The 57671-nt window shown below is 53.5% G+C and carries 55 protein-coding genes and 1 pseudogene (1 of these 56 only partly in view); 36 read left to right on the forward strand and 20 right to left on the reverse strand.

The window, feature by feature from the left end; translation table 11 throughout:
• Together VCU37_RS04790 and VCU37_RS04795 are read left to right on the forward strand one after the other, a co-directional pair.
• Positions 1-200 (forward strand): annotated as a pseudogene (locus VCU37_RS04790) (hypothetical protein); the annotation flags it as partial.
• Positions 201-230: 30 nt separating this feature from the next.
• A complete protein-coding gene (locus VCU37_RS04795; protein WP_336249473.1) occupies positions 231-428 on the forward strand; it encodes a hypothetical protein in 198 nt (65 codons plus the stop codon).
• 145 nt (positions 429-573) lie between these two features.
• Here VCU37_RS04795 and VCU37_RS04800 read toward each other — a convergent pair whose 3' ends face one another.
• From VCU37_RS04800 to VCU37_RS04820, 5 genes are all read right to left on the reverse strand, one after another.
• Positions 574-2109, reverse strand: a complete 1536-nt coding sequence (locus tag VCU37_RS04800) for an FGGY-family carbohydrate kinase (RefSeq protein ID WP_336249474.1) — start codon at positions 2107-2109, stop codon at positions 574-576.
• Positions 2110-2267: 158 nt separating this feature from the next.
• Entirely contained in the window at positions 2268-3239 is a 972-nt protein-coding gene (locus VCU37_RS04805) for a DM13 domain-containing protein (RefSeq protein ID WP_336249475.1), read from the reverse strand.
• Positions 3240-3472: 233 nt separating this feature from the next.
• A complete protein-coding gene (gene meaB / locus VCU37_RS04810) occupies positions 3473-4477 on the reverse strand; it encodes a methylmalonyl Co-A mutase-associated GTPase MeaB (RefSeq protein ID WP_336249476.1) in 1005 nt (334 codons plus the stop codon).
• A gap of 6 nt (positions 4478-4483) precedes the next feature.
• Positions 4484-6673 (reverse strand): methylmalonyl-CoA mutase, encoded by a 2190-nt coding sequence (gene scpA, locus VCU37_RS04815; protein WP_336249477.1) that lies wholly within the window; start codon positions 6671-6673, stop codon positions 4484-4486.
• 2 nt (positions 6674-6675) lie between these two features.
• A complete protein-coding gene (locus VCU37_RS04820) occupies positions 6676-8556 on the reverse strand; it encodes a methylmalonyl-CoA mutase family protein (protein ID WP_336249478.1) in 1881 nt (626 codons plus the stop codon).
• Positions 8557-8793: 237 nt separating this feature from the next.
• On the opposite strand from VCU37_RS04820, the gene VCU37_RS04825 reads away from it, so the two are divergent.
• Complete coding sequence (locus tag VCU37_RS04825; RefSeq protein ID WP_336249479.1) at positions 8794-9771, forward strand: lysylphosphatidylglycerol synthase transmembrane domain-containing protein; 978 nt, start codon at positions 8794-8796, stop codon at positions 9769-9771.
• Between the two features lie 13 nt (positions 9772-9784).
• Here the strand turns inward: VCU37_RS04825 and VCU37_RS04830 are convergent, their stop codons facing one another.
• The 5 genes from VCU37_RS04830 to VCU37_RS04850 all read right to left on the reverse strand — a co-directional run bounded on the left by VCU37_RS04830 (position 9785) and on the right by VCU37_RS04850 (position 15675).
• Positions 9785-10417, reverse strand: coding sequence for a response regulator transcription factor (locus VCU37_RS04830; RefSeq protein WP_336249550.1), 633 nt, complete (start codon positions 10415-10417; stop codon positions 9785-9787).
• A gap of 44 nt (positions 10418-10461) precedes the next feature.
• Positions 10462-11727 (reverse strand): GAF domain-containing sensor histidine kinase, encoded by a 1266-nt coding sequence (locus VCU37_RS04835; RefSeq protein WP_336249480.1) that lies wholly within the window; start codon positions 11725-11727, stop codon positions 10462-10464.
• 59 nt (positions 11728-11786) lie between these two features.
• Positions 11787-13583 carry an acetyl-CoA carboxylase biotin carboxylase subunit gene (locus VCU37_RS04840; RefSeq protein WP_336249481.1) on the reverse strand — a complete coding sequence of 599 codons (1797 nt, stop codon included), beginning with the start codon at positions 13581-13583 and terminating at the stop codon, positions 11787-11789.
• A gap of 205 nt (positions 13584-13788) precedes the next feature.
• Positions 13789-14106 (reverse strand): hypothetical protein, encoded by a 318-nt coding sequence (locus tag VCU37_RS04845; protein ID WP_336249482.1) that lies wholly within the window; start codon positions 14104-14106, stop codon positions 13789-13791.
• A gap of 12 nt (positions 14107-14118) precedes the next feature.
• Positions 14119-15675 (reverse strand): acyl-CoA carboxylase subunit beta, encoded by a 1557-nt coding sequence (locus VCU37_RS04850; RefSeq protein ID WP_336249483.1) that lies wholly within the window; start codon positions 15673-15675, stop codon positions 14119-14121.
• Between the two features lie 53 nt (positions 15676-15728).
• On the opposite strand from VCU37_RS04850, the gene VCU37_RS04855 reads away from it, so the two are divergent.
• Positions 15729-16556, forward strand: a complete 828-nt coding sequence (locus tag VCU37_RS04855; protein ID WP_336249484.1) for a biotin--[acetyl-CoA-carboxylase] ligase — start codon at positions 15729-15731, stop codon at positions 16554-16556.
• Entirely contained in the window at positions 16553-17503 is a 951-nt protein-coding gene (locus VCU37_RS04860; RefSeq protein WP_336249485.1) for a hypothetical protein, read from the forward strand. Before VCU37_RS04855 ends, VCU37_RS04860 begins: the two co-directional genes overlap by 4 nt.
• A gap of 135 nt (positions 17504-17638) precedes the next feature.
• On the opposite strand, the gene VCU37_RS04865 is transcribed toward VCU37_RS04860, so the two are convergent.
• Positions 17639-18169, reverse strand: a complete 531-nt coding sequence (locus VCU37_RS04865; RefSeq protein ID WP_336249486.1) for a hypothetical protein — start codon at positions 18167-18169, stop codon at positions 17639-17641.
• A 79-nt stretch (positions 18170-18248) separates the two neighbouring features.
• A complete protein-coding gene (locus VCU37_RS04870; protein ID WP_336249487.1) occupies positions 18249-18929 on the reverse strand; it encodes a Gmad2 immunoglobulin-like domain-containing protein in 681 nt (226 codons plus the stop codon).
• Positions 18930-19090: 161 nt separating this feature from the next.
• On the opposite strand from VCU37_RS04870, the gene VCU37_RS04875 reads away from it, so the two are divergent.
• Both VCU37_RS04875 and VCU37_RS04880 read left to right on the forward strand, forming a co-directional pair.
• Positions 19091-19261 (forward strand): hypothetical protein, encoded by a 171-nt coding sequence (locus VCU37_RS04875; protein WP_336249488.1) that lies wholly within the window; start codon positions 19091-19093, stop codon positions 19259-19261.
• Positions 19262-19317: 56 nt separating this feature from the next.
• A complete protein-coding gene (locus VCU37_RS04880) occupies positions 19318-20052 on the forward strand; it encodes a copper homeostasis protein CutC (protein WP_336249489.1) in 735 nt (244 codons plus the stop codon).
• A gap of 60 nt (positions 20053-20112) precedes the next feature.
• On the opposite strand, the gene bluB is transcribed toward VCU37_RS04880, so the two are convergent.
• Positions 20113-21933: a 5,6-dimethylbenzimidazole synthase gene (gene bluB, locus VCU37_RS04885; protein WP_336249490.1), complete on the reverse strand. Its 1821-nt coding sequence runs from the start codon at positions 21931-21933 to the stop codon at positions 20113-20115.
• A 310-nt stretch (positions 21934-22243) separates the two neighbouring features.
• On the opposite strand from bluB, the gene VCU37_RS04890 reads away from it, so the two are divergent.
• The 6 genes from VCU37_RS04890 (at position 22244) to VCU37_RS04915 (ending at position 30201) form a co-directional block, all read left to right on the forward strand.
• Entirely contained in the window at positions 22244-23650 is a 1407-nt protein-coding gene (locus VCU37_RS04890) for an LCP family protein (RefSeq protein WP_336249491.1), read from the forward strand.
• 69 nt (positions 23651-23719) lie between these two features.
• Positions 23720-24784 carry a glucose-1-phosphate thymidylyltransferase gene (locus VCU37_RS04895; RefSeq protein WP_336249492.1) on the forward strand — a complete coding sequence of 355 codons (1065 nt, stop codon included), beginning with the start codon at positions 23720-23722 and terminating at the stop codon, positions 24782-24784.
• 29 nt (positions 24785-24813) lie between these two features.
• Positions 24814-25815 (forward strand): dTDP-glucose 4,6-dehydratase, encoded by a 1002-nt coding sequence (gene rfbB / locus VCU37_RS04900; RefSeq protein WP_336249493.1) that lies wholly within the window; start codon positions 24814-24816, stop codon positions 25813-25815.
• Positions 25815-26675 (forward strand): dTDP-4-dehydrorhamnose reductase, encoded by an 861-nt coding sequence (gene rfbD, locus VCU37_RS04905; protein ID WP_336249494.1) that lies wholly within the window; start codon positions 25815-25817, stop codon positions 26673-26675. Before rfbB ends, rfbD begins: the two co-directional genes overlap by 1 nt.
• Positions 26672-27529: a glycosyltransferase family 2 protein gene (locus tag VCU37_RS04910; RefSeq protein ID WP_336249495.1), complete on the forward strand. Its 858-nt coding sequence runs from the start codon at positions 26672-26674 to the stop codon at positions 27527-27529. The genes rfbD and VCU37_RS04910 overlap by 4 nt, the downstream gene beginning before the upstream one ends.
• Positions 27530-27624: 95 nt before the next feature.
• Positions 27625-30201 carry a cell wall-binding repeat-containing protein gene (locus tag VCU37_RS04915; RefSeq protein ID WP_336249496.1) on the forward strand — a complete coding sequence of 859 codons (2577 nt, stop codon included), beginning with the start codon at positions 27625-27627 and terminating at the stop codon, positions 30199-30201.
• A 120-nt stretch (positions 30202-30321) separates the two neighbouring features.
• On the opposite strand, the gene VCU37_RS04920 is transcribed toward VCU37_RS04915, so the two are convergent.
• Together VCU37_RS04920 and VCU37_RS04925 are read right to left on the reverse strand one after the other, a co-directional pair.
• Positions 30322-31356: a 3-hydroxyisobutyryl-CoA hydrolase gene (locus tag VCU37_RS04920; RefSeq protein WP_336249497.1), complete on the reverse strand. Its 1035-nt coding sequence runs from the start codon at positions 31354-31356 to the stop codon at positions 30322-30324.
• Between the two features lie 138 nt (positions 31357-31494).
• Positions 31495-32721, reverse strand: a complete 1227-nt coding sequence (locus tag VCU37_RS04925; RefSeq protein ID WP_336249498.1) for a polysaccharide biosynthesis protein — start codon at positions 32719-32721, stop codon at positions 31495-31497.
• Between the two features lie 74 nt (positions 32722-32795).
• Between VCU37_RS04925 and VCU37_RS04930 the strand changes: the two genes are divergently transcribed.
• The 3 genes from VCU37_RS04930 to VCU37_RS04940 are packed head-to-tail and all read left to right on the forward strand — an operon-like array spanning position 32796 to position 35413.
• Positions 32796-34133: a replication-associated recombination protein A gene (locus VCU37_RS04930; protein WP_336249499.1), complete on the forward strand. Its 1338-nt coding sequence runs from the start codon at positions 32796-32798 to the stop codon at positions 34131-34133.
• Positions 34134-34154: 21 nt separating this feature from the next.
• A complete protein-coding gene (locus VCU37_RS04935) occupies positions 34155-34631 on the forward strand; it encodes an adenylyltransferase/cytidyltransferase family protein (protein WP_336249500.1) in 477 nt (158 codons plus the stop codon).
• Between the two features lie 5 nt (positions 34632-34636).
• A complete protein-coding gene (locus VCU37_RS04940; RefSeq protein ID WP_336249501.1) occupies positions 34637-35413 on the forward strand; it encodes a N5-glutamine methyltransferase family protein in 777 nt (258 codons plus the stop codon).
• Between the two features lie 16 nt (positions 35414-35429).
• Here VCU37_RS04940 and VCU37_RS04945 read toward each other — a convergent pair whose 3' ends face one another.
• On the reverse strand, positions 35430-36575 hold the full coding sequence (locus VCU37_RS04945) for an MraY family glycosyltransferase (RefSeq protein WP_336249502.1): 1146 nt from the start codon (positions 36573-36575) through the stop codon (positions 35430-35432).
• Positions 36576-36585: 10 nt separating this feature from the next.
• On the reverse strand, positions 36586-37032 hold the full coding sequence (rpiB, locus tag VCU37_RS04950; protein WP_336249503.1) for a ribose 5-phosphate isomerase B: 447 nt from the start codon (positions 37030-37032) through the stop codon (positions 36586-36588).
• Between the two features lie 108 nt (positions 37033-37140).
• Here rpiB and VCU37_RS04955 point away from each other — a divergent pair, with 108 nt between their 5' ends.
• From VCU37_RS04955 to VCU37_RS05000, 10 genes are all read left to right on the forward strand, one after another.
• Complete coding sequence (locus VCU37_RS04955; RefSeq protein ID WP_336249504.1) at positions 37141-37443, forward strand: AtpZ/AtpI family protein; 303 nt, start codon at positions 37141-37143, stop codon at positions 37441-37443.
• Positions 37443-37868, forward strand: a complete 426-nt coding sequence (locus VCU37_RS04960; RefSeq protein ID WP_336249505.1) for a hypothetical protein — start codon at positions 37443-37445, stop codon at positions 37866-37868. The genes VCU37_RS04955 and VCU37_RS04960 overlap by 1 nt, the downstream gene beginning before the upstream one ends.
• A gap of 11 nt (positions 37869-37879) precedes the next feature.
• Positions 37880-38692, forward strand: a complete 813-nt coding sequence (gene atpB, locus VCU37_RS04965) for a F0F1 ATP synthase subunit A (RefSeq protein WP_336249506.1) — start codon at positions 37880-37882, stop codon at positions 38690-38692.
• A 79-nt stretch (positions 38693-38771) separates the two neighbouring features.
• Positions 38772-39002 (forward strand): ATP synthase F0 subunit C, encoded by a 231-nt coding sequence (gene atpE, locus VCU37_RS04970; protein WP_336249507.1) that lies wholly within the window; start codon positions 38772-38774, stop codon positions 39000-39002.
• Complete coding sequence (gene atpF, locus VCU37_RS04975) at positions 39002-39523, forward strand: F0F1 ATP synthase subunit B (RefSeq protein ID WP_336249508.1); 522 nt, start codon at positions 39002-39004, stop codon at positions 39521-39523. Before atpE ends, atpF begins: the two co-directional genes overlap by 1 nt.
• Before the next feature lie 21 nt (positions 39524-39544).
• Positions 39545-40081, forward strand: a complete 537-nt coding sequence (gene atpH, locus VCU37_RS04980; protein ID WP_336249509.1) for an ATP synthase F1 subunit delta — start codon at positions 39545-39547, stop codon at positions 40079-40081.
• A 9-nt stretch (positions 40082-40090) separates the two neighbouring features.
• Complete coding sequence (gene atpA / locus VCU37_RS04985) at positions 40091-41674, forward strand: F0F1 ATP synthase subunit alpha (RefSeq protein WP_418896442.1); 1584 nt, start codon at positions 40091-40093, stop codon at positions 41672-41674.
• A 2-nt stretch (positions 41675-41676) separates the two neighbouring features.
• Complete coding sequence (locus VCU37_RS04990) at positions 41677-42597, forward strand: F0F1 ATP synthase subunit gamma (protein WP_336249510.1); 921 nt, start codon at positions 41677-41679, stop codon at positions 42595-42597.
• An 8-nt stretch (positions 42598-42605) separates the two neighbouring features.
• Positions 42606-44027 (forward strand): F0F1 ATP synthase subunit beta, encoded by a 1422-nt coding sequence (atpD, locus tag VCU37_RS04995; RefSeq protein WP_336249511.1) that lies wholly within the window; start codon positions 42606-42608, stop codon positions 44025-44027.
• Positions 44027-44344 carry a F0F1 ATP synthase subunit delta/epsilon gene (locus tag VCU37_RS05000; protein ID WP_336249512.1) on the forward strand — a complete coding sequence of 106 codons (318 nt, stop codon included), beginning with the start codon at positions 44027-44029 and terminating at the stop codon, positions 44342-44344. The genes atpD and VCU37_RS05000 overlap by 1 nt, the downstream gene beginning before the upstream one ends.
• Positions 44345-44822: 478 nt before the next feature.
• Here the strand turns inward: VCU37_RS05000 and VCU37_RS05005 are convergent, their stop codons facing one another.
• The gene (locus tag VCU37_RS05005; protein ID WP_336249513.1) at positions 44823-46703 is read right to left on the reverse strand and encodes a cell wall-binding repeat-containing protein; all 1881 of its coding nucleotides are present in this window, start codon (positions 46701-46703) and stop codon (positions 44823-44825) included.
• A 71-nt stretch (positions 46704-46774) separates the two neighbouring features.
• On the opposite strand from VCU37_RS05005, the gene VCU37_RS05010 reads away from it, so the two are divergent.
• The 7 genes from VCU37_RS05010 to VCU37_RS05040 all read left to right on the forward strand — a co-directional run bounded on the left by VCU37_RS05010 (position 46775) and on the right by VCU37_RS05040 (position 52536).
• Positions 46775-48067 (forward strand): heparan-alpha-glucosaminide N-acetyltransferase domain-containing protein, encoded by a 1293-nt coding sequence (locus VCU37_RS05010; RefSeq protein WP_336249514.1) that lies wholly within the window; start codon positions 46775-46777, stop codon positions 48065-48067.
• Positions 48048-49358 (forward strand): UDP-N-acetylglucosamine 1-carboxyvinyltransferase, encoded by a 1311-nt coding sequence (gene murA, locus VCU37_RS05015; RefSeq protein WP_336249515.1) that lies wholly within the window; start codon positions 48048-48050, stop codon positions 49356-49358. Before VCU37_RS05010 ends, murA begins: the two co-directional genes overlap by 20 nt.
• The gene (locus VCU37_RS05020) at positions 49355-50056 is read left to right on the forward strand and encodes a CPBP family intramembrane glutamic endopeptidase (RefSeq protein ID WP_336249516.1); all 702 of its coding nucleotides are present in this window, start codon (positions 49355-49357) and stop codon (positions 50054-50056) included. The genes murA and VCU37_RS05020 overlap by 4 nt, the downstream gene beginning before the upstream one ends.
• A gap of 63 nt (positions 50057-50119) precedes the next feature.
• Positions 50120-50431, forward strand: coding sequence for a hypothetical protein (locus tag VCU37_RS05025; protein WP_336249517.1), 312 nt, complete (start codon positions 50120-50122; stop codon positions 50429-50431).
• Positions 50432-50448: 17 nt separating this feature from the next.
• A complete protein-coding gene (locus VCU37_RS05030; RefSeq protein ID WP_336249518.1) occupies positions 50449-51474 on the forward strand; it encodes a peptidylprolyl isomerase in 1026 nt (341 codons plus the stop codon).
• Between the two features lie 66 nt (positions 51475-51540).
• Positions 51541-52047, forward strand: coding sequence for a peptidylprolyl isomerase (locus tag VCU37_RS05035; protein WP_336249519.1), 507 nt, complete (start codon positions 51541-51543; stop codon positions 52045-52047).
• A 3-nt stretch (positions 52048-52050) separates the two neighbouring features.
• Positions 52051-52536 (forward strand): hypothetical protein, encoded by a 486-nt coding sequence (locus tag VCU37_RS05040; RefSeq protein ID WP_336249520.1) that lies wholly within the window; start codon positions 52051-52053, stop codon positions 52534-52536.
• A gap of 24 nt (positions 52537-52560) precedes the next feature.
• Here VCU37_RS05040 and VCU37_RS05045 read toward each other — a convergent pair whose 3' ends face one another.
• The gene (locus VCU37_RS05045; protein ID WP_336249521.1) at positions 52561-53163 is read right to left on the reverse strand and encodes a hypothetical protein; all 603 of its coding nucleotides are present in this window, start codon (positions 53161-53163) and stop codon (positions 52561-52563) included.
• A gap of 358 nt (positions 53164-53521) precedes the next feature.
• Here VCU37_RS05045 and VCU37_RS05050 point away from each other — a divergent pair, with 358 nt between their 5' ends.
• Positions 53522-54085 (forward strand): trypsin-like serine peptidase, encoded by a 564-nt coding sequence (locus tag VCU37_RS05050; RefSeq protein ID WP_336249522.1) that lies wholly within the window; start codon positions 53522-53524, stop codon positions 54083-54085.
• 950 nt (positions 54086-55035) lie between these two features.
• Here the strand turns inward: VCU37_RS05050 and VCU37_RS05055 are convergent.
• Positions 55036-55806 (reverse strand): SDR family oxidoreductase, encoded by a 771-nt coding sequence (locus tag VCU37_RS05055; RefSeq protein WP_336249523.1) that lies wholly within the window; start codon positions 55804-55806, stop codon positions 55036-55038.
• A 22-nt stretch (positions 55807-55828) separates the two neighbouring features.
• On the opposite strand from VCU37_RS05055, the gene VCU37_RS05060 reads away from it, so the two are divergent.
• Together VCU37_RS05060 and VCU37_RS05065 are read left to right on the forward strand one after the other, a co-directional pair.
• The gene (locus tag VCU37_RS05060; RefSeq protein WP_336249524.1) at positions 55829-56884 is read left to right on the forward strand and encodes a DUF3048 domain-containing protein; all 1056 of its coding nucleotides are present in this window, start codon (positions 55829-55831) and stop codon (positions 56882-56884) included.
• Positions 56885-56911: 27 nt separating this feature from the next.
• A protein-coding gene (locus tag VCU37_RS05065) for a hypothetical protein (protein ID WP_336249525.1) crosses the window boundary here: on the forward strand, positions 56912-57671 show its 5' portion. 35 nt of this gene lie beyond the right edge of the window; only the first 760 of its 795 coding nucleotides appear in the window; it begins with the start codon at positions 56912-56914; its stop codon lies off the right edge, out of view.

Here is a 57671-nt window from a genome sequence, read left to right on the forward strand (position 1 = left end):
CCAAAGCCGACGAAGACTCCAAAGCCGATTCCTACCCAGGAACCGCAGGAGCCTCAGAAGCCGCAGCCGATTCCAACCAAGAATCCGCAGCCAAAGCCGACGAAGACTCCAAAGCCGATTCCTACCCAGGAACCGCAGGAGCCTCAGAAGCCGCAGCCGATTCCAACCAAGAATCCGCAGCCAAAGCCGCCAACCTGTGAGGACCTGCTTCCCGGATTAGACATTCCGGAATGCAAGCCGAAGCCCCAGCCGATTCCTACTCAGGAACCGCAGGAGCCACAGCAGCCCCAGCCGATTCCTACCCAGGAACCGCAGGAGCCACAGCAGCCCCAGCCGATTCCTACCCAGGAACCGCAGGAGCCACAGCAGCCCCAGCCGATTCCAACTCAGGAACCGGAAGGCAAGCACCCGCACCAGCACAAGCCTGAAACTTGCTGGAACTGGTTCTTCTGTGGATTCTTCTTCGGAGAGTGGCGCTTCGGTTTCTAAGCTGTACCTCGTTACAACTTAGAGCCTAAGTAACACAACAGAGCCTCGGAGCAGTTGCTCCGAGGCTTTGTCGTACGTAAGTGTCTAGAGCTCTTGATGAGCAGACATTCGACCCATTAGGGTTTTCATGGCTGGGTAAGTATCAAGATAAGCCTGATAGTTAAATTGATACGCTTCATGGGCCTGTGGATCTGGTTCAAGGACCTCCACTACTTTCACCATAGCTGATGCCGCATCGGGAAGATGATCGAATAACCCTGCACCCACACCAGCAAGCATGGCAGATCCAAGGATCGGTCCTTCTGTTACATCAGTAAAGACAAGCGGTACATTCGAAACGTCGGCATGCATCTGCATCCAAAGGCGACTCTTCGTAGGACCGCCAGATACAACCACTTCTTCCGGTGGGTACCCGTTCTCGCGCATTGTACGGAATATGTTTTCTGTTCCGAAACAGATGCCTTCCAATATCGCTCTATACAGATGACCCTCAGTATGGGCAAGACTTAAGCCCCAAAACATACCTCTGGATCGTGGGTCAGAATAGGGAGCACGATTGCCTTGAAAATGGTCCAGCATCACAAGGCCGTCGCAACCGATTGGGATATCAGCAGCCCAAGCATTGAGGGCTTCATACGCTCCCCGATCATCCTTACTTGCCTGTAATGCAAGCGTATTTTTAAACCAATTGACAATGGTGCCCGTTGATGCTTGACCAGCTTCGATGGTGTATTCCCCAGGAATAATCGCATCGGTAAAGGTGCCCCACAATCCTGGAGCGTGAAGTGGAGTTTGCGACTGTCCAATCATGACATGACTAGACCCTGTGATGAGCGCCAGTTTCCCAGGACTTACAACACCAAGCCCGATTGCGCCCGCATACGCATCAATGATCCCTTCCGCAACGGGGATACCAGCTCGTAATCCCATATCTTCTGCTGCACGTGTTGTCAACTCACCCGCTAGGGCACCGGGTGGCAACATACGACGAGGGAACTTATCGAGAACTTCTAGTGCCCCAGCCTTTTCATACAAGCTTGTGGGCCACCCACCGGTATCGCTGTCATAGAAATACTTGGCCGCAGCGTGACATGTGGAAATAGTCCATTCGCCAGTTAATTCGTGAATCAGCCAGTCCGTGCAATCGGTGATGACCTTGGCTTGTTCAAACACCTCCGGTTCGTTATCACGAATCCAAATGAGTTTTGGTGCACCCCACTCGGCAGAAACTGGACCGTGACCGCTGTATTTGAGCGCCGGATCACCAGTAGCCCGCAATTGTTCGGCTTGTTCAATGGCACGAACATCCATCCAAAGCATGGCTGGCCGCAGCGGTTTATCGTTCGCATCGACCGTGACCACGGTCGCAGACGTGGAATCGACCGAGATGCCTGCGATCGCATCAGGATGAACTTGGGCGGTATCCATAGCTTGCCGAACTGCAGTAACAACGCATTGCCACCAATCATCAGGATTCTGTTCAGCACGACCAGGCCGAGGGTATGTCGTTTCCCATTCGGAGGTGCCTACCCCTTTTAGCGTTCCTGTTGTTGAGAATACCCCTGCACGAGCACCTCCTGTGCCCATATCAATACCTAATAAATACGGTCCACCAGTCATTGCTACTCCTTGTCATTCACGCCCTATGGGCTGGTCAGAACAGAGTCAGCCTTGCATATTTGCGGCCTTATCGGCCATTTTCAGTTAGCCAAAGTTCAATCGGAGGTAACAGAAAGGACCAAGGCAAACATGCCTTGGTCCCAATATCGGTACGCTACTTAAACGAGTGGTGCGGCGCCGAAGGAGACGTCGAACTGGTCACACCAAAGGTCCACACTCTTCCATTTGGTGGGGTCGAAGTCGTCGGGGAGGTCGTAGACCTGGTTGCCTTTGTTGCCCTTGATGACGCCGAGGTCGATCTTGTCGTGGTCGCCAGCGGCTTTCAGACCAGCGATACCGTCTACCACTTCACCGGCGCTGACCCATACGTGCACGTCAGGGCCATTAGAGGTATCGAGGTTCTCAAAGATCAGTTGATGCTTCCCATTTTCCAAACGAACAACACTGGCCTTACCGGTGGTGGCATGTTCGTGCTTGATGAAATCACCGGAGGTTACGATGACCGGACCAGACTGTTCAGCCATAACCATGGTTTCACTGGTGCTTGTTGTGTCGGTCGAGCTACTGCTATCTGCCTTCAGATTCAACGGTGCGGCGCCGAAGGAGACGTCGAACTGGTCACACCAAAGGTCAATACTCTTCCATTTGGTGGGGTCGAAGTCGTCGGGGAGGTCGTAGAGCTGGTTGCCTTTGTTGCCCTTGATGACGCCGAGGTCAATCTTGTCGTGGTCGCCAGCGGCTTTCAGACCAGCGACGCCGTCTACCACTTCACCCGCGCTGACCCATACGTGCACGTCAGGACCGTTAGAGGTGTCCAGGTTCTCAAATGCTAACTGGTACTTACCGTTAGCGAGCTGAACGATGCTTGCCTTGCCGGTTGTTTCGTGTTCGTGGGAAATAAAGTCACCGTCGGCAACAAGGGAGGCGGCCCCATCGTTGGAAAGCGTGGACGCCATTTCAGATGAATCAACCATCTGGACTGATGCACTGGTGATGGGGAGTGGTTGGTTGACTGTTTTGTCAACAAATAACAGCCACGGCTTGAAGAGCCACAGGCCGCCACTGACAAGAAGAAGACCACCAGCAATAGAGGCGCCTACGACCTTCGGGTTTTGGAACTTAACTGCCATCAGAAATACCTTTCAATCACGTTTGTTCTAAGGGCTCGTTAAGGTACCCGTCAGTCCTGCTGTGTGTGGGACTATCTTCAGTAAAGACAACTTTAGATAGTCGAAACGATAGAACTTGTAGCTACCGAGGTTTGTCGTTTACCTTCCCTTAACCGGCCGAGGAAAGCACTTGGCGAAATGTAGAAACAAAAAACCAGGCCAGCACGATGGCCGGCCTGGTTCTATCAGTTGACTTATTCTTTCAATAAATAGGCTCGTTCAACAAAGGCGGCAAGGATCGCATTAGCTGCATCCATTGCATTGGTTCCTTCGTCGTCAAGATCGTGTTCGACGCGATCAGCTACGGCTTTGATCTCGGGGTCATTCTCCAATAATGTCAACACTTCGTTACGAACCAAGCTCCACAACCACTGTCGTTGTTGGCGACGACGTCGTGCAATAAGGGAACCAGTATCCTCAAGGCGTTGACGATGATCGGTAATCGCTTTCCAGACCTCATCGAGGCCTTCTCCCGTTGTCGATGAACAGGTGAGCACCTCAGCAGGTTCACGTTCGCTACCGGCAACAAGTTTGAGCGCCATTCTTAGCTCACGAGCCGCAATGCGTGCAGGAGCTGCATTGGCACCATCGGCTTTGTTCACGGCGATAACGTCAGCGAGCTCCAAGATTCCGCGCTTAATCCCTTGGAGTGAATCTCCGGTATTGGCCGCATGCAACATGAGGAAGGTATCAACCATCTCACTTACCGCAATTTCTGATTGGCCAACACCAACCGTCTCGACAAAGACAGCCCCGTACCCAGCGGCTTCACAAATCACCATAGCTTCACGGGTTGCACGAGCCACACCGCCAAGATGATTGCCTGATGGTGACGGGCGAATAAAGGTGTTATCAAGCATCGCCAATTCGCCCATGCGGGTGCGGTCACCAAGGATAGACCCACCCGTTTGCGAGGATGACGGGTCAACGGCGAGTACGGCCAACTTCATCCCGTGTTCGTTGACCAGTCGCATGCCCAGTGCATTGATAAAGGTGGACTTCCCCGCCCCAGGGACACCGGAGATGCCAACACGAACGGCACCTCCGGTATGGGGTGTGAGAAGGCGTAACAACTCGTGAGCAATATCACGGTGAGCCGGTTTTTTTGACTCAACCATCGTGATTGCTCGGGCGATGTGCGCCCGTGAGCTAGCTAAAACGCCTTCAGCTAGCTCAGGGGCAGTTGGTGCCTTTGCCACGAGCGGTTATTCTTCGACTCGCTTGAGCAGCTCTTCGAGCACGCCCACTGCAGCGGTAGAAATAACAGTACCGGGCGGGAAGATGGCATCGGCGCCATTTTGACGCAGTTCCTCAAAGTCCTGCTCAGGGATAACACCACCAACAACCACCATGATGTCTGGACGGCCTAGCTTGTCTAACTCAGCGCGAAGCTCAGGTACCAAGGTCAAGTGACCGGCTGCAAGTGAGGATGCCCCTACCACGTGGACGTCAGATTCAACCGCTTGACGGGCCGTTTCTTCTGGCGTCTGGAAGAGTGGTCCGACGTCAACGTCAAAGCCCAAGTCAGCAAAGCCAGTAGAGATAACCTTCTGGCCACGGTCGTGACCATCCTGGCCCATCTTTGCTACCAAGATACGAGGACGGCGACCTTCAGCTTCTTCAAACTTCTCAATCAGTTCGCGTGCCTCGTTCATCTTGCCAGTCCTCCCGGCTTCCTTCGCGTACACCCCTTCAATCATGTTGATCTTAGCGGTGTAACGACCAAAGACCTTCTCCAACGCATCACTGATTTCACCCAATGATGCCTTGTTTCGTGCCGCTTGGATGGATAGCGCTAACAAGTTCCGATCTGGGTCGGAGGAATCAGGGTTTGCCGCGGCCCACGTGATCTTGTCAAGACTTTGCTGGACCTGCTCTTCATCACGTTCAGCGCGGAGGCGTTCCAACTTGGCAACCTGTGCTTCGCGCACTGCCTTATTGTCCACCTTCAACACTTCGAAGGGTTCTTCTTGGTCCAAAACGTACTTGTTCACACCGATCAGGGGCTGACGGCCAGAGTCAATACGCGCCTGAGTGCGTGCTGCCGCTTCTTCAATACGTAGCTTGGGGATACCCTGCTCAATAGCCAACGCCATACCACCGGCAGCCTCGACTTCTTGAATGTGTCCCCACGCCTTACGCGCGATGTCATAGGTGAGCTTTTCGATATAGGCCGAACCACCCCAAGGGTCAGCAGATCGGGTGGTCCCTGATTCTTGCTGGATGAAAAGCTGGGTGTTACGGGCAATACGAGCCGAGAAGTCAGTCGGCAACGCAACCGCTTCGTCAAGTGCGTTCGTGTGCAAGCTCTGCGTGTGGCCCTGCGTTGATGCCATTGCCTCAATACAGGTACGCATCACGTTGTTATACACGTCCTGAGCAGTCAGCGACCACCCCGAGGTCTGTGAGTGAGTACGCAAACTCATGGACTTGGGGTTCTTAGGTTTGAACTGGCGGACCAGGCGTGCCCACAACATACGAGCTGCACGCATCTTGGCAATTTCCATGAATGGGTTCATGCCAATGGCCCAGAAGAAACTCAAACGAGGGGCGAAGGCATCCACATTCAATCCCACACTCTCACCAGCGCGGATGTAATCAACCCCGTCAGCCAGCGTGTACGCCATTTCCAGGTCTAAGGTGGCACCAGCTTCTTGCATGTGGTAGCCAGAAATGGAGATGGAGTTAAAGCGAGGCATATTCGCACTTGTAAAGGCGAAAATCTCACTGATAATACGCATAGATGGCAGGGGTGGATACACGTAAGTATTACGCACCATGAACTCTTTCAGAATGTCATTCTGAATCGTTCCGGCAAGCTGCTCAGGTTTGACCCCTTGTTCTTCAGCAGCCACAACATAGAGCGCGAGCACGGGCAACACGGCACCGTTCATCGTCATGGACACACTCATCTGATCGAGTGGAATCCCGTCAAAGAGCTGACGCATATCCAAGATGGAGTCAACGGCTACGCCAGCCATACCAACGTCGCCGGTTACACGGGGGTGATCAGAGTCATACCCCCGGTGGGTGGCCAAGTCAAAGGCGATTGAAAGCCCTTTCTGGCCAGCGGCAAGGTTACGGCGATAGAAGGCATTAGATTCTTCAGCAGTGGAGAACCCGGCGTACTGGCGAATGGTCCATGGTCGGAACACGTACATGGTGGCATAGGGGCCACGCAAGAAGGTTGGAATACCGGGGTATTGATGCAAGAAATCTAGGTCTTGTAGATCGTCGTTCGTATACACCCCAGGAACATCAATATGTTCTGGTGTTTCCCACGCATGGAACTTTTCTTCGAATGCGGCTTTGTCAAGGGCAGCCGCAAACGCCTCGCGGTCATCCTTTGGGGTGGAGAGGTTCAGATCTACGTTTGCAAATGATGGGACACTCATGCTTACTGCACTCCCAGGGTTTCAAGGGTTTCATTCAAGAAGGCAACGACGTCCATACCCATAGCTACGGTGCCGTCAAAGACACTTGCGTCACCATCACCAATCTCTTTGATATTGCCAGCAAGGAGAACCTTCTCGGCACCAGCTTCTTTCAGCGCGTTGGCGACATCAACGGCTTGGCTGGCATATACCTTTGCGCTGGAGCACAAGATGGCCATGGGCGAGCCATTTTCCTTGAATGCGGCAGCGATCTCTTCTGGTGTGCCACCTTCGTGACTGACCGTTTGAATGGCGCCGACGTGTACAAGGTTAGAGGTGAACATTTCACGACCACCAAAGTCGCGGCGAGCACCCAAACAAGCTAGGAACACATTGGGCTGCCCAGCGGCAATAGCGCGGTCACGGATCGCCTCAAAGAGTTCAGCGTCACGGTGTCGTTCAATCCCGTTCAATTCAAGGGGGGCAGGACGTGGCGCACGATCAAGGCTGTCGTTCTCAACCTTGGGGAACTCGCTTACGCCGGTACGGCCCAATTTACGGGTGGATAACCGCTTTGCGCGTTCTTTGACGCTGGCTTGGACGTCGGCTTCAAGTTTGCCGCTGCTCAAATAGGCCTGGATACCACCCTCGGCTTCGACTGCTTGAATCAATTCCCAAGACTTTTCAGCCAGTGCAAGGGTGTGGCTCTCCACCCACCAAGCACCACCAGCCGGGTCGTTCACCCGCCCGATATTGGCTTCTTCACTCAAAATGACCTGGGTATTACGAGCCATACGCCGTGAGAAGGAATTGGGCAACCCATACGCGGTATCAAAGGGCAACACCGTCACAATTTCTGCCATACCTACTGCGGCTGCAAAGCACTGAATAGTGCCACGAAGCAGGTTCACATAGGGATCTTCACGACTAATTTCACGCCATGAGGTGATTGCATGTTGGCGTGCTCCGCGCTTCTCTTCAGTGACACCAAGCACTTCTCCGACTCGGTGCCACACAAGGCGCAGTGAACGCAAGCGTGCAATCGTCGGGAACTGGTCAACCGTGGAACTGACGCGGAATAAAATACTTTCGAACGCCGTATCGACGTCAACGCCCTGTTCGACGAGGGCACGCACATAGGCGATACCGGTGGCTATGGTGAACGCCATTTCCTGGGCGGGTGTTGCGCCCATGTCGTGATAGAGGCTTCCGTCAACAACGAGAGGTGTTACACCGGGCCAGTTCGCAGTGCGATCAACCCATGTTTTGAGGTTACTCAGGTCGGCTTCTTGGCCGGTGAGAGCTGCCGTCAAAATGGGGTCAACACCTAAGTTGCCTACAAGTGAATCAGGGTCGGCTCCGCTCTGTTCAAAAAACGATGCCAATGCCTCCGCAGCTCGTTCTGTATCCGCGAAGCTGGACACGGCGATCCCTGCAATATCGACAATAACCCCTTCAAGGGTGCGCGGTAAGTCCTCAGCCTTGACCGCATCGTCGTCAATACGCAGCCACACACTCGTGGCACCACGTTCAAAGTCTTCAAGGACGGCTTTGTTGGTGGCAACAGGGTCGGGGTCTTCATGTAATTGGCGGATATCCCAAGCATCGGCTTGGCCACCGCGTACCGTGGTCCCACGGGTGAAGGGTGCCTGACCTGGAAGGCCCAGCACTTCGACACTATCTTCATCCTTTAAATACAGGGGTTTGGTTACCAGGCCATCAATACTGATGTGGGTCAAACGCTTCATCGCCTGTTCGACGTTTAGCTCTTTACCTTCTGGACGGCCACGATTAAGCACCTTGAGGACTTCAACTTCCCACTGTTCATGCGTCGGAGCATCGAAGTCAGCGGCTAAATCGAGGTGGTCCACCTGTGATGGGTTATCGGGGGTGTTCTCGCTCATCGCTCTCCCGTTCGACGGCGTACCGTCGAGATTGCGGTTTCGGCGCGAACACATACCTCTGCGGCCCCTCGCGCCGACTGGACAAGGATCAGGGGCGTAATCATTGATAACACGTTAATACAGAATCGTACTTCTGCTTAGGCCTGTAGTCCCTTATTTGGCCTGTTGTGGCCTCAAAATCTGGTCTTTTCTGGAGTGCTTGGGATGTGCGGGTTTTAGGGCAGACTGGGAACTCGTATGAAACACAAAGCAAGCGTGCATGAGGTCCTACGCGTTGGGGTCGGATTAGTGACCCTTGTGGGCTGTTTGTGGATCTTATATATCACCCTTGATGGTAATTGGGCGCAAGCATGGCAAGCCCTCACTCCCGTTGTTGGGGGAGTGTCGCTGGTAAGTATTAGCCTTCACGCCTGGGCGAATGCAATGTTGGCTGCCCAGTGGGGACGAATGCTCGATGCCTTAGGAAGTCACCTCCCTCGGGCCACCGTTGCATGGCTATGGACCCGTGCCCAACTCACCCGATTTGCTATCGGCTCTGCCGGGCTCGTTAGCCGCCCACTTCTTGCACGGTCACAAGGTGTTCCACTCGATATTGGTACGTCTACGACTGTCTTAGAATCGGTATGGCTCATGGCTATGTTGGGTATGGGCCTTCCCTTTGCCGCCACCTTATTACCGGCAGTCAGTATCTGGGTTTGGGTTGCGGGTGCTGGTTGCGCCCTACTGGTCATCGGGTTGACGGTGATGCCTTCACGGGTGCTCCGCCCACTACAGTGGGTACGACCCACCCTGGTAACAACCGGACTTGAGGGTCATGGCTGGCGTATCACCCGCGGTTACATCAGCCAGATCGTGTTGCGTGCAGCGGTGTTCGTGCTGCTCGCCATAGCGATCAATCCATCATCAGCAACCAATTGGATGCTCGTTGTTGGGGCGTTTGTGCTGTCTTACCTTGTTGGCTGGTTATTTATCTTCAGTCCTGGTGGCCTTGGACCACGAGAGGCCGTCGCCGGCCTCGTACTAAGCCAAGCCGGTCTCGAGAGTGGTCAGGTGATCGCCCTTGTGGCTCTCGCCAGAGTCGTTGAAGTACTCGGTGAGCTGCTCTATGTCAGCAAGGTACAAAGACCTGAACCTACTGAAGATGCGGCTGCGCAAGACAAATCTGAACACCTCGAAAAAGGTGCACACAAAACGCTACATGCCGATGATGGCTAGGAGGCAAGGAGGATTAGTGGCTTCCTCGATTGGAGTTAGTAAATAAATAAGCTGCCGCCTCGGTACGCCGGTTAACATCTAATTTCGTTAGGATGACCGAGACATAGTTTTTAATCGTCTTTTCAGCTAACCCAAGATGTTCACCAATCTGTCGATTGGTTTCACCATCAGCAATATGGTCAAGAATCCGTCGTTCAGTCGGCGTTAACCGCGCCAAACGGGGGTCTTCACCGGCATGAGGATCTCGGATACGTTCAAGGACTTGGCTCGTCACACTCGGGTCCAACAAACTCTCGCCCGATGCAATACGCCGGATTCCATCAATCAGATCGGTTCCACGTACCTGCTTCAATAAGTAGCCGCTCGCACCCGCCATAATGGCGTCGAAGAGGGCTTGATCATCAGTGAATGATGTCAAAATGAGAACCTTCACGTCCTCATTTTCGGTTCGTATTTCTCGGCACGCCTCTACTCCCGATCCGTCGGGTAAACGCAAATCCATCACGACTACGTGAGGGACGTGTGCACGAGCGGCATGGATTGCTTCTGCCGTGGTCGATGCCTCAGCACAGACCGTTAGATCGCCAGAGGCGTTGATCATGGACCGGAGCCCTTGGCGGACGACTTCGTGGTCGTCCACCAACATCACCCGAACATGGGGTTGGGTGCGTGTAGCACGTTGGGGTTCGCTCACAATTGCTCCTTGGTAGTTTGCGAGGGAATTGTCAGGAAAACTGAGGTGCCACTCCCAATCTTGGACGTAATCCTCAGTTGCCCACCTATCAGATTGGCCCGTTCAGCCATGGTTTCTAACCCATGGCCTACGGTTGGTTGTGTTTGGTCAAAACCACAGCCGTTGTCATTGACCGTGATTTCTATGCCGTGCTCTCCGCTGGTAGCACGAATTGAGACCGATTTCGCTTTGGCATGCTTGCGAATATTATGGAGTGCCTCTTTTATGAGGTACACGACATCGTGGACAAGATGATCAGGTACCTCGTTACTCACTTGCGAAGAGATAGCAATACTTGGTCGGACTCCGGTGGTGTATTCAAACTCACGCGCTAACGTCACCGCAGCATGTTGCAACGATGTGCGTTGATCGCTTGTTTCACTATCACGGAGTTGGTAAATCGTTGATCGGATTGACTGAATCGTTTCGTCAACCTGATCTACGAGTCGTTGAAGGTCATTAGCCAGTTCAGGGCTAGAAACCTCAATGGTTTGTGACATGAGATCGAGGCTCATCCCCAAACTAAATAGATTTTGCATCACGCCGTCATGCATATCGCGGGCAATACGGCTGCGTTCATCACTGAGTAGCACACCACGCAACCGTTCGGCGAGAACAGAGGTTTGAATGGCAGCTCCGGCTTGCGAGCAAAGGACTTCGAGGACCTTAGCATCGTCAGTTGAAAAGCCTTCAGGCTTTTCTGCGAGATAGAGGTTGCCAAATACACGACCATCTACTTCTAGTGGTGCTCCCAAAAAATTAGACATCGGGGGATGCCCCTCGGGAAGTGGAATGGAATCAGGGTGTGCTGGAAGGTCGTTGGTGATGACGAGTTGTTCCTCAAAAATCGTTTTGCCGAGTATCCCGCGGCCAACTGGGTGCGGACCAATATTTGAAGCGGTTTCGTCGTCAATACCGTCATAAATAAACTGCACGATATGGTCACGGGTTTCGTTTTCATCTACCTCATGCACATTGGTGGTCAAGACACCCATGGCGGCATATTTGGCTCCCGTTGCGGTTCGAGCTGCCTTGACAATCTTGGGAAGTAATTCATCCATAGGAATGGCTTGCCGACGCAATGCAGAAACCTCAGATAATGCATAGAGGTAGCGATCATCCATGCGAGAAACCTGAAGTGGGCTGGATGACTGCCGAGGCCCGCCATGCCCAGTAATTGGGCAAGCGGTTGACGGCGGTGAGGAAGAACGAGGTGCGCCCATACCGTTAGTCTAAGGAATTTCCAGTTGAGTTACGACTTTATTCATATGCAAAAAGGACTTTAGCCCTCATCGCCCTCTGCATCGACCGTAACCATGGCTTGACCCGTATTGACCGTATCGCCAACGGCAACGGCAACATCCTTAACGATTCCAGCATGGGGAGCTTTAATCGCATTCTCCATCTTCATGGCTTCGAGTACGACAAGTGTTTGATCCTTTTCAACCGTCTCACCATCGGAGACGTTTACCTTAACGACGGTTCCTTGCATTGGTGCCGTGATGGTGCCTGCTCCCACGTTTGAAGGCCCACTACTCCCAGAGCGTGTTCGACGTTTGGGTGTTGCAGCAGCCGCTTTGGCGCCCATCAACCCACGAACCGTAACTTCTATGCGCTTGCCATCTACCTCAACAACCACGTTGTGTCGTGAAGCAGCTTCCTCGGCCACATTTGGGACGAGTGCAGGCTCGATGGATGATAAGTCCCAGTCACGCTCAACCGTATTGGTCGTAATCTGCATCTGAATGAAGTCAGGGGAGACGAGGGCGTAGTTGAAAAAATCAACGGTGGTAGGCACCCCCTCAATCTGGAGCTCGTGCAAAGCACGAATGAGCCGGCGTCGTGCCTGATCTCGTGTCCGTCCTTGGACAATGACTTTGCCAATTAATGAGTCATAGATGCGCGGTATCTCCCAGCCAGTCGTACCCACAGAATCCATGCGAACCCCTGGCCCTTGTGGCGGGACCCATTTGGTGATTAGACCTGGGCTTGGGACAAAACCAAGGCCAACATTCTCAGCGTTGATACGCGCCTCAATCGCGTGACCTTTAGCAAAAATATCGTCTTGCCCGAAGGGGAGTGATTGGCCGGCTGCGGTTCGAAACTGCCATTCAACGAGATCAATGCCAATGACTTCTTCTGTCACCGGATGCTCGACTTGTAACCGTGTGTTCATTTCTAAGAAATAGAACTCACCGTCTTGGTACAAGTACTCACAGGTACCCGTGGTCGTGTAGCCAACAGCTTTGGCAACCCGCACACTCGACTCACCCATTGCTTTCCGAATTTCATCGGGGATACCAGGTGCCGGGGCTTCTTCAATCAACTTTTGGTGGCGGCGCTGCAACGTACAGTCGCGGTCGCCGAGATAGAGCGTATTGCCTTGTTGATCAGCAAGGATCTGAACCTCCACATGCCGCGGGTGTTCGAGATAGCGCTCGACGTAAACTTCCCCACGCCCAAACGCAGTCACTGCCTCACGTTGAGCGCTTTCCAGCGCTTCAACCAGGTCTCGATCGGCGCGTACAACCTTCATCCCACGGCCACCACCGCCATATGCCGCCTTGATGATCAATGGGTATCCGTGCTCTTGGGCAAACGCTTTGACAACTTCAGGGTCTGACGTTGGCTCCATTAACCCTGGAACAATGGGACAATCAGCTGCAACGGCAGCCTCACGGGCACTGATTTTGTCACCCATTGAGTTAATAGAGTCAGGGGATGGCCCAATCCATGTACACCCCGCTTCGACCACAGCATTGGCAAAATCGACGTTTTCACTTAAGAAGCCATAGCCAGGATGCACGGCTTTTGCCCCGGAACGCTCAATCGCCTCAAGAATATGGTCAACATTCAAATAACTATCTGCTGCGGGTCCTGAACCGATGAGATACGCCTCATCTGCATGATGGAGCCAGGGTGCTTCCGCGTCAGCCTCTGAATACACCGCAATACTTTTGAGACCAAGGTCTCTGCATGTTCGGAACACTCGGAGGGCGATTTCACCACGGTTAGCAACTAACACGGGGCCAAACCCATCTAGTGGGGGGAGCTGATCATTAAACAGCAACTCTTGCATTGTGCTCCTTTGTCATTGGCGGTTCGAATCATGGTAAACCACAACAGGCCGTAATATTGAATCCAAACGAAATGGTAGGACCATTACCGTATGGAAAGTAAGGGTTACCTAAGTGTTCGTTGTTCTGGCGTTGATCAAACTCATTCGATACTGAGGGCCAAATGGCTGAAGACCTTACCGGGGGCTTCCCCTTGATATAACCTGCTTATCGTCTGCTAAACCATGAACGATTACTGCGGGCGTTCAATCGGGGATCCGCAGCGCTGATGAATGGTGACTGATAAAGACGTTCGGCTTTAGAAGCCACGCTCCAAGCCGTCACATCATCGTGTTCCAAACGATCTTCAGCCATCACCGTGCGCAAGCCCAAGAGTACGGCACTGATGATGGCGATTTCGTTTTGAGTTGGATTGCCACGTGTGACACTGGCGATACCACTGAGCGCTGAGTCATCATCTGGAACGATGGTGCCCGGCGGGAGGGCAACGCCAAGTTCGGCACTGGTTTGAAATTGCTTTCCCATATGCGCCCTCCCCTATAAGGGAATATTTCCATGCTTGCGGGCAGGTGAATACTCACGCTTGGTATGGGTGAGTCGAAGGCCGCGGATAAGAGCTTGCCGTGTTTCAGCAGGTTCAATGACATCATCAATATAGCCCATTTGAGCTGCCTGCCATGGGGTATTGAATCGTTCTTCATACGCTTCAATAAAGGTGTTTGCCGTTGCCTCAGGGTCCTCGGCACTCGCAATGGCGCGACGGTGCAAGACGTTAACGGCACCCTTCGCACCCATGACGGCGATTTCAGCTGTGGGCCAAGCCAGATTCACGTCTCCTCCAACATGCTTTGACCCCATCACAATGTACGCACCACCGTAGGCTTTCCGCGTGATGACAGTCAACTTGGGTACGGTCGCTTCACAATAGGCGTACAAGAGCTTTGCACCGCGGTTAATAATCCCATCCCACTCTTGTTCAGTGCCAGGTAAGAAACCAGGAACATCGACAAAACTCACAATAGGAATATTGAATGCATCACAAGTTCGGATAAAACGAGCAGCCTTCTCACTGGCATGCGTATCTAAACAACCTGCCATCGCCATTGGTTGGTTACCGACGACACCTACGGTGTGGCCATCGAGGCGCCCAAACCCGATAACGACGTTTGTGGCAAAGTGCTCCTGGATTTCACAAAACTCATGTTCATCTACCACCGTGCGAATAATGTCCCGAACGTCATACGGGATGTTCGGGCTATCGGGCATGAAGGTGTTGAGCTGGTTATCGAGCCGGTCCGGATCGTCTGCGGTTGCAATCGTCGGAGGGGTTTCAAGGTTGTTTTGAGGCAAAAACCCGAGCAAATACTTGATGTCCTCAATGCAATCTTCGTCGCTGTCGGCAGCAAAATGGGCAACACCCGTTTTTGTGGAGTGGGTGTCTGCACCACCAAGCTCCTCCATAGTCACTTGTTCGCCCGTGACCGTTTCAATCACACTAGGGCCGGTAATAAACATGTGGGAGGTCTCACGCACCATCAGGATGAAATCCGTCATGGCAGGTGAATACACAGCTCCACCAGCACAGGGTCCCATGATCGCAGTAATTTGAGGGATAACGCCACTGGCACGAACATTGTCTCGGAAAATGACGCCGTAGCCAGCCAAAGCGCCCACACCTTCTTGAATACGGGCACCACCGGAGTCGTTCAGTCCGATGATAGGGACACCCATCTTCATGGCAAGTTTCTGGATTTTCTGAATCTTGTCAGCGTGGACTTCACCCAACGAACCACCAAAGACAGTGAAATCCTGGGCATAGACGCATACAGGGCGCCCATCAATGGTGCCATGTCCCGCGATAACCCCATCGCCAGGAATGCGCTGGTCGCCCAATCCAAAATCATCAGTTCGATGAATCCGGTAGCGGTCAATCTCAGTGAAGGAGTCTGGATCGACCAGGAGATTGATGCGCTCGCGAGCGGTTAATTTTCCCCGGTCATGTTGCTTCTTGATTTGTTCATCGGTGCCAGCGTGTTCGGCACGGGAGCGGGCCTCATGTAACGCCTCAAGATTTTCTGCTGGGGTACGAACCATGGCTACTCCTATCTCGCGGGTATCAGATCATATTAAGGCACACTGGGGGACCTATGCGTTTTACGATCGACGAACTTTCTGCTGCTGCACATTCATGCCAGTGGGTTACTGACGTGATTGCGTTAGAAGAAACTGATTCTACGAATCTTGTTGGGCTTCGTGCAGCTCAAGATGGAGCACCACATTTCACGGTGATTATTGCCGCCCACCAAACCCAAGGTCGTGGCCGCCATGATCGTGTATGGGAAAGCCCTGCAGGGTCATCATTGACCGTCAGCGTGGTTCTTCGCCCCAATCTGGTACCTGAAGATTGGGGGCATATTCCGTTGTTGACTGGTCTAGGCGTTAGTGATGGGTTACGTGAGTACGCTGCCACCATGGATGGGGTTGACCCTGACATGATTGGATTGAAATGGCCCAATGATGTCCTTATCGCTGAGAAGAAGGTATGTGGTGTCCTTCTCGAAGCTGATATTCGTTCTGCACATCTTGATGCTAAAAACGCGGTTGTTGCGGGTTTTGGTATCAATGTGGACTGGCGGGGAGTAACACGCCCAGATGCCTTTGCTGAACGGGCGACCAGCCTCGCTGAATGGGCCGGTTGCGACATTGAAACCCCGAAAGTCTTAACGATGGTGCTGAACGCGCTCTCTCGCCAATGGAGTGAGGTGGGGAACGATCCAGCGGCGAGTATTGCCCGCGTGCGTGAACGATTACGCACCATTGGGCGTTCAGTTTCAGCACTTGGTGACCGTCCAGTACAAGGAACCGCTATCGGGATAACGCCCCAGGGCCATTTGGTCATCATGCCCGATACAGTTAATTCCAACGACAATACGCCGGTCATTGTTCGAGCGGCAGATGTGGAGCATTTACGATGAGCGATCAACAAGGCCGCTACCGCTATAGCGGCAATGATCCCCAACGCACTCGACCGCTTTCAGACCAAGATGTTGAACGCACCCAGGTAGAACGTGCCTGGACAGAGGATTTTGGGGACTATCGAGAAGGGGAGCCATACTCGGCTGATGATGCCGGGTTTGGGCCGAGTGAACGGTCCGGTACAGCTCGAAGTGCCAGCCGGAGCCGAAGGGTCCATCAACCTGCCATCGATCCGGCAGAACAGACGCGTACCGAAGCGCGGTATGAAGAAACGGGTTATGTCAGCCAACGTGGCCAGGCCTATCAGCGTGACCCACGCTTTGACTCCGATGGAGGACCGCGTCGCCAATCCGTGCGCCTGTCTCCTCGAGAAGACGACCAAGCACCAATGGGGTATTCCCTGTTCACACTGGTATTGGCGTCGCTAGCTGCACTGACAATAGGTGTCGTGGGCACCATTCTTATGGGTGGGCTGGGGAATTCGTCATCATCAACGCCCACGGCGGTTTCCACCATTGACCCGAATGCAGCTACTCCGGATCAAATTAAAACCCTGAATGATGAAGTCGCCAAACTAACGGCAACCATCCAAGAACGTGACGCACAGATTCATAATATTCAGACTGAACTGGATCGGGTGCGCCAGGAGTCAGCAGCTAATAATGCAGCCGCAACTTCTGCGAGCCAGCAAGCTGCCGAGGCAGAACAACGTAAAGCTGCACTTGATGCCCGCGAAGCGGAACTGAATAAGCAAGCTGAAGATTTGAATGCGTTAGCCGAGCAATTACGTAAGCGTGAAGCCGATTTGCGTGCCGGTAATGGTGGCGGAACCTTGCCTAAACCCATTGAAGATGCTGCAAGTGGTGCAGTTGACCAGGCTGCAGGAGCCGCAAGCGAAGGGCTTAATAATGTGATTGATCAAATCCGGCAATCGCTTGGGAACTAGCGCAGAAGGGGAGTGTATTCCTGTCCGAAGATGAAACACTCACCGTTAGAACCCGATACCCTATCCCAGTCTGGCGATGGTACGGACATGGCCGTGCATTGAGGTGCGGCCATATGGGGCCCAGACCAGCACTCGTTATTGGCTCAGGTGTGTGACCTGATCGTCCCGTTTCGATGCCTGTTTTGGTTTGCCACGGGGGATGACATAGGAGATGGCGTTGATGGCGACCACAATGGCGACCCCTTGGAAAAAGGTTTGGTGAATGAGTTGTGGATTCAACACAATTCTGATGCCAAGAGCGATCAAGGCAAGTGCGGCAAGGATATCGAAGATCGTGCCAAGACGAATCTCACTTGTCTTAGCTCGGTAGATGAATACCAACGTGATAGCCACGAACACTGCCATGAAAATGCCGGTATTTGAGGAGAGTGTGCGGTCATCAATAACCGTTATCCCCATACCCAACAAGATGGAACTGCCAATAGCGAAATACGGGATGGGTTTTGTGCTCGTGAACAGGGAGAACCCCAGTACCGCGATTGCGATGAAGGCGTAGGCAACCCCAAGGTACTGCGCATAGAAGAATAGATTCCATAGCGAGGTACTCCAGAGGCTGACCGCGAAGAAGAGGTAGGCCGCACAGGCCATGGCACCGTAAATGTTCATGCCACAAGTATGAATAGAAGAAATGGGTTTGCGATGATTTCGCAAACCCATTTGAAGTCAGATTCCGCTTCGTGGATCCTTATGAGACTTTCACCGTGATATCAACTGAATATGGTGCCTTCCCCTCACCATCGCTGGCATCTGTTTCACTGACGTTCACTTTGTAGGTGCCTGATGGAAGGCCAGAGAAGTTGATCGACCAATTGCCTGTACACCCGTTAGAACATGATGCCGTTGTGAACTCGGTATGTGATTTGCCCGTTTCACTATGTACTGCGGTAGCAACCACGGTGCCCTCATAGACATCAGCCTTACCAGCCAGTTTGATTGTGCCCTTTCCACCCTCTTTGGTGGTGACTGAAATCAGCGATGAACCGGCTTTACTGCTGGTGTTAGTTTGTGCAGAAGGCGCAATATCAATGGGTCCACCGTCGCGGGTTGTATCTGCTTTATCGCTACTAACCACCGTGCTTGGTGACGCGGAGGGTGCCGGTTTTGCCTTTTCAGACTGCTTCGAACTGGACGTTCCAGTCTTCGTTTCTGATGAAGATGAACGCCCCACCTCACTTGCCATTTCACTTGCATCGGAACGACCTTCACTCGCCTCTGATGCTTGAGCGCGTGCTGATTCACTCGCAGGCGATGCACTCACCATGTCAGAAGGAACATCAATTGGGGTTGGGCTATTTGTTGGATTGGTGCCAGTACAACCAGCCAATAAGAACGCGATAACGGCAAGGGAAGAGAATTGAAGTTTCATGTACCAAGTGTGGCACATCCATGTGCTCATAGCCTGTCCACCAGGGTGGGCTTTCCCCTGAGTACCCTGAGTTCAGCACGAAATGCCGTTGTGCTATAGGTGCCGAGAGGAGTCCTTATGATGATTTCAGTACAGGGAAAAACGTTCAGTACTATACCGTCATGAATATCGGGAAGATGTCGAAAAGTGCCGCACTGGTTTTAACTAGTCTTGTTGTGATTTTGGTGGTCGTGCTTATTCAGATTTCTGACGGCATCTTACGGTTTGTCGTTATTGGTTTGGGATTTGTGATTGTGTTCCTATCGTTCGTGTTTGTGCTCACTCGTGATTAGCCAATGAAACACCAACGGGCGTGGCCGTCGTCCTCATAACGTTGAAAGCAGATCTGATGCCACAAGGTATTGATGTCGAAATTGTTGTCCAAGACCCCGCGGGGGTACGTATTGCCAACGACGCTGGTGCCACACGGGTTGAGTTATGTACAGCCCTGGGAGTGGGTGGGTTGAGTCCATCCATTTCACTCATTGAACGGTGTGTTGCACAGGGACTTCCTGTTCATGTGCTCATCCGCCCTCGTCCGGGTGGGTTTGTGTACACGGATGAAGAAAAGGACCTTATCCGTGCAGATATTGCCGCAAGTGTGCGTGCCGGTGCGGCCGGCGTGGTGATTGGTGCGCTTGATACCAAGGCCAGCGGGCTCGATATGGCCGCACTCGAGACTTGGATAGCGGCCGCAGATGGCGGTGATGTCACCATTCATCGCTGTGTTGATGTCCTGTTGGAAACACCTACAACGTCACCTGAAGCAGTGGGTGACGCGTTAATTTCCTTAGGAGTAACCCGTGTGTTGACGAGCGGTGGCGCTACAACGGTAGGTCGTGGCTTGGCCACCATTGACGCGTTGTCCCGCTACTTGAACGGCAAGGTTCAAGTGATGGCTGGTGGAGGTACCCAAATTGAGGATATTGCGCCATTGCGTGCGATCGGTGTGGCAGCGGTTCATCTGAGTGCCCGTATGACCAGCCACGCAGCCGGCCCGGCTGGCCCCGGTGGTGGTGATGGCGCATTTGATGTAACGAACCCTGACCTCGTACGGGCCGCAGTTCGTGCCGCAACCCAATAGTGCTGGAATAAATCGCATATCACCGGAGTTCAGGTAAACCGGCTACAGGTATTGTGTCGGTTACCGGATCATGGGATCAATGGTTCGAGCGGTCATTACCCTGCCACGATGGACCGTCCCCAACAACCCAGCCGCCAATACTGCGCCAGCCCCTTCACCAGCCCGTAAGCGCCAATCACCGATGGGTTCAAGACCTAAATGAGCCAGGGCAAGCCCGTGGGCAGCTTCGCGGCTTCGGTGGGATGCGATGAGGTGGGATTGAACTCCTGGTGCGAGACGTTGGGCAATAATCGCAGGAAGGGTTGTAGCGAGACCGTCTAACACCACAACTCGGTTGTTGGCGGTTGCACCCAACAAAATGCCGGTCAGCACACAAAACTCAGGGCCACCGATGCCAGCAAGGATGGCTATGGGGTCAGGGTCCGCTGCGGCAGTCCGGGTAAGGGCAGCATGAACAACGGCGAGTTTACGTTCCGTCATCGCAGTATCCGCGCCAGCCCCTAATCCAATACACTGTGCAGGGTCAACATCAAGGAGCCGTGCTGCAAGCGCAGCCGCAACGGTTGTATTGCCAACCCCAACTTCACCGAGGCAGATAAGGCCTGGTGGCAATGTCGAACCAAGAGTTTCCCCACCCTCAATGAGTGCTAAGACATCCGAGTGATGAAGGGCGTCTGTTGTAGAGAGGTCACCTTGTGGGTACTGAGGACGAAGCATTATAGCCCCGGCGATAGGTTCATTGACCCCAGCATCAATGATGCTGAATCCAAAGCCATTAGCCTGAGCTAATGCCGTTCCAAACCCTTTTCCTTGGACACTGGCGTGCATGACATCTGCGGTGACGTGAGATTCAAATGCACTCACTGCGTGCCTAGTCACTGGATGGTCAGCACCCACAAGGACAAGGTGCCCGTCGGCGGCAACATCGGGATGAATCGCATTCGCGCGATCAAGTATTTGGTCGACTAATCCGAGGCTGCCTGGTGGCGTGAGCAGATTGTCAGCAGCATCTCGTGCGGCAACGACTCCCTCCTGGGTTGGTAGCGAGACGGCTACCGCAATCCCTGATTCAGGTGTGAACGCGGCGGCCTTATCGGCGTGGTCGATGTGGTGGACCGGTTCATCTGGTGCAAGTCGGTGTACAGGGCTTGGCCGATCTTCCTCCGGCCAACGGTCATATATCACGACATCCTCAAGGGGGAGTCGCTTGGACCAGCCACGCCGCTCAAGTCCAGGTGATGGGGGGCGTTCATCCGGCCACCCTAAGCACAGCCATCCCAATGTTTCTACGCCATCCGGTAGGCCGAGGAGTGAGCGTAATTCGTCCGGTTTGAACAAAGTAACCCAGCCCATACCAAGGCCTTCTGCACGTGCTGCCAACCAGAGATTTTCAATTGCGGCAGCACACGACCACATATCTGAATCGGCAAAGGTGGCGCGCCCTAACACCCCCTGATTTGGTACACGGCGGTCGCAGGCGACCACGATACCGACTGGAGCCTCACGGATACCTTCTAGCTGCAAATCTAAGAGGTTTCGTGCTGCCGCGGGATCAAGGAGTTGCGCTTGTTCAATACGGCAGCGATCAGCCATCACCGTGGCTTGGGCTCGGAGGTGATCATCGGTAATCACGATGAAGCGCCATGGCTGTGAATGGCCGACCGACGGGCCGTGATGGGCCGCGACCAGAATCCGCTCAAGGGTTGGTTCATCGATGGGATCGGGACGGTATCGTCGAATATCTCGACGGGCATCAATCACGCTATAGAGATGGTCACGGACCTGGTTATCCATCGCCCACCCACGTGGATCTGCTGCTCTCGCTTGTGCAGAGGTCCTATCACCAATCGTTGGTTGAGGACGATGGAACGGTGTGGTCATAACAAACGCCTTTGAACGAATATCTCCACACGGCATTACCGCATGGTCTTTCCGGATTGAAGATTTAAGTAAAGCACCTTCTCGGCTGTGAAGGAGGGTTTCGAGACAGTGACCAGGAAAAAATATGATGAGTCCACATGGAGTGACGCCACCACTACGCCTGCTTTTGGTGGGTTCGGTAAAGGATTGGATTGCCCGATAAAAAAGATCAAAAGGTACTTAGAGCATCACTGCACACACCGGCTGGGCAAGGGAACATAGTATGGGCTAGCCGGTAGAGGCATTCCTGTTGCATTGCGAGTTCGAGTTCATGTCCAAACCCAAACCCTATTTACAGCCCGGTCGATTTGGTCCGCGTGAACAGTTCGGTCGACCACGAAACGGTGGGCCAGACTGGAAGCGCCTCTTGATTGGGGCCATCGGAACAGGTGCTGTTGCGATTCTTGGTGTGACCGGTGTGTATGGTGTGCTCCTCGTCAAAGAGATTAACTCCATCAATAACATCAAGATCTCTCCAACCGCGATTGCATTCACCCCCGCACCAGAAGTGACTGAAACGGTGACCCTTGAACCGGTTGACCCCGTCAAAGACCGTACAACGATTTTGATGGTTGGCTCAGACTCTCGTAAAGGGTTAAGCAAGGAGCAGCTTGCGGCAATCGGAACTGCCGACGATGGGTCTGACTTGACGGACACCATTATTTTGGCGCAACTGAATCCCGAGAACGATCAGGTCGCGATGCTCTCGATGCCTCGTGACCTCGTTGTACGTCGCTGTGATGGTACAAAGGGGCGTATCAATGAGGCTTGGTATGTGGGCGAGCTGCAAGGCAAAGATCAAGGCGCAGCTTGTCTCATCCAAACCATTGAGCAGCATACCGGCATTGGTATTGACCACGTGATGCGCGTGAACTTCTCCGGGTTCGTTAATGTGGTTGACACCCTGGGTGGAGTCGATTTTGCGGTTGATCGAGATATGAAAGACCGCTGGAGTGGCCTCGACATTAAAAAGGGTTGCAACCATTTTGATGGGGTCAAAGCAATTCAATTTGTACGGGCACGCCACATTGATTCCGACTTTGGCCGCCAGGCACGCCAGCAGCGTTTTGCGCGCGAAATGATTAAAAAAGCTACGAGCCTTGGCACACTGACAAACCCCGTTAAGGTTGCCGGTCTCATTGACTCTGCATCGGATGCGATTGAAACGGATACGGGTCTTGATGTTAGCAAACTTGCTGATTTGGCCTGGTCGATGCGTTCAGTCACCCCAGACAAGTTGGTCGCAGTCAGTGTGCCGGCATCTAATGGTCGTCTTGGGGAAGCTGCAGTGTTATATGAAGATAAAAAAGACGCCGAAAAAATCTATGCAGCGTTCAGGAACGGGCAAGCAGTTGATGCGAGCCTACTGATGCCCAATGCTGAAGATACGGCTGAGCCTACGGCGAGCGAAGCCGGCACCGACCCGATCGCCGATGCAAGTGCAACGCCTAGTTCTGCCCCATCCTCTCCCGCATCAGCTTCCTCACTCCCAACTCCAGCTCAACAGGTGAATGCGTCGTCAATACCGATGCCGTCGGCAAGTTCGAGTACACCAACATCCTTACCATCAACGGTTAGCGAGGGACCGACTGCATCATCGGTACCAGGTGTGCCAGGCCTCCCAGCTTCAAAAGAAACCTATGCTGGTGCCTTCGATCCAGGTATTTCCTGCCCGTAGGGATTTCATTTGCTAGGGTCATCTCCCACATGGGTAAGAACGCCCGCCATAGATAAGACGGAGTGATGTATGAAGGCATTAGTGTTGAGTGGTGGCTCAGGCACACGGTTACGCCCAATAACCCACACATCTGCAAAGCAGCTTGTACCAGTAGGGAATAAGCCAGTTATCGATTTTGGGTTGGAAGCAATCGCGGCGGCTGGAATAACTGACGTCGGGATCATTGTCGGCAAAACCGGACCAGAGATTCGTGCCCATATTGGTGATGGCAGCCAATACGGCATTAATGTCAGTTTTATTGACCAGCCAGACCCACTCGGCCTTGCGCACGCCGTACTCACCGCAGAACCTTTCTTGGGTCGTGATGATTTCATCATGTACCTGGGTGACAATCTCGTTGCGGGTGGGGTTACGGAGTTTGTTCGAGAGTTTGAAGAAACCAAGCCCGATGCACAGATTTTGCTCGCCAGGGTGCGCGACCCCGAACGGTTTGGGGTCGCGGAACTGGGGGATGACGGCAATATCTGCCGGTTGGTAGAAAAACCGAAAGAGCCCAAGAGCGACTTGGCCCTTGTAGGGGTGTATCTCTTTAGCGGTAATATCATGGATGCTTGCCACGCCATCGAACCATCAGCTCGAGGCGAACTTGAGATAACAGATGCAATCCAGTGGTTGATCGATCAGGGCCAAACCGTTGCCCAACACACAATTACGGGGTGGTGGAAGGATACTGGCAAGCTTGCCGACATGCTTGAAGCCAATCGCATTGTGCTTGATCGCTACGAAACTCGCCTTGAAGGTGAGATTGATGCCGCCAGTGAGATTCAGGGTCGTGTTGTCCTTGAAGCTGGAGCCAAAATCATCAATTCAACGGTTCGTGGGCCAGCCGCAATCGGTGCCAATACCGTTATTGAAAATACATTTATTGGCCCTTATACGAGCATCTATCATGATTGTGTCGTAAAAAATAGTGTTATTGAGCACTCTATTGTGCTTGAAGAAACGTCCATCGCTGACGTGCCGGCAATGACGGACTCGCTCCTTGGCCGCAAGGTAGAGGTAGCGCATACCGAAACCCGGCCAGAACGCTACCAACTTGTCCTTGGAGACCATTCCAAGGTTGGGTTGATCTAGCACCAGTAGGGATACAAGAGGAGTTTGACGTGCGCGTCTTTGTCACCGGTGGAGCCGGGTTTATCGGGTCTAATTTCATTCGCTATGTGCTGGAAAGTACGAGTGATGTTCAAGTTACGAATTACGATGCATTGACCTATGCGGGTAATCGTGCGAACTTGGCTGAATATGAAGAAGACCCTCGGTATACCTTCATTCACGGTGATATCAGCGACCCTGAACGAGTAGCTGACTCAATTAAAGATCACGACGCCATCGTTAATTTTGCCGCTGAAAGCCATGTGGACCGTTCAATCACGGGAGGCACTGATTTCATGCTGGCCAACGTTGTAGGTGCCCAAGTCCTTTTTGACGCAGCTCGGAAAGCCGAGATTGGCAAGTTTCTCCATATTTCGACTGATGAGGTCTATGGCTCAATCGAAGAAGGGTCCTTTAAAGAAGGTGACCCGTTGGAACCCAACAGCCCATACAGTGTCTCCAAAGCGGGAGCTGACCTGTTGGCGCGCGCATTTAATGTGACCTATGGCTATCCGATCACCGTTACGCGAACGGGCAATAATTTTGGGCCATATCACTTCCCTGAAAAGATGATTCCGTTATTCACCACAAATCTGATTGATGGTGGGACCGTACCTATCTACGGTGATGGCAGCCAAGTGCGTGACTGGACGTATGTACGTAATAATGCAGAAGCCCAGTGGTTGATTTTGAATGAGGGTGAGCCAGGTGAGGTTTACAACGTGGCTGACGATAATGAGATGACGAATAAGGAACTGACCTACCGCCTTCTTGAATTATTTGGGTTGACTGGTGAAGAAGCCGACGCTCGTATCACCCATGTGCAGGACCGACCCGGGCACGATCAGCGTTACAGTGTTGACCCCACCAAAGTGCATGCCCTGGGCTGGAAACCACGGGTGGCGTTCGACGAAGCATTGGAATCAACCGTTGCATGGTTCCGTGACCACGAGTCTTGGTGGCGTCCGCTCAAAGAAGCCGGAGCTACACAGCGCCGCGGGCTGAATGCCTAATGGCACGCGTTATTGTTACTGGCGCGGGTGGCCAGCTCGGCACTGACCTTGTTCAGGGGTTTACTGCACGTGGCCATGAGGTGATGGGGTTCACCCGTCAGACTGTTGATCTCACTGATGGGCCAGGTTTAGGTGAAGCCATTCGTGCCTCAAACCCGGACATTGTTATCAACGCAGCCGCATATACCGCCGTTGATAAGGCTGAAACTGACCCACGCACTGCGTGGCAGGTCAATGCCTTTGCACCAGGATTTATTGCCCAAGCCTGCGAGCATGTTGGGGCACGCCTTGTACAGGTGTCTACAGACTATGTGTTTAATGGATTGCAGGGGAGGCCATGGACTGAATGGGATAACACCGACCCGCAAAGTGTCTATGGGGCGAGCAAACTAGCTGGTGAGCGCCAAGCAGCCCAGTATTGTTCACGTACCTATATTGTGCGTACCTCTTGGGTGCTTGGTGAACACGGCAATAACTTCGCTAAGACGATGTTGCGTTTAGGGCGTTCTCTCGACGAACTGAGCGTTGTTGATGATCAGTTGGGGAGTCCAACCTTCACCGTTGATTTGGTGGACCGTATCGCCAATATCCTTGAAACCGAGCACTATGGCACCTGGCATGCCAGTAACTCGGGGTCATGTACCTGGTATGAATTAGCCAGACAGATATTTACGTTGGCTGATATCACGGTTGACCTTGCACCCACCACTACTGCAGCATTTAATGCCCTAGCCCCGCGACCAGCCAACAGCGTGTTAGCCAATATGATGGCCGATTACCTTGGGTTACCAGCCATGCCAGCATGGGAGGATAGCTTAGAGGTGCTCTTGGGGAGGATCACGATGGAGATGGCAGCGTGACCACCGGCGTCGTCGTGGTGAGTCACAATACACGCGACGATGCACTAGCCTGTCTAGCCTCACTCCAGCATGCTGGCGCCGACCAGGTTGTTCTTGTTGATAGCGGTTCCAGTGACGGAACTGCCCGTGCCGTCAAAGCCGCATTCCCCGAAATCTCCGTTCTTGCAGGACCGAATGTGGGATTTGGGAAAGCCTGTAACCGTGGTGTCCAAGAGCTTGACACGGATTATGTGGTCGTTGCTAACGCTGATGTTCGTTTTGATCCCAATTCAGCCGGAGCTTTGGGTGCATTTTTAGATGCCAATCCCACGGTCGGTATTGTCGGACCCGCCATTACCCATCCTGATGGTCGTCCACAGGCAAGCGCACGAACCTTCCCTGACCTAGGAACTGCGGTAGGGCATGCTGCCTTGAGTTTGGTCTGGCCTGACAATCCATTCACGCGCCGCTATCGCATGGCTGGATGGGACAAAACCAGTCAGCGCGATGTGGATTGGGTTAGTGGTGCTTGTCTGGCTATCCGGCGTCAGGTGTGGGATCAGCTCGGCGGTTTTGATCCGGCATATTTTATGTTTGTTGAAGATGTGGACCTATCTTGGCGTGCCCACAAACACGGGTGGCGTGTGGTGTTTAGCCCGGTCGCCCATGTCACCCATTCGGTTGGGTCATCCGTAGCTGGACGGAAAGCAACGATGGTTCGTGCACATGTGCGTAGTTTGGACTATTTCATTACCAATCGGTATGCCTATCCGCTGCCTATCCGCGTAGCAATGCGTGCCGGAATGACGATTTGGGCTGTTAGCGTTGTGAGCTGGGGTGCCCTCTCGTCACGCACCCACGGTCAGCTTGGCTAGTTCTTGACCTTTTGAAATCATTACGCTGGACTTTCTTGGGCTTTAGGCCAATAGCAACAACCTGCTATATCTGGCCGACCAGGCATTCTGGGCCCATGCGTTTACTTCCCTGGCTCTCCACGCTATCCGCGTCAATACTGCTAACCGCTACGACCTTAGGTACTCCGGTGACAGCCCAATCAGAATCAACGCTTGGAGCTGAAATTACCCAAGGTGATGAACAGGTTGAGGATTTAAGCCGTGTGACGGCCCTCCAACTTGAAGAAGAACGGACTGGTGTCCGAGAGGAGGGTGAGCCTCCAGGGGGCCCACTTGCCCCTGAGCCAAATGAAGCTGAATGGTCATCTCCAGACGCGGTTACTTCGTTAGGCGGTAATGGGGCAGGGAAATCCCTCGGTGTGTTGGGGGATGACGATGTAAACGCACTCATCAAGCGAAGCGGGTGCGCCCCGTCAGGGGGTGTACAACTCGATGCACCAGCAGCTACGAAGAGCGAAGTGAATTTCTTTGGTGGTGGCTGGGGCCATGGTGCCGGGCTGAGCCAGTACGGTTCCTTAGGTGCGGTGCGTCTGGGGTGCAATTACGCCCAAATCTTGACGACTTATTTCGCGAATACGACGATTAAATCTATCCCTTGGAATGACCCGATTCGGGTTGAAGCTGCCCCTGATGTCAACACGATGACGTTAACGGCAGATGCTGGTTCTATCCCGTGGCAAGTATGTAACCGAGATGGGAGTGGGTGCTCTACGGTGGCAACTCAACCTCAGGGACAGACATGGGTCGGTATCCGTAACGGTGGTAACTGGGTAATCAAGCGTGGCTCGTCAACCGTGTTCCAGGGCACATTAGGCAGGGCGAGCAGCCAACGTCTGCGGGCGGTGCTGAGTGAATCCAACGCCAACGTGATGCGTGTGGTTAATGTAAAAGAAGCGCGGTATGACGACGGACGTGAAAATAGATACCGCTGGGGGCACCTTGACTTGATGCCAGCCAATAGCCATGGACGCAAAGGCAACCTTGTACTGACCGTACCCTCAATGAACCTCTATTTGCGTGGCCTTGGTGAGATTTCATCAGCATGGCCAGTGGAAGTACAAAAAGTTCAAGCGGTAACGGCTCGAACCTTTGTAACCAATAAATTACAAACCCGTAAAGGCTCTGCGTTCAGCGCCACCTGTGACTGTGATATCCGGTCGTCAACAAGTGATCAGTACTACAAAGGCTGGGATCACGAACGTTGGGATACCAAGGGCTATTGGCGTCAGGGAATTGACGCAACGGGTTCACAAAATGTGGTGATCAACGGCTCTCCCATTAACTCCTATTTTTCAGCTGCTACCGGTGGTGTCGTGACGACCGGCGACTTTGTATGGGGCGGTACACGTCCACCGTTTTCGAAGCGATTTGATGATTCTCGCTGGGAACAGGCCGCCAAATTTGACCGTACTCGCTGGGTCAAAGGGTTCAGTAAAGCTGAGCTTGGCCGCAAGTTAGGCATCGGTACCTATGTGCGCCACAAGCTCAACGGTCCTTTTGAACCAGGTGGGCGTATTGGCCGTGAAGGGGTCACCTTTGTTGGTACCAGTGGCTCGGTGACGTTGAAGGGGCAAGACCCACGATTCAAATTGGGGCTGCATTCAATGTGGTTCCGTATTGATGAGAAGCTCCCACCGATTCCGTCGGGGCTTCCACAAGGACCTGATAACAGTGGTGGGTCTGCCGCACCGGCACCAGCCAACCCAACCCCTGCCCACCCAATGAAACGGGTGTCCGGTTCGAATCGAGTCCTCACTGCCATTGCCGCAGCGCAGCATTGGCCCCAAGCTGACCACGTTGTTGTGGCTTCGGAAGGTGACTGGCACGGTGCCCTATCAGCAGGTCCTTATGCGGCTGCGAAGAACGCCCCACTGTTATTAACCAATAGCCAAACGCTGAACACCGAAGTTGCCAATGAGATCCGGCGTCTTAAGCCAAAGGCAATCACGTTGGTGGGTGGTCATGCTGCGGTGAGTGCGCAAGTTGAGCGCGCACTCGGCACTATTGCCAACGTAACACGCCATTTTGGTCCCACCGCTCAAGACACGGCAGTGGCCTTGGCCTTACATTCTGGTTCACCTACAGACACGATTGTCGTGGTGAGTGATTCCGCATGGCCAGACGCGGTGAGTGCGTCAGGACTTGCCCGTGGTGTTCATACCCCGCTCGTCCTCTTTTCAGCGAAGAACCAAGTCTATAGCGCAACGGTAGATGCGATTCGGGCACGCCGTCCGAAACGTATTGTGATGGTGGGCGGAACGGCTGCCTTATCTGAAGATGTACGCCGACAATTGTCGAATACGGGAATCCCGGTTGAACGCCTGTCGGGGTCGAACCGACTGCTCACGAGCCACGCGGTTGTCACCTATGCGCTGGGCGGGTCAAAAGGCCGTGTTCCATTGATTGTGGCAGGTTCACATGGTTGGGCCGATGCCTTATCCGCCGGCCCGCTAGCCGCACGAATCGGCGGGCATGTCCTGCTTGTACCCCAAGCTACGATGAGCGATAGCGGTGATACGGCGAGGACACTAGACGCAACTCGTGATCGTTGGTCCGAAGGCTTCATTATGGGAGGTCGAGCCGCGGTGAGCCAGGGGGTCCAAGATGGGCTTGAGGTGCGATACCGCAATTAGGTACGGGTACTGACGCATCGATCGGTGCTTAGGAACAAGCAAACACAGCAAACTGCCTCTGGTTTGCTGTGTTTGTACTACTGGCTTCTATAGGTATGTCACTAGACCTTCACACCGACTTCAGTACGTGTTCGCAAAGAATCCACTCACAAGGTCAGGGGGCACCGACGCCAAATCGGTGTGCATCCATCGAGGATTCTTGTCTTTATCGACGAGCTGAGCACGTACCCCTTCATCAAAATCTGAATCGGCCTGCGCGAAGTGGGTGGCGATGGCTAGGTCTGCATCTAATACCGCAGCCAGGGAAGGGGCGCCTGCCGCAAGTTGTAATGCACACAAAATCACATGCATCGACAGTGGGCTGTATTCGGCCATGGCATCAGCAGCATCTTGGGCCTCTTGTTCTGGTCTGGCCCGGAGTCGTTCAAGAATGGTCGCGGGGTCTGGTGCGTCAAAACAGGGATCTATCCATGCCTGCGCTGCACGCACGTCAGTTGTATCGGGAACCGTGCCCATTTCGTCCAAGACAGTATCGGGATGCTCACCGGCTTCAAGGCGTGCAATTACGGTGGGGATCTGATTGTCGGGAATCAAGGTATCTGCCAGATGTAACCCGATGGTTTGTGCTGGTGACCCAATCGCCCCCGTCATAGCAAATGCAAATCCAGTTTTACCTGGTGATCTGGTGGCTAATGGCCAGGTCATGCCGACATCGCACCAAAACCCGATACGGCCTTCGGGCATTGCCGTCTTGGTTGTCTCAGTAACGACACGATGTGACGCATGGGCACTGATTCCCAAGCCACCCCCCATGACAATGCCATGCATAATCGCCACGACTGGTTTGGCATAGGAGGCAATGAGCTTGATCATCCCGTATTCAACTTTGAAGAAGGATTCAGGTTCACCGGCTATACGATGCTCTCGAACGGCAACAACGTCGCCACCAGCACATAACCCGCGACCTTCACCGGTAATGACAATCGTTTGGACCTCGTCTTGGGTTTCCCAGTCGATGAGCGCTTGGCAGACGGCCAAACACATATCGGTATTCAAACTATTGAGGGCTTGAGGCCGATTTAAATGAATACGCCCCACCGCGCCCTCAACGCCAACAAGGACAAGATCAGTGATATCGCTCCGATTCAAAACCATGTGCTAAACCGTAGTGCGAACGAGAAGGCCATCAGTCTGTTTTCTTACGCAAATGGCCTCAATGTTTTCATCCATCTTCACGGTGTGAGGAGGCGTGTTCACTAAAGGATGTCAGCATCATCCGATGGCATTGGTTAGCTAGTAGGGCAGCCGTTCTGGTTGGACGAGCACATTTTGTGTTAATGCTGCTCGGCGAACCACAACGCTTAGCCCCAATGTCGCCACGATGGCGCCGAGAGCGCTCGCAGCAACGATGAGTTCACTCATCGGCAATGGGATCACCATGGTGCCTATCGCTGTAGCAACGAGACCGATAATCCAGGGAACAGCCATATCACGTTCGGCATGAAGAGCGATAAGTACTTGACCCAGTAAAAGCGCAACCATGGTGGCAATGACAGCCACCCCAGTAAAACCGGCCAGTACAAATGAGGGGCGCAGATTATTGCCATACGCCAGGGCCACAACGGGTGGACCAATAAGCCCACCCCCGATGTAGGCCGCAATGAGGCTGGCCGTTGCTACCGCGAGCACACGGTTCATCGCCATTGCGATGCGGTGCCGGTCATTACCTTGGGCAATAGCCAGCAAGGGTGGCAAGATACGAGCGAGGAGTCCACCGTGGAGAAAGACAAGGGGAGCACGGCCCAAGGTGGTGGTGACAAAGACGAGACTGGTTACCTGCGGTCCGGCGCCCAGTAACGCTACCGCCAACGGAGCCCCTGCTAAGAGGAGCTGGCTTATCCCATTGCTGACCGTTGTGTTCAACAGGTAGTAGGCAGGAAATGGGGCGTCTGCACGAGTAAATCGGCCACCAAAGCCCAACCATCCAAGGACCACCACAATGGGACCGATTGGCATGATTGCACCCCACGCCCACGGGGGGACCACAAGTAAGGCGAGGCCGATAGCCAAACCAAGCCGTATGAGGGCTTCTGCACCGTTTAAGACGCCAAATGCGGTAAAGGATTCATTTGCAGCCAGTTGGCCGCGAGCAACGATGAGCGACCCGTATGCCAAGGTGATAGCCCCAGCGATAAGCCCCCACGTCCAATCCCCGCCGTGAAATAGCTGCTCAGCTGCGATTGATCCAATTGCGGTGACAATACCGGCAAGCCCGATCACCCAACCGGCTACCCAAGGGGCTACCCCGCGATGCCGTGTCACCCAGGCTTCGATATTCAACAAGGTGATACTGACAACCAAGTATTGAATCGTCCATAGCACTGCGATATTCGCGTAGGCGGTATCGCCTAGGACGCGAACGCCCAGGATAGAAAAGACGTACCCAGCAATGCCACTAATGGCACTCCCAAGTACCACCGCACGGGTATGCCGAGGGGTAGATCGTTGTTCTTCGCTCATTTTGACGCACAATAGCGTTCATGGCGGCAAACTACAGCCTTGGGTAATCAGGAAAAGGCCCGTAACGTGGTGGTATGCCTGGCACGCTTTTTGATTCCACCCCTGACAAAGACGGTTCTTTTGAGCCTGCAGCCCCTCAGTCCGAGGTAGCGGCACATGCTCCGCTTGCTGCTCGGATGCGACCAACCTCATTGGATGAGGTGTTGGGTCAAGACCATCTCGTTGGGCCAAACGGGCCGATTCGTAAAACCCTTGAAGCAGGCCAGATTCCATCAATCATTCTGTGGGGGCCACCCGGCACAGGGAAAACAACGATGGCGGGCATTATCGCTCAAACTGCCGGCTATCACCTTCATGAAATCAGCGCCACGGCGGCTGGAGTGAAAGATGTCCGGGCAGCGGTTGCTGAAGCCATCGAACGGCGTCGGCGAACGGGTCGAAATACCGTGGTGTTTATTGACGAGATTCACCGGTTTAACAAGGGCCAGCAAGATGCGTTGTTACCCAGTGTGGAGGCGGGTGACGTCACCTTGATCGGTGCCACTACCGAAAACCCATCATTTGAAGTGAATGCGGCCCTACTGAGTCGTTCGATGTTGTACCGAACGAATGAACTTGATGCAGACGCAATGGGTGTGCTTATCGATCGGGCTATTACTGATCGTTCATTGTTGGTACATCGTATTGAAGATGAGGCAAAAACGGCGTTGGTACATGCGGCTGACGGTGATGCACGAGTAGCACTCACTGGACTTGAAGCTGCCGCAAGTATGGCTAGAGACATCATTACCGTTACCGATATCCGGACGGCGCTAGCGAATCCTCATCTGCGCTATGACAAAGGCGGGGACCACCACTATGACCAGGTCAGTGCATTTATAAAAAGTATGCGAGGATCCGATGTTCACGCGGCCTTATATTGGCTGACTCGCATGTTGGCTGGTGGCGAGGACCCAAGATTTCTTGCCCGACGCATGATTATTTTGGCGAGTGAGGATATTGGCCTTGCTGATCCCAATGCACTTGTGCAAGCAACAGCAGCATTTGACGCTCTAGAAAAAATTGGGCTACCCGAAGCAAGGTATGCATTGAGTCAAGCTTGTCTTTACCTTTCCCTTGCCCCAAAATCGAACAGTGTTACGCGTGCGATGCACAACGCAGATGCTGAAGTTGACCGATTGGGTAATGCTCCTGTACCGTTGCACTTGCGTGATAGTCACTATAAAGGCGCGAAAAACCTTGGACATGGTGACGGGTATTACTATCCGCATAACGACCCGCGTGGTTGGGTAGAGCAACAATATGGGCCCGATGGGTTACGGCGAATCTATTCGCCAGGTAAACACGGCCATGAAGAAAACATTACGAAATGGAGAAGGGATAGAGGGCATCCCGGGGTTTCCTCAGGGTGAAGGTGCGCTAACGTGAAGATTATGAACGGTACTAATGACGCAAAACAGACCTTGGTGGTACTCAGTGGATATTTCAATCCCTTCCATATAGGACACCTCAGGATGTTCCAAGCTGCACGTCGTGATGGCGATCGGCTTGTTGTCATTGTCAATAATGACCATCAGCAAAAAATGAAAAAGGGCAAGGTGATCATGCCCGAGTCCGATCGCATTGAGATCGTGCGCAATATACGACTTGTTGATGAAGCCGTCCTTAGTAAGGACCAAGACCGTACCGTTTGCCAGACACTGGCATCCATAGCCGATTCTTACCAAGGCTGGAATATCATCTTTGGGAATGGGGGCGACCGGACAGACCCCAGTTCTGTTCCTGAATACACCGTGTGTTTGGACTATGGCATCGATATGGTGTTCGACTACGGCGGAACGGACAAGCTTGACTCCTCCACGCGGATTAACCAGGCGTTAGGCCAAGAAGCCGTTTCTCCTATCGGGTAGCCCTGGTGGTGGATGCCAACGAGGCAATCCATCGCTTAAGGAATGCTGGCGTACCCAGCCCCGAAGCTGATTGGCGCTGGATTAGTCAGGCAGGGCTGCGCGCGGATGAGCAAGAAGAGGCCTTACGGCGACGATGTGCCCGTGAACCTCTCCAATTGATTTTAGGAACCGCACCGTTCCGCTATCTTGAGGTGGCCGTGCGCCGGGGCGTGTTTATTCCCCGTCCGGAAACAGAATGGCTGGTTCAAGTGTGCTTAGACCGTGCACTGTCTCCGGGTGCCCGCATCGTTGAGCCGTGCACCGGTACGGGAGCGATCGCTGCGGCACTAGCCATGGAGGCAAACCCGGAAGCTATTTGGGCAACAGATATCAATCCCGAGGCGGTCGCATTAGCTACCCTCAATTGTGCGTCCTACCCGGTGGTGACCATAACCCAAGGCGATTTGTTGTCCTCTGTCCCATCCGATTGGGTCGGAACTGTTGATTTGCTCATCGCTAACCCGCCCTATCTTGACGCCAAGACGGTGCACTTAGCAGCGCCTGAAGTAAAAGATTGGGACCCGTACAACGCGTTGGTTGGGCCTGGGGCTGAGGGGTGGGATAGTGTTCGAGACCTTATCGATCTGGCCCCACAGTGGTTGCGCCCAGGCGGGTGGTTAGCACTTGAGGATGACCCGGCGCGGGTGTACAAGAGTGCCCAGCGTGCTGGCCAATGGGCAACGCGCACGGAAGTTATTGCTGACCTGGCTGGGCGTGAGCGTTTTGTGCTCGCCCAGTATTGAGCGGCACCTACGTCGGCTAGGCGCTGGTTGTTTCCTCATGGTCGTCGGTATTGAAGTGTCGGCGGGTCCAATGAGGTACCCACGTCGCGATAAGTAAGCACACCCCTCCCACAGCCGAGAAGGCAAGAACTGGCCGAAATGGAGCTAAGACGGGGCCGACAACGGTGAAGGCAATGAGGGCTGCCCATCCCCAAAGAATCATGACTGTGCCACGTTGTCCATTGCCTAATTTGAGAATGCGGTGATGGAGATGATTTTTGTCTGGACTAAAGATCGGTCGCCCCTGAATGGTGCGCCGCAAAATCGCGAGCAATACATCTAAAAACGGGATAGCCAGCACTGCAGCAGGAATAAGGACGGGAATCGCGGTAACGACAAAGTCAGAAGATGAGGGCGTAATCGCATTCCCGATTGCGGACACGCTGGCAGTGCCGAGTAAAAAGCCCAGCATCATCGCGCCGGTGTCACCCATAAAAATTGAGGCGGGGTGAAAATTAAATACTAAAAATCCCAATGTTGTACCAATAAGGGCGGCCAGAATCAGGCTGGCTGCACCTTGCAAACTGGGATAGGGCGTTGTAGCTGGTGCAAGAACCCAAATCAACATTGCTGTTGATGCAATACACACAATGCCAGCGGCGAGACCATCAATGCCATCGACAAGGTTGACGGCGTTGACCATGGCCACGATGAGGATAACGGTGACGAGGGTACTTAGTTCACCAGAAAGGCTGACGATTTGGCCATCACCAAAAGGGATGTAGACATAATGTACAGAAACGCCGAAGATAACAGCCACACTCGCAGCTAAAACCTGACCGGCTAATTTCACGATTGCACGAATTGGGCGAGAGTCATCGAGGAGACCCACCCAAAAAATCAGGGCAGAGCTAAGCACCATGGCCTCAGGCTCACTGGTGGTGCCGAATATGGCTCGAAAGGCAGGCAACTGGGTGGCCACAGCTAGGGCGATCAGAACGGCAACGTACATCGCAATACCACCAAACTCAGGCGTAGGTTTGGTGTGCACATTGCGACCACCAGGGGCTTTAAGTAAGCCAAACCATGTGACGGTACGTACGACAATGGGTGTCAATACGACGGCGGCAAGAAATGCGACCCCGAGCACAATCAGGTGGTCGAAAACGCGATCATTTACCATGAGGTAGGCCTCAGGGGTATTGGCGTTCGAGGTCGTTGATCAAATCGATACGCCGTTGATGGCGACCGCCCTCGAATGGGGTAGCTAACCATAACCGTGTGATGTCCTGGGCAAGGCCGAGTCCAACAATCCGGCCACCAATGGCCATGACATTGGCATCGTTATGTTGCCGGCTGAGGCGGGCGGTCCACTCATCGTTACAAAGGGCGGCTCGGACTCCCTTGATTTTATTGGCCGCAATTTGTTCGCCTTGCCCGCTACCTCCAATGACAATACCGCGGTCAGCATTGCCCTGGACTACCTTGCGTCCCACATCAAACATAATGGGGGGATAATCGACAGACTCCGTGGAATGGGTACCGCAATCAATGACATCGTGTCCATCATCAGTAAGCATGGCGATGAGATGTTGTTTTAATTCGTATCCGGCGTGATCCGCCCCAATAGCAATGCGCATGTCTAAACCATAGCCCGAACTCGGAGCGTGACCATAGCCTGACCGTCGGTTAGCGGGTATCCTCCCTGGGAGGGTCAACTGACCTCCACCTCGATGACTAGGGACCATATGGTTGCTTCGCTAAGCCAGGACGAAAGCTATACCTACACTGCGGATTTACTCTCCGGTCCAGTGTTTTTTGGGGCTATTGGCTATGCCCTTGACCGTTGGGTCTTTCATACCGGCCCTCGGTTGGTCATTGTTGGTTTATTTGTCGGGTTGCTTGTCGGTATGTATGCCATCTATATCCGATACCGGAGAGCAATCACGGCGTTAGAACACCCCACGCAATCATCCGGTGCGACAGCTACCGATACGTCCGTCGACTCAGCCGCACCCGGTATTCGGGAACTAGGCACTCGCGCGCCCTGATGGTTGGGATTGAATCTTCCCTTGCCCGCGCCCAACTCGGTGCGGCAGTTTTTGTCGGGCTCTTGGCGGCTGGGATCAGTGCCCTATTGGTTCCTCAGGCAACTCGTGATGTGGCATTTGGCGCTGGTTGTGTCGTGACGACTTACGTTTTTATGTGGCCACTCCATGTATTTGCAGCGACAGGTGGGCGACGGGCGCTTATGCTTGAGATGGCCTTTGTTCCTATTCGTTTAGGGATTTTGGTTGCATTAGCACTTGTTGCAATTGACAATGTTGCAAGACCCGGTGCGCCCTTTGCGTTGGGTATAGCGATTACCGTGATTGCTGGATCGTTCGCCTGCCTCTGGGTGTGTGCGAAAGATCCTCGCTATCACTGGGTTACCCCTGCGAAACCATACGTGCTCCGCACGCGCCAACAAACATGAAAGGTACTTGCGTGAACGCCCTTTTTGCATCCGGTCCATTTGGTGGCCCGTTCGAAATCCCCCAGGTCGGGCACCTCTTTAATTTGCCGGGGCCAGAGTTTCTAGGCTCCCCGTTCACGCGGGTGTACCTCTTAGTCGCCCTCAGTGTGGTTATCACCATTGGTTTCTTTTGGATGGCCTTCGGCAATGCCAAGATTGTGCCCTCCAAGATGCAAGCCTTAGGTGAATTGGTTGTTGACTTTGTCGACCGTGAAATCGCCATGAATGTCATTGGGCCAAAAGGTAAGCCGTACGTTCCACTATTAACCGCGATGTTTGTATTCATCCTGGTCAATAACTGGTTTAAAATTACGCCCTTTGTGAACTTTGCTCCAACTGGCCGTATTGCCTATCCACTTGGCTTGGCGATGGTTACGTATGTCCTATTCATTGTGGTTGCAATTCGTCATCAAGGGATGGCCTATTTCAAGGACATTGCTTTCCCAGAAGGTGTGCCATGGCCGGTGTATTTCTTATTAACCCCAATCGAACTGATTAGTACGTTTATTCTGCGCCCCGTCACGTTAACGGTCCGGTTATTTGCCAATATGGTCGGCGGTCACCTCTTGTTGGCGATCACCTTTATTGCTACCTGGTCATTCTTGCGTATCCCAGGGCTGGCACCTGCTGACGCAAACTATTGGTTCTTACCTATCGGGATCATCACTTTCCTGTTTGGGCCAGTTGTTGTTGCGTTCGAAATGTTTATTGGGTTTTTACAGGCCTATATTTTTGCAATCTTGACTGCCGTTTATCTCCAAGGCGCAATTGAGCCCGCCCACTAGGCGTTGTACTCACAGATTTAGCTCTCCAGATCACCATGTAACGGAGTCACACTCCGTCCAATCCAAAAGAGGAACACTTATGACAGGAAATATCGGTTCAATCGCTGCCGCTTTGGCCTTCGGTTTGGCCTGTATCGGTCCAGGAATCGGGCTCGGTCTGCTCTTTAAGGGTGCGATCGAATCCATGGCTCGTCAACCTGAGGCTTCTGGCACGATCCGTACGAATCTGTTCATTGGTATCGCCATTATCGAAGCGTTAGCGTTGCTGGGGCTTGTGTTGGCCTTCGTCGTAATGGGTGGCGGTGTCTAATGGTTGTATTTGCCGAGGGTGATCCCAATGCCCTCCAACTATTACCAGAGGTACCAGAGCTTGTATTCGGGCTAATTTCCTTTGCCATTGTCCTGTTCTTCTTGTCTAAGTTCGCATTTCCTACATTGAACAAAGTGCTTGAGGAACGTCGTCAGGCTATCCAGGGACAGCTTGAAGAGGCTGATAAAGCGGTCGCTGAGGCTAAAAAGTCTCAAGATGAATACGCCGCATTATTAAAAGAAGCCCATTTAGAGGCCAATCAATTAATTGAGAAGACGCGGCAAGATGCTGACGTGCAGCGTGAGTCGATCGTGCGTAAAGCGAAGCAAGAAGCCGAGAAGATTCGTGATGATGCGCACACCGCTGCCGTAGCCGAGCATCAGCGTATCCTGCGTGAAGCTCGTGATGAAATTGGTGACCTCGCCATGGTATTGGCCAGCCGTATCGTTCGTCGAGAAATTGATGTCGAGCGTCACTCTGACCTCGTCGATGAATTTATCAACGAATTAGCCAGCAAGTAACCAGTACTGCCTGGAGGAGATATGGATTCACATTCCCCAACCGCTTGGGCTAATGCGTTTGTCAATATGGTGTCCGCCATCAATCATGATGAACGATCGTTCTTGGCCTTGCGGCATCTCGCTGATGCGATTGACGCGAATACCGAATTACGTGACAAGCTTAATGACCCATCCATTCCAGTAGCTGACCGTGTGAGTGCGGTGGCTGACGTTGTGAATGAAAGTAGCCGCCCAGTTGCCGCATTAATTGCCGCACTCATTGTGGCTGAGAATGTTCGTCTCCTCCGTCGAATCGCGGATGAATCTTGGCGCCGATCGGTGGAAGCTCAGGGTGTACAGGTTGCCCGGGTGCGTGTTGCACACCGTCTCACCGTCAGCCAGGAAGATGCGCTCATTGCCAAACTTACCCAAGTTGCAGGTCGCCCCGTGATGTTGGATGTGACCGTAGATCCAGACCTGATAGGCGGTATCACCGTCGATTTGAACGGCGAATTGCGGGACGCCTCCATTGCCCGTCGTCTTGAAGACCTACACCACGCTATTGCGGAAGCGCATTAGGAGACCTAGATGAGTGATTTCAATGCTAAAGCCATTGCCGAGTCCCTGCGTGAGCGGTTAAGTGAGTGGACTCCGAAAGAAACGACTGAGCAAGTCGGCCACGTCCTCGAAAGCTCTGACGGCATTATCCACCTTTCCGGGTTGAACGATGCCATGGCGAATGAGCTGTTAGAACTCGGTACTGACCACCAAGGCCGCACCTTATACGCCCTTGCGATGAATCTTGATGAGGGCTCTATTGGCGCGGTGGTCTTGGGGCCGAGTGATGGTGTGGAGGAAGGACAAATCGTTCGCCGGACGGGTGAGGTCCTGAGCGTGCCAGTGGGTGATGCTTACCTCGGGCGTGTGGTGGATGCCTTAGGTCGCCCGATTGATGGGAAGGGCCCTTTGGACGAAGACAAGCTTGACGGGCGTCGTGGTCTTGAAGTACAGGCCGCCTCAGTCGTTGAGCGTCAACCAGTCCATGAACCGTTGATGACGGGTATTCGCTCGATTGATGCGATGACACCTATCGGTCGTGGTCAGCGTCAGTTGATCATCGGTGACCGCGGGACCGGTAAAAGTGCGGTGTGTATTGACACCATTATCAATCAGCGTGAAAACTGGCTGAGTGGTGACCCCAAGAAAGCAGTGAAGTGTGTCTATGTCGCTATCGGGCAAAAAGGTTCAACGGTTGCTGAAATTGTTAGCCGTCTTGAAGCACACGGGGCGATGGAGTATACGACGGTAGTGGTTGCGGCAGCGTCGGACCCGGCGCCATTCCAGTATCTTGCACCGTACACCGGTGCGGCGATTGGTAACTACTGGATGTACAACGGCCAACATGCATTAGCTGTCTATGACGACTTGTCCAAACAGGCTGACGCTTACCGCCAGATTTCCTTGTTGCTGCGCCGTCCGCCAGGGCGTGAAGCCTATCCCGGTGATGTGTTCTATCTGCATAGCCGCTTATTGGAGCGTGCAGCTAAGCTCAGTGAAGAACTTGGCGGGGGTTCGATGACGGCGTTGCCCATCATCGAAACGAAGGGTGGCGATGTTTCAGCATTCATTCCCACCAATGTGATTTCCATTACTGATGGACAGATTTACCTTGAAACTGACCTCTTTAACCAGGGCGTCCGTCCTGCGGTGAATGTGGGTATCAGTGTGAGCCGCGTGGGCGGTTCTGCCCAAACCAAGGCGATGAAGAAGGTGGCAGGCACAATGCGTGTGAGTTTGGCGCAGTATCGTGAGCTTGAATCCTTTGCCCAGTTTGGCAGTGAGTTGGACCCCATTTCTCAGCGCCAAGTGGACCGTGGCCAGCGCACCATCGAAATCTTGAAACAGCCCCAGTATGAGCCGATGAGCAATGGTGAACAGATTATTGGTATTTGGGCTGCGGGGAACGGCTATCTTGACGCTTACCCGGTCGCTGATGCTCGGCGCTATGACCGAGAACTTCGTGAGTTCTTCGCGTCACGCTATCCCGATACGTTGCACAAGCTTGATAGCGGGATGTTCAGTGATGATCTCGTTGATGCGATGAAAGCTGGTATCGACGACTTTAATGACGGATTTGCGGCGCAGGCGGCTGTCTCCGCCGCTGGAGCATAAGGATGGCAGGAGCCGCTGAACTCCGTGTCCTTCGTCGACGAATAAAAAGTGTTCAGTCGACGAAGAAGATCACGCGTGCGATGGAATTGATTGCTGCGAGTCGAATTGCCAAGGCGAGACGAGCTGTGCAGGCCGCACGTCCTTACTCTGCGGGAATGAACCGCGTTGTTCGGCATCTATCTGCATTTCCACAGGCAAAGAATCATCCGGTATTGCGCAAACATCCCGGTGCCGGCAAAACCTGTGTGGTAGTCATAACGTCAGACCGCGGGTTGGCTGGGGCGTACAACATTAACGCTATTCGTACGGCGTATGATGCTCGCCAAGAGTTGCTGTCTCATGGTGAACAAGTCCAGATGGTTTGTGTCGGCTCTAAGGGTGCGTCCTGGCTGCGGTTCCGGAATGTTGAAGTCGAGCGTGCCTATGAGGGGTTAAGTGACCAGCCTTCATCTGATGCTGCTCGCCAAGTGGTGGATCCTATTGTGCGTGATTATCGTGACGGCACGATTGACCAGGTAGTGGTGGTGTATACGGCCTTTGTGAATGCGCTTATCCAACGCACCACCCGTGCACAGATTTTGCCTATTGATATCGACAACCCGATTGATATCACAGTTGATGAACTCAAACCTGAGGAAGAGGCCGGTGTGCATCCCGAGTATCTGATGGATCCGGGGTTGGACGTCATGTTGGATGCGCTATTGCCGAGGTATGTCCAACAGCAACTTTTTGCCGCCATGCTCGAATCCGCGGCTAGTGAACATGCGAGCCGTCAACGCGCCATGAAGGCTGCAACAGAGAATGCCGAAGAAGTGATCGATACGTTAACGATCAAGGCCAATACAGCCCGTCAGGCTGCGGTCACCAGTGAGATTTCCGAGATCGTGGGCGGCGCTGATGCGCTGGCTCGCAGCGCTAACTAGGAGCCCCAATGAGTAATGAAAACCCTACAGGTCGTATCATGCGGGTCACGGGGCCCGTGGTTGATGTGGAGTTTCCGGGCAACGATTTGCCTGAGATTAATACCGCGATCACCTTTGAGCGAACCTTAGAAGACGGCTCTTCTCAAGTGCTAACAGCCGAGGTTGCCCAGCAAGTTGGCGACAATATTGTGCGTGCGATTGTGATGCAGCCTACTGATGGGCTTCGTCGTGGTACCCCTGTGGTTAATAGTCGCAAGCCGATTGAAGTGCCGGTTGGTCCGGGTGTACTTGGGCATGTGTATAACGTGCTCGGCCATCCACTGGACGTGGGTATTGATGAGATTTCTCCGAGTGAATGGTGGCCAATTCACCGCGATAGCCCCAGTTTCGATCACTTGGAACCCCAATCGAAGATGTTTACGACGGGTATCAAGGTCATTGACCTTATTCACCCGTACGTTGAGGGCGGCAAGATCGGCATGTTCGGTGGTGCCGGCGTGGGTAAAACCGTTGTGATTCAGGAAATGATTCAACGTGTGGCCCAAGACCATGGTGGGTATTCCGTTTTTGCTGGTGTTGGTGAACGTACCCGTGAGGGTACGGACCTGATGCTTGAAATGGAAGAAGCTGGCGTGTTGGATAAAACTGCGCTGGTCTTTGGACAGATGGACGAACCGCCGGGAGTGCGTTTGCGTGTACCGCTTAGCGCGTTGACCATGGCGGAGTATTTCCGTGATGTGGAGCAAAAGAATGTGTTGCTCTTCATTGACAATATCTTCCGCTTTGCTCAGGCAGGCTCTGAGGTTTCCACCTTGTTGGGTCGTATGCCGTCGGCAGTGGGGTATCAGCCAACGTTGGCGAGCGAAATGGGTGCCCTCCAGGAGCGTATTACGTCAACTAAGGGGCACTCGGTAACGAGTTTGCAGGCTGTCTATGTGCCTGCCGATGACTTGACCGACCCGGCCCCCCACGCAACGTTTGCTCACTTGGACGCTCAGACCGTGCTGAGCCGTTCTATTGCTGAACTGGGTATTTATCCTGCGGTTGATCCGTTGGACTCAACAAGTCGCATTCTGGACCCGCAGATTATTGGGGAGCGTCACTACAACGTGGCGAACCGTACGAAGGTGGTGCTTCAGCGGTACAAGGATTTGCAGGACATCATCGCGATTCTTGGTTTGGACGAGTTGAGTGAAGAGGACAAGGTGATTGTTCAGCGCGCCCGTAAGGTGCAGCGTTTCTTTAGCCAGCCGTTCTACGTGGCGAAGCAGTTCACGGGTGTTGATGGGGTGACCGTGCCTCTTACGGACACGATTGAGGGCTTTGAGAAGCTGGTTGATGGTGAACTTGATGACGTGCCAGAGCAGGCCTTCTTGAATGCGGGTGGCTTGGACGATGTGCTGGCCAATGCGGCAGAATTGAAGAAGTAATGGCTACGGAGAATCTAGGCAGGATTGTTGCCGAGGTGGTGACCCCGTCCCATGCGCTCTATGAAGGGCCTGTGGACGAGGTGATTGCCAAATCTGGTAGTGGGTTAATGACAATCCTGCCGAATCACCTTCCTGCCTTACTTGATCTGACGATGGCACCGCTGGTACTTAAGTCAGCGGTTCTTGATGAGCGCGTGTTTGTGATTGAGAGTGGCTTTCTTGAGTTCAAGAACAACACGTTGACGATTCTTGTTGATCAAGGCCGTGAAGTTGCCGACCGCGATGAAGCCAATGCAATCTGCGGCACCAAAATCTAATTGAGTTCCCTGCTATACCGTTCCAGGCCCTTGGCCTGGAACATTTAGTTGTGCCAACAAACTGCCACGAGTAGGGCCATAAACCCCGAAACAGGTGGTGTAGGTGGGGGTGTTGGTTATCTGGGTGGTAGGGGTGCTGGTGTGGTGGTATGGGCTAAGGGTGGGGGCATTGGCTGCCAGGGTGATATGAGCCCAGGATGGGCGAATTCAGTGAGCCGGTTTGCCGCCATGGATGGCGGCAGGCGAACGTGCCCGAGGCGGGCAATGCCCGCGCCCGTGCTAGAGCGTGACCGGGCCAGGGTGTCCTGGGGTGCGAAGGTGCCCGAGGCGGGCAATGCCCGCGCCCGCGCCAGGGTGCGCCGGTGCCGGGGTGTGCCGCCAGAGTGTGCCCATGCTAGGGAGAGTGCCGGTGAGTAGATAGCAGAAACCCCCGGGAGAGAGAACCGGGGGCTTCTTTCGTGCTGCCTAGGTTGTGCAGTTATCGAGCACTCTTGGCGATTGCATTCACAGTGGCGTTCGGCATCACGCTTGTACCACCGATGACGTAGAGGTTGTCGACACCGTTCTGACTGGAAATCCACTCACGGACCGCGCTGTTGGATCCACTTGGATTAGCCAGGACGAGGACACCGCCTTGTGCGGCAAGGGCCGGGCCTGCGGCAAGGGCATCTGGGTAGTTGGAGCTGGTAGCCACAAATACACGATTAGTGATGCTTGGGTTCTTGCTCACCATGTAGGAGCTCACCGCGAGGGCTGTTTCTACACGGCCAGGACCGCTGAGGCGATCAACTAGCATGAACTGGCTTTGGAGTTTCTTAAAGACCTTGTCACTCACACGTGCGGTACCGCCAATGACGCTGATATGGCTGGGGTTCAGGTCTTTAATGGTTTCGAGGGTCTGATCAGAGATAGTGTCACGATCAGTAAACAGAACGGGAGCCTTATCGGTTGCGGCTAAGACGGAGCCTGCAAGGGCGTCTGGCCATGCGTTCTTGTCACCACTAACCAAGATGACGTGACGGTTCTCAATGGCTGAAAGCTCAGACTTACCTTCATTGGATTGGGCAACGAGTTCGGCAACCTTATTGGCTAAGACTGCAGGGTCTTTGTGGTCAACGGTGGTCACCTTAAAGCCAGCCTTGGTGAGGCCACTGCTTGCCCCAGGCATGGTGCCAACGGTGTAGACATTGCGGACACCGAGTCGCTTTAATTCTTTTTGGGTTGCTTCGCTTAAGCGCCCAGTTTCTGACAACAGTACGGGACCGTTGTGTGCGGCTGCCAATGGTGCGCCAAGAAGGGCACCTTGGTAGGTGTCAGCGGGAACAACAACGGCGGTCGTTGCAGTCTTAAAGGAAGATGCGCTGAGCCGTGCGGCGGTGCCGATACGTTCACTGGAGCTGATGCGTTCTGCCCCTTCAAGCGGGCTATTGCTGCTTGGCTTTTCGGCGGCTGGCTTTTCAGCAGCTGGTTTTTCGGCAGTGGGCTTGTTGCCTGCCTCTGGCTTTGATGGTTCACTCGGCTTGGGGCTGTTGTTACCGATGCCATTGTTCCCATAGGGAGCACCGTGCGTATCGTAGGCAGCCTTCAAGATGGGGTAGGGGTTCAAAGCCCGTTTTTGGGCATCCCAACCGTGAGCTGGCCAGATTTCAAGGTGGATGTGGTCCACACCGCAGGAGGCGTTACCGCTGGATCCGACATAACCGATGTGTTCACCGCGTTCAACGCGAGCACCCTGGAGTGTTTTGTGCTGGTTGTAATACTCGACCAGACGTGGGGAGAGGGCGTTTTCCATACCGCCCTTGCCGTCACAACCCTTTGGGCGGCCTGGGGTGTCGTTGTTCAAGTGAACATAGAAATAGGAGCGTCCATCATCACCGTCAAGAAGGAGGTAGAACGAGGAGGCATATTTACCTTCGTGAACACCTTCGTTCTTGACTTTGCGGATGGTGCCTGAAACCGCGGCATAGGTTTCATTCATCTGCTTACTCATCACGTCTACACCTAAGTGGCGGCGGGTACCACCACCACGAGAGGCACCGAACGTGTCAGTGAACCTGGCATTCTGCTGAATCGGGAAGATATCAATGGAGGACTTGCGAGCAGCTTTACCGTTGCCGTCGATAGGAGTATCTTCTCCTTCACCGGCCTGCTTACCACCAGCTAAGGACACGTCACCTGAATAGTCGCTGACCGTACCAACCGCTTGTGCGGCGTCGATTTCTTCTTGTACGGTCGTTTCGATCGGTTCGTCTGCTTCGGGAGTGGTTGCCTGCACTGGGGCGGTTACGCCACTTCCGACATACAAGCCGGTAGCTATCAGAGCAGAAAGCACAACGGTGCGCATGTTGAGTCGCGTCATTAATCCTTGTGTATTCATCGCAAGGAAAGGTACGACGTCTATAGAAGGTACGAACCTGTACGATCAGGCGCATGGATTCCCAAACACCTGAATCTTGGCGCCCCAACATTCAACGGCGAGTTGATGGTTTGGTCCAGCAAACAGCTAGTTTCCAGCAGAATATCAATCCATACCAGGGTTTTGTACATCAGGAAAAACCCGGAGATTGGGGTCAAGCGTCGATTGAGGGTTCAGAGAAAAAAATTACAAAAAGTGTTGACAGGATTACAGGAATAGATATTGCGCGCGCACTGAGCCTTCTTGGTATGATTCTTGCGCACTTTGTTCCGGCAAGGGAATCTACCCATGTAATCGGGGTAATCCTGGGGACGGTGCATGGGCGAGCGTCACTGGCCTTTGTGGTGATAGCGGGGATCGGGATCACCTTGTTATTGGGCGCGAAGAGTCCTCACGAGAGTATTCGTATCGTGCTCTGGCGTGCCGGCGTACTGTTTATGCTTGGGATCCTTCTCCAAGAGGTCAGTCCTGGACCCATCATTATTTTGCAGTTCTATGCCTTCTATTACGTGGTGGGGTGGGTAGGTGCTCAGTTACCCACCTGGGCACTTGCACTAACTACAGCGAGTTGGCTGGGTATAGGTTGTTCGTTGTGGTGGATCAATGCCCCTCGCCTTGTGGTGAGCAGCTTTTTGGACTCGCCGGTCAAACAACTTGCCAGCATTTTGTATAACGGCCAGTATCCACTGGTGACGTGGGGTTCGGCGGTCCTTGCGGGCGTCTTACTCGGTCGTGTTGATTGGCAAGATCGTCGAATCGTTAAAGCCCTTGCATGCGCTGCATTAGTTGGGATCGTAGGTATTCATGGTGCGGCAGGACTCACACAGCAAGTGTTGTTGGCTAGAGGTGTAGGTGAGATACCGGTGTGGGCTACAATCACCCCGCACTCCAACACGATCTTTTATCTCGTTGAAGGTGAGGCAAGTGCGACATTCCTCGTTGCGTTCTGTGTGCTCGTTGCGCCGTATTTGGGGAAGGCTGGGCGTGCTCTGGCTACTGCCGGTCGACAAGCCCTCACGCTGTATATCTGCCATCTGCTCTGGCTCTACGTGTTCTCATTCGTTGAGGAATGGATTATTCTCGGCGTTATCGGGGATAGCTTGTTGTACGGAGAGAATGCGCTGGAGCTTTATGAAACGATTGCCGTATCCCTGCGGTATGTTGCCGCATTTACGTGTTTTATCGTCCTCGTTATTCAAGCAAATATCTGGGGACTTTTCTTCAAATTCGGCACATTTGAGTATCTTCTGCGTCCACCCTCCGGTCTGGCGCATAAACTAATCCGCTATGGGAAAACGCATCGGTGACGCATTCGTTGTGAATGGTCCTCGTACCTTGCATGGCACCGTCACAATCAGTGGCGCAAAGAATAGTGCGCTTAAACTAATCGGTGCTGCTTTGATGGGGGCAGGGCGCACGACCTTAATTAATGTGCCTAAAATCACTGACATTGCGCATATGGTCAATCTTGTTACGCATATTGGCGCCACCGGTGAGATTGAATCTGGCCCGATTACGGACACGGTCGTGCTTGATGTCCACGAAGTGATTGGGTCGGATGCACCTGCGGAACTCGTCAAACCGATCCGTGCCTCAATCTCGGTCATGGGTGCCTTGGTTGCCCGCACTGGCCGCGCGCGAATTGCCATGCCTGGGGGGGACAAGATTGGTAAACGGGGAATTGAAATCCATCTTGATGGTATGAAGGCAATGGGCGCCACCGTTGAAGATGGCGATGACTTTGTTGAAATCACCGCACCAGGCGGCCGGTTACACGGTGCCGATTACACTCTGGAATATGCCAGCGTTGGGGCAACTGAGAACCTCGTAATGGCTGCCTGTTTGGCTGAGGGCACAACGATTTTACGTAATGTTGCACGCGAACCAGAGATTATTGACCTAGTCACGTTTTTAAACGAGATGGGTGCCAATATTGATGGGGCAGGTGATGAGACGCTGACCGTGACGGGTGTTGAGCGCATGGAGGCTGCCCAAGAACCACATGCCGTCATTGGTGATCGCATAGAAGCGGGTACGTACCTCGTCGCGGGGGCGATCACTGGTGGAGATATTACCGTTGAAGGTATTAATCCGGCTTACCTGCATCGCCCGTTACAAGACATGCGTGGTGCCGGAGTCGAGTTGCGTGTGACCGGCAACGCCATTCGGGTGCTGCCTAGTGATCACTTGCGTGCCCATGAGACGCGGACGTTGCCTTATCCGGGGTTTGCAACAGATTTACAAAGTCAACATATTGTGCTGATGAGTCAGTGTTATGGAACCAGCCGGCTCACCGAGAATGTGTTTGAGACACGGCTTGGTGTGATTGATGAGTTTGCCAAGATGGGACTCAAGGCTGAGGTGATTGGTAAAAATCAGGCCATCATCGAAGGTGGAAATCCGCTTCATGGCGCACAGGTCAAGGCAAACGATATTCGGGCTGGAGCCGCGTTGGTACTTGCCGGGCTTGTGGCTCATGGTCGTACAGAAGTGTTATATCCGCACCACATTGATCGTGGATATGCTAATTTTCAAGAGAACCTCACCCGGCTCGGCGCTGATGTTTCTCGTGAAGTCGTTGAAATCCTTGATGAATGATGTTCCAGGAACTACATCCATTTCTAGGACGGGATCTCTATGAACCTGTTCCACCTGGTTATCTGGTACTGGCGTGGCTCGTCATTCTCGTCTTGGTTCAACTCCTTCATGTATGGTTACCGGCTGAGTTTGTTCTGATTGTCCAATTTGGATTGTTGTTCGCGGTTGGGTTTTGGGCTTGGCACCATGCCAATCATGGGGTAGATCAGCGCACGCAGTGGTGGGGGCCATCATCATGGTGGGGCACGATTGGTCTCGGTGTCCTGGTGGCTATTCCCACCTGGCTTGCACTCAATATTGTTGTTTCTCCCCTCATCGTCGCCGTTTTTGATGCCTTTCACCTGGCGGTTCCACCTATTCAGGTATCTACCCGCGAGGCACTAACCCAAGGGGGAGTTGCCGCTATCTTTAATGCGGTAGTGACGGTGTTCGTGGCTCCCATCGCCGAAGAGGTATTTTTCCGGGGCGCTTTTTTTTCGTCTATGACCACCCGGTATGGATTAGGGGTGGGTTTATTGGCACAAGCGGTATTCTTTGGGTTCGTTCATTTCAACCCAATTGTTGTAGTTGTCACCACAATCTTGGGTTTGATCAATGGATGGATGATGATGCGACGAGTTGCCCTCGTGCTACCGATTGTCATCCATATAGTCTTTAATCTTTTATCCGTCATTGTCGTACTGTTACAGAGTGGATGAACTTGGCTGCTAGGCTGGCCGTTCGCCAAAAGTAACGGTTGACCATCTTCCAAGGAGCGCCGCATGAGCAAGGGTGCGCGCAGTAAGCGCAAGTCTCGCCCATGGCAAAATGCCGACGCGATGCGAGACATCGCAGACATTTTGGGGCCCACACGCAACGTTGACCCTGAGTACTACATCGAAGGGTATGAAGTTCAGCACGTGCCTGCGCATCGTGCTGAGCGTGAGTATCTCTGCCCAGATTGTGGGAACACGGTTCCCGAGGGTGAGGCACATGTTGTCGTATTCCCCTCAGGTGATCCTGACTTGCGACGCCATTGGCATCAGTATTGCTGGCGTGCAGAGGTTCGCCGCTCAAAGGGCGCTGACTATTAAATCTCTAGGAGTTAGACGTGGATAGGTCTAAAGAGGCGCGTACAGCGCGTAAGTTGGCGCGGGGCCGTAAGGCAAGCGCAACCGGGTCCAATTACAAAGCACGTAAGAGCCGTGAGCGGTTCAACACGTGGATCATCATCGCCTTAGTGGCCCTTGTTGGGGCTGCCTTGGTGGTGTGGGCGGTGGTTGAAGATCGTGCCGAGGAAGCGCGCGCAACAGAAAGTCCCAGTGCATCGCCTACGTCTACACCAACGCCAGAGAGCACTGAGGTTGTACCGGACGATCCGAGTATCCCTGCTGGTGAACCCAAGGCGTTTACTGAACCTGCGAAGGTTGCAGATACTCCTATCGCGTGTAGCGCAACCCAACCTGATAATGCTGCTGCAGTACGCAATACCTATCCGGGAGGCCCTGCCGAGGTGTTAGGTGACACCGACTGGGTAGCTGAAATCCAAACGAGTTGTGGCCCGGTGGTCATTGACTTGTTGGAAAAGGAAGCGCCTAAGACGGTCAACAGCTTTGTGTTCTTGTCCCAACAGAAGTTCTTTGATGGCTTAGAAATCTTCCGCAATGCCACGACCATCGGGGCGTTACAAACCGGTTCTGGAACGAATGATGCCACCTGGAAGATTGGGTATAGCCTGCCCGATGAGCTGCGTGTTGCTGAACAGGGCTATGTGCCTGGCGACGTGGCCATGGCCAATGCCGGACCCAACACCGGTGGTAGCCAATTCTTCTTTGTGTACAACGACAAGTTCCAGTTACCGCCTTCCTATGCCACTTTTGGTCGGGTTATCTCAGGTATGGATGTTGTCGAATTGATCGGTTCGGTTCCTGCCGCTGGTGATTCTGGCGAAACACCCCAAGAGCGGGTCTACATGAACAACGTGGTTGTGCGTGAAGCTACCCCTGAAGAACATGCCGCCGGTGAGGCTAAAGCACAAGAGGCTGCAGCCAACGCAGCCCAACAGGCACCAGCAGCCGGAGCGGCTACTCCAGAACAGGTTCAGCTTCCCGCTGAAAATGCGGAAGCAAGCGAATAGCTAAGACGGTGATTGAGACGGTGAAATTGGTTCCCAATACACCAACGAGTCGGCTAAGGTGAGTTCATGACTTCATATGACATGTTTGAAAATGTACTGGATGATCAACCCACCCATAGCGCGGTGATTCGTACATCGTTGGGTGATATCACTGTTGAGTTACACACCGAGCACGCCCCAAAAGCAGCGAATAACTTTGCGTTCTTGGCGAATGAAGGGTTCTGGAAAGACACAATTATTCATCGGGTTATCCCTGGCTTTGTCGTACAGATGGGTGATCCCACCGGTACGGGAACGGGTGGTCCTGGGTACACCTTTGCTGATGAACTGGATCATGCCCGTGACCACGGCTACCCCCGTGGCACGCTTGCTATGGCGAATGCAGGCCCCGCAACTAATGGCTCACAGTTTTTCATCGTATTGAAGGACGCTCCATTGCCCCCTAACTACACCGTTTTTGGTCATGTTACCGACGGTATGGACGCGGTTGATGCGATTGCTGAACAGCCCACCGATCGTGCTGATCGACCACGTGAGGATGTGTTCTTGCGTGGCGTAGACATGCTCAGCTAGCCAATGACCGAAGTCATCATCATCGGGATCATTGGCACGATCCTTGCGCTCTTGAATCGTACCCAGGCGGTTGTACAGGTGGGCGCTGATCAGCATGTCGTTGATGGCCCTGGCAAGACTGGTGATGATTTGTGGCAAGCCTTTGAGGCTGCCATGCGACGCGATGCACCCACAGGTGAACCTGTGGATGATCAAGCAGGTGAGTCAGAAGAAGCTGATATCCGCACCGGTATGCCGGCCCGCGACACCGTGATTAGTGCTATGGAAGAGGGCAGTGTTGGATTCGTGTCAACATCTGCCATCCTTGAGGATGACTACGGCAATCTCTGGTTGCTGAGTAATGCGGCAGTTCATTCGGTGCCTTGGCGTAACCGCATTGCGGTATCTCGTCAGCCAGAGGGTTGGCTTCTCCAACAGAATGCAAAACCAGCTGGCCGGCTCGAAGGTGAAGATGCCGTTCGTGTTGTCGGGCATTTTGATTTTCGGTAGTCATCATTGGCACGCTGGGCGCCACTACCGCATTGATTCAATAATCTCGATGTAGGCATCTTCGTCTAGGAGCCCTGGTAGGAGTGTGCCTGCCACGCTGAGGACAGGTACATCACCGATGTGGGCTGCCCTTGCTTGCACGAGTTGACGATATTGGGTCGTGAGTGTTTCTTTGCGCCCTAGGTGACGATCTAACCCCTGGGTGGGGATGCCAGCGTTCCGTACGGTGTTGATAACAGCTGCTGGTTGCCGAATATCTGTTATACCTGCCCAATACCCCTTGGATAGCGCGATGAAGGCGCTTCGCCCGTACACATGACTATGGTCAAATGCCCAGTCAATCGCGGCGTGTGCATAAATAGGGCTTGGTCGCCACGAGGGGGGTGTGATCGTGATACCGAGATAATGAGCCTGGCTGCGTAAATCGGCTATCTGAGCACGTGTTCTTAGATCTATTGGCTGGTCGGTGATGATACCGACAGGGTCCATCACAACCCAGTTCAACCAATAGGACAGGGTTTCTTCAACACGGTTAATCCGTATTGCTGCAACGACTGATGCCAATGAGGTGATGTCGAGATAGATCGACATCCGCGATGGTGCATCTCCAGATGGTATTGGGGTCATAGGTAAAGAAAACGTACCTTCTCGTTCCGTGCCGTGAGAACCCCAGGTTGGATTGGCTGTCCCTATGCTTGCCGCGCACACTGTGGTGAACACCCTTGCTGCGGTCGCGATCTTCTTACTGACCGCAGACGCATTTTAGTTGTATCTTCACAATTTCTTACTGAGGGTCGTTAGGTGCTGTAAATATTCCATTATCCTTGGAATAGAAGGTTTTTGGCCGAATAGATTCCCAATGAATATCACCCATAGAGATGTTAAAACTACAACTAGTGATAAATCGTCGCGTTTTGAGTCTTTTCACCAAGTGGGACGTACCGTGATTGCACGACAGAAACAACCTCAACCCACTGGAGACACGATGTCCACCTTCGCTACCCGCTTCACCGCCGTTGCCTTTGCTGCCCTTGCGACCTTGGCACCACTTGCAACGCCGGCCCACGCCGATGAGTTCAAGGTTGCCGGTGCGCCCGGCCTGGCTCACATCGTGGACGCATCTGGTGAAGCTCGTTGCGAAGCAACCGTGGTAGCCCCCAAGGCGGTACTCACCAGTGCTGAATGCATCACGGAGAACGGCACGATTCTTGCCGCGAGTGATATTCATGTGGTTGAGGGGAGTACTTCAACACCCGCCAGCATCATCTGGGTTCACCCTGATGCGCCGGTGACTGACTTGGCCCTGGTTACGCTGGCCACCGAACTTGACACGGAACCAGTAGCCCTAGATACCTTCTCCTTGAATGTTAAGCACCCTGACTTGGCTGAGAATGTCGAATGGGTGAAGGGCATTCTTGACGCCTTAGAAGCAGAAGAAACCGAAACTCGTTTGGCTGAACCAGCCGCTCAGGCACCAGTTGCCCCTATCGCTCCGGTCGTGCCTGCAGCTACTCACCCCGTACGTCACTTCACGCGTGTGGAGCGCTAATCACGATTTGATTAGTATAGAGAATCATAAATGGCGTTGAGGATACACTCCTCAACGCCATTTATGAGTTCAGTGATAGTGTGCATTCTGAGACCTGAAATGAGTGGATCATATCGTTTATATGATAAGCATTTATATGATAAGCATTGTGGCACCGGAAGTTAAAACGGTGCCACAATCATTAGGGTGGGTGGACTATGGCTTACTAAATGTCCCCCACGTTTTTTAAGGCTTATCTAATTCAATATTGAGTATGATAGATAAGGCACGATATATAAAGTTGTTAAAATTGCTAATATCAAGAAGATTGCAAATAGGAAAATGATCTTTCCTGTGCTGAGAGAACGGTTTTCATTGCTGTTCATTGATATTCCATTCGTTGGTTGTCTTGCCTTGGGGGTGATTCTATTTGGTTGACACAGGGAAAAAAGGGTCGTGGGATTTGACGCTGGCTCACAGATGTGGTGGTCGAGGATTTTTTAATGAGAAGCATATCTAGAATGCTATATAATGATTATAATCTGTATGATGGATTATTTAATGCATTCCCTAGTTTTCGGGGTAATGTCTAAAGTTATCAAGGATATTCCTGATCTGAGACCTCGGAAATAACGGGATTTGTATTGTTTAACTAATAGCTAAAGTTATCTATTTTGATTTAGTAGATTGTTGCGGCATATATTTTGTAAAAGATTCCATCCTGGAAAGGCTCCCGGATCACTAAGGAGCTTAAACTGGGGAGCTCAAACTGGGGAACTCAACCGAGCCAGTGGTAGGACAACGGTGTAATGGGGCGAGAGGCCAGCTCTTCTGACGCTAGGCAATAAGCAAGCCCTCAGTCCTATAAAAGACCGATTACGGCACAGGATGCCCTCAGTTCAGCCAAGCGAGGAATACCACATACATCAACCTGTGCCCCACGCAGGGTGGCCATTTAAAGATTAAATCCACTAATGCACAATCACTGACCCAGGGGGTGGGGTGTGGGTCCGGTTGAACCAATCCGCCACTGATGGCGGCAAGTTGACGCCGGGACCTGGCTGGGTCGTTGGGGGCAGGATCGTGTGCAGGTCGCCTGTCGCAACTGGTGTATCTCCGGCAAGGCCAATCACCTGAGTGCGTCCTAGGTGGGGTCGATCATGCAGGGCCATCCAAACTGCCCCAGCTACATCCCCTGACGTGATGGGATAGTGCGTGCCGCCCAGGTCGCGAACTTGTCCAGCCGCAATCAGTCGGGTGAGGGGGTCAGAATCATCAAGTGTCAGTGCCGTGCGTATCACGGTGGTATCCATTCCCGTGCTCGCAACCATGCCTTCCACCCGTGCAAGAGCTTGGAGCCATTCATTATCCTGAGGGTCGCTGGCGCCAAGGTCACTGAGCATCACGAACCGTTTTACGCGGTTGTGCGCGGCGGCGATGATAGTGGCCATGGCCCCCACGTAGGGTGCAGGGTCGGTACTTGGTCGTCCCAACATAATGGCCAGGGCGTCAACCCCGGTAAATGATTGGGCCAATGCGGCCTGATCGGTCAGTGATAGGGTCACGCAACTACTTGCCCCCGCCCCAAGCCATTGATCTGGTGACATGCGCAGTGGTTGTTGGCCAGCAAGGTCAAATAAGGGTGTTGCGCACAAGATGACGCCGACCTCATGCTTGCTTGTCAACATGCGTACCAGCTTTGCGCCGCTGTCGTGTTCGACACCAATGACCTTAATATTCATTGCGCTATCGTAAACTGAGCCGGTGCGTACACCTGTAAATCGTTTTTCTCCCACCTTCATGATGTTGGCAACTGTGGTTGCTGGCCCATTAGTCCTTAGCGCTTGTGCGAGTCAACCTGCGCCACAACCCACGCCGATAGCCCCTCCTTCTGAACAGGCCACCTCGCTGCCAGGTGAGTCGGCACCTCCTGCCATTAGCGGTGCTACTTGGCCATTTACCGGCCTCCCTGCTGATGATCCAAACGCCCTCACCCGTGCCGCCGTCGCCGTGAAGGTTGATAACGCTCCTGGTGCTCGTCCGCAAACGGGGCTAGACCAGGCTGATGTTGTGGTTGAAGAAATCGTTGAGGGTGGCACCACCCGATTCCTCGCCATTTATCACAGTTCGTTACCCGCAGAAGTTGCTCCCATTCGCTCAGGTCGTCCGGTGGATACCCAGATTCTTCCTTCTTTCGGCACTGATCTTGCGATGAGTGGCGCAGCGGAACCGACCTTACAAGTACTTCGAGCTGGCGGGTTGAACCTCTGGATCCACGGTGAAGTGGATGGCGCGTTTTGGCGCGTCAAGAGCCGGAAAGCACCACATAATTTAGCGGTCAACGTGGCCACTATCGCTGAACAGGTAGCCGCCCAAGGGCGCAATGCAACCCAATCACCCTTCCTGTTTGATGCCACACCACCGCAGCCAGATGTGATTCCGGGTACAACGCCGACAACAACGGCTGAGGTCGCCTTTTCAGATGCCACGAAAGCAACGTGGACATGGGCGCAAGACCACTGGGCTCGTACACAACAAGGTGCGCAACCGTGGAAAGCCGCAACGGTCGTCATTGCGCAAGTGACGGTTGCAAAGGACGGCGGGAGAGATTCAGGGGGCAACGCCACCGTCCACACAGAACTTACAGGTAGTGGCCCTGCGATTATCCTGCGTGATGGTATGGCCATTGAAGGAAGTTGGCGCAAGAATTCACCCAGCTCTCCGCTTAGTGTGGTGGACCAGGCAGGGGCACCGGTGTTTTTTGCTCCTGGCCAAACATGGATTGAACTGGCACCCAGTCCACCCAAACTCAATGGGTAGGGTAGGAGGACCTAACAAGGGATGAAGATGGCAACCGAACACCCGCGATCGAATAAACCACGATCGAATCAACCAGTGACTGGTGCACCACGCCGCCCCCATCCGGGGCGCACCCAACAGCCAGGACGGCCGGCACGGAACCCAGCGGTGAAATCATCGGCAACCGCGCCAATGCGTACGGCTGCGCAACAAGGCGGGAACCAACGCCGGTCCCGGCCTCAACGTCCTGCACCTTCACCGCAGGCGACTGGCCAACCCAAGACGCGGCCAGCCCAAGGACGCCAACCCCGCCCTGCGCAGCGAGCATCTCGGCAACGGCCATCTTTGGGCTTGGTATCGAAGGTGAAGGGCGTGTGGAGTCCTTCTGCGATTGCTGGTGGAATGAAAGAGCTCGTCGGTAATCCCCGTCAACCCAATACCAAAGGGCTGCTGGCAATCGTATTAACGATCTTTGCTATTGTTGCGCTGGGATTTGCAATCATTCCTCAAAGTCGTGCCGTTGCCCACGCATCTGCCCTCCAGGGCTATCAGGCTAGGGTGATAACCGCTGTCGTTGTTCACCAAGGGTTTACGGGCATGACCGTTGACATTAACGGTGAAGACGTTCGTGTCGCCCAAGCTAACGAAGCGGTGCCGGTAGGGGAACCGATCCGGTTGCGAGTGAACCCCTCAAACCCAAACTATGTCGTTGATGCTCGGATAGAACCCCAAGACGCCGTTGCGGCGGCGCAACGTACCCGTCTGATCACTATTGTGCTGGCGCTGGTAGCCGCAGTGGGTGCGATAT

It is taken from the genome of Stomatohabitans albus (assembly GCF_036336025.1).
GTDB classification, from domain to species: domain Bacteria; phylum Actinomycetota; class Nitriliruptoria; order Euzebyales; family Euzebyaceae; genus Stomatohabitans; species Stomatohabitans albus.

Bases quoted from the DNA above. Each gene is read 5' to 3' on its own strand.
- VCU37_RS05000 (WP_336249512.1), top strand. From the start codon at position 44,027: ATGGCTACGGAGAATCTAGGCAGGATTGTTGCCGAGGTGGTGACCCCG.
- VCU37_RS04860 (WP_336249485.1), top strand. From the start codon at position 16,553: ATGAGCGATCAACAAGGCCGCTACCGCTATAGCGGCAATGATCCCCAA.
- VCU37_RS05010 (WP_336249514.1), top strand. From the start codon at position 46,775: ATGGATTCCCAAACACCTGAATCTTGGCGCCCCAACATTCAACGGCGA.
- VCU37_RS05025 (WP_336249517.1), top strand. From the start codon at position 50,120: ATGAGCAAGGGTGCGCGCAGTAAGCGCAAGTCTCGCCCATGGCAAAAT.
- VCU37_RS04955 (WP_336249504.1), top strand. From the start codon at position 37,141: ATGGTTGCTTCGCTAAGCCAGGACGAAAGCTATACCTACACTGCGGAT.
- VCU37_RS05020 (WP_336249516.1), top strand. From the start codon at position 49,355: ATGATGTTCCAGGAACTACATCCATTTCTAGGACGGGATCTCTATGAA.
- VCU37_RS04845 (WP_336249482.1), bottom strand. From the start codon at position 14,106: ATGGGAAAGCAATTTCAAACCAGTGCCGAACTTGGCGTTGCCCTCCCG.
- atpH (WP_336249509.1), top strand. From the start codon at position 39,545: ATGGATTCACATTCCCCAACCGCTTGGGCTAATGCGTTTGTCAATATG.
- VCU37_RS04930 (WP_336249499.1), top strand. From the start codon at position 32,796: ATGCCTGGCACGCTTTTTGATTCCACCCCTGACAAAGACGGTTCTTTT.
- VCU37_RS05050 (WP_336249522.1), top strand. From the start codon at position 53,522: ATGTCCACCTTCGCTACCCGCTTCACCGCCGTTGCCTTTGCTGCCCTT.
- atpA (WP_418896442.1), top strand. From the start codon at position 40,091: ATGAGTGATTTCAATGCTAAAGCCATTGCCGAGTCCCTGCGTGAGCGG.
- VCU37_RS05005 (WP_336249513.1), bottom strand. From the start codon at position 46,703: ATGACGCGACTCAACATGCGCACCGTTGTGCTTTCTGCTCTGATAGCT.
- VCU37_RS04990 (WP_336249510.1), top strand. From the start codon at position 41,677: ATGGCAGGAGCCGCTGAACTCCGTGTCCTTCGTCGACGAATAAAAAGT.
- VCU37_RS04800 (WP_336249474.1), bottom strand. From the start codon at position 2,109: ATGACTGGTGGACCGTATTTATTAGGTATTGATATGGGCACAGGAGGT.
- VCU37_RS04915 (WP_336249496.1), top strand. From the start codon at position 27,625: ATGCGTTTACTTCCCTGGCTCTCCACGCTATCCGCGTCAATACTGCTA.
- VCU37_RS04835 (WP_336249480.1), bottom strand. From the start codon at position 11,727: ATGGGCGCACCTCGTTCTTCCTCACCGCCGTCAACCGCTTGCCCAATT.
- VCU37_RS05045 (WP_336249521.1), bottom strand. From the start codon at position 53,163: ATGACCCCAATACCATCTGGAGATGCACCATCGCGGATGTCGATCTAT.
- VCU37_RS04925 (WP_336249498.1), bottom strand. From the start codon at position 32,721: ATGAGCGAAGAACAACGATCTACCCCTCGGCATACCCGTGCGGTGGTA.
- VCU37_RS04825 (WP_336249479.1), top strand. From the start codon at position 8,794: ATGAAACACAAAGCAAGCGTGCATGAGGTCCTACGCGTTGGGGTCGGA.
- VCU37_RS04830 (WP_336249550.1), bottom strand. From the start codon at position 10,417: ATGTTGGTGGACGACCACGAAGTCGTCCGCCAAGGGCTCCGGTCCATG.
- VCU37_RS04855 (WP_336249484.1), top strand. From the start codon at position 15,729: ATGCGTTTTACGATCGACGAACTTTCTGCTGCTGCACATTCATGCCAG.
- VCU37_RS04920 (WP_336249497.1), bottom strand. From the start codon at position 31,356: ATGGTTTTGAATCGGAGCGATATCACTGATCTTGTCCTTGTTGGCGTT.
- VCU37_RS05040 (WP_336249520.1), top strand. From the start codon at position 52,051: ATGACCGAAGTCATCATCATCGGGATCATTGGCACGATCCTTGCGCTC.
- murA (WP_336249515.1), top strand. From the start codon at position 48,048: ATGGGAAAACGCATCGGTGACGCATTCGTTGTGAATGGTCCTCGTACC.
- scpA (WP_336249477.1), bottom strand. From the start codon at position 6,673: ATGAGTGTCCCATCATTTGCAAACGTAGATCTGAACCTCTCCACCCCA.
- VCU37_RS05055 (WP_336249523.1), bottom strand. From the start codon at position 55,806: ATGAATATTAAGGTCATTGGTGTCGAACACGACAGCGGCGCAAAGCTG.
- atpD (WP_336249511.1), top strand. From the start codon at position 42,606: ATGAGTAATGAAAACCCTACAGGTCGTATCATGCGGGTCACGGGGCCC.
- rfbD (WP_336249494.1), top strand. From the start codon at position 25,815: ATGGCACGCGTTATTGTTACTGGCGCGGGTGGCCAGCTCGGCACTGAC.
- VCU37_RS04960 (WP_336249505.1), top strand. From the start codon at position 37,443: ATGGTTGGGATTGAATCTTCCCTTGCCCGCGCCCAACTCGGTGCGGCA.
- VCU37_RS04935 (WP_336249500.1), top strand. From the start codon at position 34,155: ATGAACGGTACTAATGACGCAAAACAGACCTTGGTGGTACTCAGTGGA.
- VCU37_RS04850 (WP_336249483.1), bottom strand. From the start codon at position 15,675: ATGGTTCGTACCCCAGCAGAAAATCTTGAGGCGTTACATGAGGCCCGC.
- VCU37_RS04820 (WP_336249478.1), bottom strand. From the start codon at position 8,556: ATGAGCGAGAACACCCCCGATAACCCATCACAGGTGGACCACCTCGAT.
- VCU37_RS04805 (WP_336249475.1), bottom strand. From the start codon at position 3,239: ATGGCAGTTAAGTTCCAAAACCCGAAGGTCGTAGGCGCCTCTATTGCT.
- VCU37_RS04795 (WP_336249473.1), top strand. From the start codon at position 231: ATGCAAGCCGAAGCCCCAGCCGATTCCTACTCAGGAACCGCAGGAGCC.
- VCU37_RS04880 (WP_336249489.1), top strand. From the start codon at position 19,318: ATGCCACAAGGTATTGATGTCGAAATTGTTGTCCAAGACCCCGCGGGG.
- VCU37_RS04870 (WP_336249487.1), bottom strand. From the start codon at position 18,929: ATGAAACTTCAATTCTCTTCCCTTGCCGTTATCGCGTTCTTATTGGCT.
- VCU37_RS04875 (WP_336249488.1), top strand. From the start codon at position 19,091: ATGAATATCGGGAAGATGTCGAAAAGTGCCGCACTGGTTTTAACTAGT.
- VCU37_RS04890 (WP_336249491.1), top strand. From the start codon at position 22,244: ATGTCCAAACCCAAACCCTATTTACAGCCCGGTCGATTTGGTCCGCGT.
- atpE (WP_336249507.1), top strand. From the start codon at position 38,772: ATGACAGGAAATATCGGTTCAATCGCTGCCGCTTTGGCCTTCGGTTTG.
- VCU37_RS04865 (WP_336249486.1), bottom strand. From the start codon at position 18,169: ATGAACATTTACGGTGCCATGGCCTGTGCGGCCTACCTCTTCTTCGCG.
- VCU37_RS04840 (WP_336249481.1), bottom strand. From the start codon at position 13,583: ATGCAAGAGTTGCTGTTTAATGATCAGCTCCCCCCACTAGATGGGTTT.
- rpiB (WP_336249503.1), bottom strand. From the start codon at position 37,032: ATGCGCATTGCTATTGGGGCGGATCACGCCGGATACGAATTAAAACAA.
- VCU37_RS04945 (WP_336249502.1), bottom strand. From the start codon at position 36,575: ATGGTAAATGATCGCGTTTTCGACCACCTGATTGTGCTCGGGGTCGCA.
- bluB (WP_336249490.1), bottom strand. From the start codon at position 21,933: ATGACCACACCGTTCCATCGTCCTCAACCAACGATTGGTGATAGGACC.
- VCU37_RS04895 (WP_336249492.1), top strand. From the start codon at position 23,720: ATGAAGGCATTAGTGTTGAGTGGTGGCTCAGGCACACGGTTACGCCCA.
- VCU37_RS05035 (WP_336249519.1), top strand. From the start codon at position 51,541: ATGACTTCATATGACATGTTTGAAAATGTACTGGATGATCAACCCACC.
- atpF (WP_336249508.1), top strand. From the start codon at position 39,002: ATGGTTGTATTTGCCGAGGGTGATCCCAATGCCCTCCAACTATTACCA.